Annotated in this window: 44 protein-coding genes, 1 tRNA gene and 1 pseudogene; 30 read left to right on the top strand and 16 right to left on the bottom strand. The window is 72.5% G+C overall.

Annotated features, from left to right (window positions below):
- From BIV25_RS41810 to BIV25_RS51795, 3 genes are all read left to right on the top strand, one after another.
- Positions 1–429, top strand: a 429-nt coding sequence (locus BIV25_RS41810) for an ATP-binding protein (RefSeq protein ID WP_071377811.1), incomplete at its 5' end; no start/stop codon positions are given.
- A 47-nt stretch (positions 430–476) separates the two neighbouring features.
- The gene (locus BIV25_RS41805; protein ID WP_071377810.1) at positions 477–830 is read left to right on the top strand and encodes a hypothetical protein; all 354 of its coding nucleotides are present in this window, start codon (positions 477–479) and stop codon (positions 828–830) included.
- 91 nt (positions 831–921) lie between these two features.
- Positions 922–1,062, top strand: coding sequence for a hypothetical protein (locus tag BIV25_RS51795; RefSeq protein ID WP_177235618.1), 141 nt, complete (start codon positions 922–924; stop codon positions 1,060–1,062).
- A 71-nt stretch (positions 1,063–1,133) separates the two neighbouring features.
- On the opposite strand, the gene BIV25_RS41800 is transcribed toward BIV25_RS51795, so the two are convergent.
- Entirely contained in the window at positions 1,134–1,670 is a 537-nt protein-coding gene (locus BIV25_RS41800) for an HNH endonuclease (protein WP_071377809.1), read from the bottom strand.
- A gap of 333 nt (positions 1,671–2,003) precedes the next feature.
- Here BIV25_RS41800 and BIV25_RS41795 point away from each other — a divergent pair, with 333 nt between their 5' ends.
- The 14 genes from BIV25_RS41795 (at position 2,004) to BIV25_RS41730 (ending at position 20,890) form a co-directional block, all read left to right on the top strand.
- The gene (locus BIV25_RS41795; protein ID WP_071377808.1) at positions 2,004–3,110 is read left to right on the top strand and encodes a mechanosensitive ion channel family protein; all 1,107 of its coding nucleotides are present in this window, start codon (positions 2,004–2,006) and stop codon (positions 3,108–3,110) included.
- A gap of 231 nt (positions 3,111–3,341) precedes the next feature.
- Positions 3,342–4,553 carry an ROK family transcriptional regulator gene (locus BIV25_RS41790; protein ID WP_071377807.1) on the top strand — a complete coding sequence of 404 codons (1,212 nt, stop codon included), beginning with the start codon at positions 3,342–3,344 and terminating at the stop codon, positions 4,551–4,553.
- A gap of 50 nt (positions 4,554–4,603) precedes the next feature.
- Complete coding sequence (locus BIV25_RS41785) at positions 4,604–5,947, top strand: ABC transporter substrate-binding protein (protein ID WP_079177223.1); 1,344 nt, start codon at positions 4,604–4,606, stop codon at positions 5,945–5,947.
- A 12-nt stretch (positions 5,948–5,959) separates the two neighbouring features.
- Complete coding sequence (locus BIV25_RS41780) at positions 5,960–6,901, top strand: carbohydrate ABC transporter permease (protein WP_071377806.1); 942 nt, start codon at positions 5,960–5,962, stop codon at positions 6,899–6,901.
- A gap of 2 nt (positions 6,902–6,903) precedes the next feature.
- Positions 6,904–7,797 carry a carbohydrate ABC transporter permease gene (locus BIV25_RS41775; protein ID WP_071377805.1) on the top strand — a complete coding sequence of 298 codons (894 nt, stop codon included), beginning with the start codon at positions 6,904–6,906 and terminating at the stop codon, positions 7,795–7,797.
- 7 nt (positions 7,798–7,804) lie between these two features.
- Complete coding sequence (locus BIV25_RS41770; protein ID WP_071377804.1) at positions 7,805–9,070, top strand: 6-phospho-beta-glucosidase; 1,266 nt, start codon at positions 7,805–7,807, stop codon at positions 9,068–9,070.
- Positions 9,061–10,044: an N-acetylglucosamine kinase gene (locus BIV25_RS41765; protein ID WP_071377803.1), complete on the top strand. Its 984-nt coding sequence runs from the start codon at positions 9,061–9,063 to the stop codon at positions 10,042–10,044. The genes BIV25_RS41770 and BIV25_RS41765 overlap by 10 nt, the downstream gene beginning before the upstream one ends.
- Positions 10,045–10,215: 171 nt before the next feature.
- Positions 10,216–11,649 carry a hypothetical protein gene (locus tag BIV25_RS41760; RefSeq protein WP_177235617.1) on the top strand — a complete coding sequence of 478 codons (1,434 nt, stop codon included), beginning with the start codon at positions 10,216–10,218 and terminating at the stop codon, positions 11,647–11,649.
- Between the two features lie 14 nt (positions 11,650–11,663).
- Positions 11,664–12,695, top strand: coding sequence for a glutamate ABC transporter substrate-binding protein (locus tag BIV25_RS41755; protein WP_071377802.1), 1,032 nt, complete (start codon positions 11,664–11,666; stop codon positions 12,693–12,695).
- A gap of 53 nt (positions 12,696–12,748) precedes the next feature.
- Positions 12,749–14,023 (top strand): hypothetical protein, encoded by a 1,275-nt coding sequence (locus BIV25_RS41750; RefSeq protein WP_071377801.1) that lies wholly within the window; start codon positions 12,749–12,751, stop codon positions 14,021–14,023.
- Positions 14,020–16,503, top strand: a complete 2,484-nt coding sequence (locus BIV25_RS41745) for a serine/threonine-protein kinase (RefSeq protein WP_071377800.1) — start codon at positions 14,020–14,022, stop codon at positions 16,501–16,503. The genes BIV25_RS41750 and BIV25_RS41745 overlap by 4 nt, the downstream gene beginning before the upstream one ends.
- A gap of 3 nt (positions 16,504–16,506) precedes the next feature.
- Entirely contained in the window at positions 16,507–17,838 is a 1,332-nt protein-coding gene (locus BIV25_RS41740; RefSeq protein ID WP_071377799.1) for a PP2C family serine/threonine-protein phosphatase, read from the top strand.
- Between the two features lie 121 nt (positions 17,839–17,959).
- Positions 17,960–19,300, top strand: coding sequence for a VWA domain-containing protein (locus BIV25_RS41735; protein WP_071377798.1), 1,341 nt, complete (start codon positions 17,960–17,962; stop codon positions 19,298–19,300).
- Between the two features lie 33 nt (positions 19,301–19,333).
- A complete protein-coding gene (locus BIV25_RS41730) occupies positions 19,334–20,890 on the top strand; it encodes an FHA domain-containing protein (RefSeq protein WP_071377797.1) in 1,557 nt (518 codons plus the stop codon).
- Between the two features lie 25 nt (positions 20,891–20,915).
- On the opposite strand, the gene BIV25_RS41725 is transcribed toward BIV25_RS41730, so the two are convergent.
- Positions 20,916–21,893 carry a methyltransferase domain-containing protein gene (locus BIV25_RS41725; RefSeq protein WP_071377796.1) on the bottom strand — a complete coding sequence of 326 codons (978 nt, stop codon included), beginning with the start codon at positions 21,891–21,893 and terminating at the stop codon, positions 20,916–20,918.
- Between the two features lie 79 nt (positions 21,894–21,972).
- On the opposite strand from BIV25_RS41725, the gene BIV25_RS41720 reads away from it, so the two are divergent.
- Positions 21,973–22,377: a globin gene (locus BIV25_RS41720; protein ID WP_071377795.1), complete on the top strand. Its 405-nt coding sequence runs from the start codon at positions 21,973–21,975 to the stop codon at positions 22,375–22,377.
- Between the two features lie 28 nt (positions 22,378–22,405).
- Here the strand turns inward: BIV25_RS41720 and BIV25_RS41715 are convergent, their stop codons facing one another.
- Genes BIV25_RS41715 through ettA form a run of 3 tightly spaced genes read right to left on the bottom strand, consistent with a single transcriptional unit; the run spans position 22,406 to position 25,179 of the window.
- Positions 22,406–23,083, bottom strand: a complete 678-nt coding sequence (locus BIV25_RS41715; RefSeq protein WP_071377794.1) for a hypothetical protein — start codon at positions 23,081–23,083, stop codon at positions 22,406–22,408.
- Complete coding sequence (locus tag BIV25_RS41710) at positions 23,080–23,508, bottom strand: thioesterase family protein (protein WP_071377793.1); 429 nt, start codon at positions 23,506–23,508, stop codon at positions 23,080–23,082. Before BIV25_RS41710 ends, BIV25_RS41715 begins: the two co-directional genes overlap by 4 nt.
- 6 nt (positions 23,509–23,514) lie before the next feature.
- A complete protein-coding gene (ettA, locus tag BIV25_RS41705) occupies positions 23,515–25,179 on the bottom strand; it encodes an energy-dependent translational throttle protein EttA (RefSeq protein ID WP_071377792.1) in 1,665 nt (554 codons plus the stop codon).
- A gap of 125 nt (positions 25,180–25,304) precedes the next feature.
- Here ettA and BIV25_RS41700 point away from each other — a divergent pair, with 125 nt between their 5' ends.
- Positions 25,305–25,808, top strand: coding sequence for an HAD domain-containing protein (locus BIV25_RS41700; protein WP_071377791.1), 504 nt, complete (start codon positions 25,305–25,307; stop codon positions 25,806–25,808).
- A gap of 228 nt (positions 25,809–26,036) precedes the next feature.
- Here the strand turns inward: BIV25_RS41700 and BIV25_RS41695 are convergent, their stop codons facing one another.
- Positions 26,037–26,327, bottom strand: a complete 291-nt coding sequence (locus tag BIV25_RS41695) for a ribosomal protein L7/L12 (RefSeq protein WP_071377790.1) — start codon at positions 26,325–26,327, stop codon at positions 26,037–26,039.
- A 140-nt stretch (positions 26,328–26,467) separates the two neighbouring features.
- Here BIV25_RS41695 and BIV25_RS41690 point away from each other — a divergent pair, with 140 nt between their 5' ends.
- Positions 26,468–28,480: a multicopper oxidase family protein gene (locus BIV25_RS41690; protein ID WP_071377789.1), complete on the top strand. Its 2,013-nt coding sequence runs from the start codon at positions 26,468–26,470 to the stop codon at positions 28,478–28,480.
- Here the strand turns inward: BIV25_RS41690 and BIV25_RS41685 are convergent.
- The 4 genes from BIV25_RS41685 to BIV25_RS41670 all read right to left on the bottom strand — a co-directional run bounded on the left by BIV25_RS41685 (position 28,475) and on the right by BIV25_RS41670 (position 34,776).
- Complete coding sequence (locus BIV25_RS41685) at positions 28,475–29,890, bottom strand: Cys-Gln thioester bond-forming surface protein (RefSeq protein ID WP_371273135.1); 1,416 nt, start codon at positions 29,888–29,890, stop codon at positions 28,475–28,477. The genes BIV25_RS41690 and BIV25_RS41685 overlap by 6 nt on opposite strands.
- A gap of 261 nt (positions 29,891–30,151) precedes the next feature.
- Entirely contained in the window at positions 30,152–30,643 is a 492-nt protein-coding gene (locus BIV25_RS41680; protein WP_071377788.1) for a single-stranded DNA-binding protein, read from the bottom strand.
- Between the two features lie 278 nt (positions 30,644–30,921).
- The gene (locus BIV25_RS41675; protein WP_071377787.1) at positions 30,922–33,165 is read right to left on the bottom strand and encodes a YfjP family GTPase; all 2,244 of its coding nucleotides are present in this window, start codon (positions 33,163–33,165) and stop codon (positions 30,922–30,924) included.
- Positions 33,166–33,168: 3 nt separating this feature from the next.
- Positions 33,169–34,776: a dynamin family protein gene (locus BIV25_RS41670; RefSeq protein WP_071377786.1), complete on the bottom strand. Its 1,608-nt coding sequence runs from the start codon at positions 34,774–34,776 to the stop codon at positions 33,169–33,171.
- 273 nt (positions 34,777–35,049) lie between these two features.
- Here BIV25_RS41670 and BIV25_RS41665 point away from each other — a divergent pair.
- The 5 genes from BIV25_RS41665 (at position 35,050) to BIV25_RS41645 (ending at position 38,103) form a co-directional block, all read left to right on the top strand.
- Positions 35,050–35,122: transfer RNA gene (locus tag BIV25_RS41665), tRNA-Arg, on the top strand.
- A 685-nt stretch (positions 35,123–35,807) separates the two neighbouring features.
- Entirely contained in the window at positions 35,808–36,272 is a 465-nt protein-coding gene (locus tag BIV25_RS51790) for a hypothetical protein (RefSeq protein ID WP_071377785.1), read from the top strand.
- A gap of 7 nt (positions 36,273–36,279) precedes the next feature.
- Complete coding sequence (locus tag BIV25_RS41655; RefSeq protein ID WP_071377784.1) at positions 36,280–36,525, top strand: hypothetical protein; 246 nt, start codon at positions 36,280–36,282, stop codon at positions 36,523–36,525.
- Between the two features lie 207 nt (positions 36,526–36,732).
- On the top strand, positions 36,733–37,692 hold the full coding sequence (locus tag BIV25_RS41650) for a D-2-hydroxyacid dehydrogenase family protein (RefSeq protein WP_071377783.1): 960 nt from the start codon (positions 36,733–36,735) through the stop codon (positions 37,690–37,692).
- A gap of 123 nt (positions 37,693–37,815) precedes the next feature.
- Entirely contained in the window at positions 37,816–38,103 is a 288-nt protein-coding gene (locus tag BIV25_RS41645) for a chaplin (RefSeq protein ID WP_071377782.1), read from the top strand.
- On the opposite strand, the gene BIV25_RS54820 is transcribed toward BIV25_RS41645, so the two are convergent.
- The 6 genes from BIV25_RS54820 to BIV25_RS41615 form a co-directional block, all read right to left on the bottom strand.
- A complete protein-coding gene (locus BIV25_RS54820; RefSeq protein WP_177235615.1) occupies positions 38,097–38,351 on the bottom strand; it encodes a hypothetical protein in 255 nt (84 codons plus the stop codon). The genes BIV25_RS41645 and BIV25_RS54820 overlap by 7 nt on opposite strands.
- Positions 38,352–38,459: 108 nt before the next feature.
- A complete protein-coding gene (locus tag BIV25_RS41635; RefSeq protein WP_079177222.1) occupies positions 38,460–39,023 on the bottom strand; it encodes a tyrosinase family oxidase copper chaperone in 564 nt (187 codons plus the stop codon).
- A 161-nt stretch (positions 39,024–39,184) separates the two neighbouring features.
- Positions 39,185–39,703, bottom strand: coding sequence for a hypothetical protein (locus tag BIV25_RS41630; RefSeq protein ID WP_071377780.1), 519 nt, complete (start codon positions 39,701–39,703; stop codon positions 39,185–39,187).
- A gap of 361 nt (positions 39,704–40,064) precedes the next feature.
- A complete protein-coding gene (locus BIV25_RS41625) occupies positions 40,065–40,355 on the bottom strand; it encodes a hypothetical protein (protein ID WP_071377779.1) in 291 nt (96 codons plus the stop codon).
- Between the two features lie 120 nt (positions 40,356–40,475).
- Positions 40,476–41,132, bottom strand: a complete 657-nt coding sequence (locus tag BIV25_RS41620; protein ID WP_071377778.1) for a hypothetical protein — start codon at positions 41,130–41,132, stop codon at positions 40,476–40,478.
- 198 nt (positions 41,133–41,330) lie between these two features.
- The gene (locus BIV25_RS41615; protein WP_071377812.1) at positions 41,331–41,570 is read right to left on the bottom strand and encodes a chaplin; all 240 of its coding nucleotides are present in this window, start codon (positions 41,568–41,570) and stop codon (positions 41,331–41,333) included.
- Between the two features lie 216 nt (positions 41,571–41,786).
- On the opposite strand from BIV25_RS41615, the gene BIV25_RS41610 reads away from it, so the two are divergent.
- The 5 genes and pseudogenes from BIV25_RS41610 to BIV25_RS41590 all read left to right on the top strand — a co-directional run.
- Positions 41,787–42,059 (top strand): hypothetical protein, encoded by a 273-nt coding sequence (locus BIV25_RS41610; RefSeq protein WP_071377777.1) that lies wholly within the window; start codon positions 41,787–41,789, stop codon positions 42,057–42,059.
- Between the two features lie 55 nt (positions 42,060–42,114).
- A complete protein-coding gene (locus tag BIV25_RS41605) occupies positions 42,115–43,323 on the top strand; it encodes a glycosyltransferase (protein WP_071377776.1) in 1,209 nt (402 codons plus the stop codon).
- A complete protein-coding gene (locus BIV25_RS41600) occupies positions 43,320–44,744 on the top strand; it encodes a sugar transferase (RefSeq protein ID WP_071377775.1) in 1,425 nt (474 codons plus the stop codon). Before BIV25_RS41605 ends, BIV25_RS41600 begins: the two co-directional genes overlap by 4 nt.
- A 3-nt stretch (positions 44,745–44,747) precedes the next feature.
- Positions 44,748–46,148 (top strand): O-antigen ligase, encoded by a 1,401-nt coding sequence (locus tag BIV25_RS41595; protein ID WP_071377774.1) that lies wholly within the window; start codon positions 44,748–44,750, stop codon positions 46,146–46,148.
- A 130-nt stretch (positions 46,149–46,278) separates the two neighbouring features.
- Positions 46,279–46,720 (top strand): annotated as a pseudogene (locus tag BIV25_RS41590) (hypothetical protein); the annotation flags it as partial.

Below are 46,720 nucleotides of genomic sequence, written 5' to 3'. Positions count from 1 at the left end.
CCCCTCCCCCACGAAGACCAGCTCGACTACACCCCCGTCCCCCGCAGCGTCGCCCTCGCCCGTCACCGCGCGGCGCGCCTCGTCACCGAGTGGGGATACGAACACCTCGCCAAAGACGTCGCCCTCGTCGTCAGCGAGCTGATGACCAACGCCCTGCTGCACGGCAGCCTGCGCGACCGGCTCGTCCGGCTCCGGGTCCTCACCACGGCCGCCGCGCTCCGCGTCGAGGTCAGCGACCCGCGCGGCGAACGGCTCCCGTGCCCGCGCGACGCGACCGGCGAGGATCAGTTCGGGCGCGGGCTGACGCTCGTCGAGGCGCTGGCCGACGACTGGGGTGCGGGACCACGGGACGGGGTGGGCAAGACGGTATGGGCACAGTGGAGCCTCGGACTCGCCCTCTGCACGCGGGAGGGACGGAAATGGCGCTAGCGTGGGCCCGTGCCGGAAGGAGGCTGGACGAGCGGAAGGGGCAGCCGATGACCATGCCGTACGCGGACGGGAACGGTCCGCTGATCCCCAAACCCGAGCTGACACTGCCAGCGCTTCGGCAGGCCGTGGCGACCGTCGTTCCCTCGCGCCTGCCCGAGTTCTTCGAAGACCTGCAGAAGGCGTTCATCCGGGCTGGAGACGAGGACAGCGTCGTACCGATCCGGATGTTCTACCACCAGTGGGGCGTCGTGGTCGAGATTGAGCGGCACGCCGAGACCGCCCGTCGGCTGCACGCCGCCGAGCAGGCCATCAGCAGCCCTGACCCGGACGTGCGCGAGCGCGCCGTCCGCGAGGCCGGGGAGATCGTGCGCGCCGCTCACCGCGAGGTCGCGGGTGGCTGACTGGCACTGGGAGCCGTTCCAGGACGATCTCCTCGACGAGCTCCCGGACGCGGCGCGCGCCGAGACCGAGCGACTGGCCGAATAGATCGCCGTGCGTGAGTCGATGGTCTTCCTGGAGGGGGCCGAGCACACCGGGCCGGGTCCCGGAGTGCGCACAGAATCCCGGGGGCTGCTGCTGACGGACGTGCGCGGCGAGCGGATCGTGATCGTGCAGGTCAGCTGGTTCGGCTGAGCGGAACCGGCCTCCCCCGGGCCGCATGCCGAAGACATGCGGCCCGGCACCGTACACAGAAGCCCGGATCGTCAGGCAGAGATGCCGTCGATCCGGGCCAGGGCGTCGTCCGCGCCGTACGGCTGCAAGTAGGGCAACCAGCGCGGGTCCCTATGGCCCGTGCCGATGATGCGCCAGGCCAGGCCCGTCGGCGGGGCCGGCTTGTGGCGCAGGCGCCAGCCCAGTTCGACGAGGTGGCGGTCGGCCTTGACGTGGTTGCAGCGGCGACAGGACGCCACCACGTTGTCCCAGACGTGCTTGCCCCCGCGGCTGCGCGGGATGACGTGGTCGACGCTGGTTGCGACGCCACCGCAGTACATGCACCGGCCTCCGTCGCGGGCGAAGAGCGCGCGGCGGGTGAGAGGAACGGGCCCCCGGTAGGGAACCCGGACGAATCGCTTGAGCCGGACCACGCTGGGTGCGGGGACTGTGACGGTCGCGCTGTGCATATAGGCGCCGGATTCCTCGAGGGAGACGGCCTTGTTCTCCAGGACGAGGATGAGCGCGCGGCGGAGCGGTACGACGCCGAGCGGCTCGTACGACGCGTTGAGGACCAGGACGTGCGGCACGGGTGCCTCCTTGGGCGTCGGCGGCGCGTGGCTCGCGCCGGGACGATCTGAGGTCAGTCTCCCCTCATGCCTGGTGAACGCGCCACCATGTCCCGGTAACGGGCTGGGAGTGTTTTCGACCACACCGGATACATCCCCCGGATCATGGCCTGTTCAAGCCAGGGTGAGCCCCGTCTCTCCTGCGGCCCTCCTTGGCGTATTCGCGCGGGGCACACACAATGCCCCGTTAGTGTGGTGGCCAGTCCGTCCGGTGACCTTTTCGTGACCTTGAAAGTCCCTGGAACCCTGACCGCCCCACCGGTTCGGAACCCGCAGCACCTGGAGGTACCTGCCGTGTCGTCCTTGCCCGTCGTCCTCCTGGCCGCCGGTGCGTCGCCGTCCCCGTCCCCTTCCGGGTCGACGGCACCGGCCGTCCCCTCTCTCCAGGACGCCCAGGAGAGCGCGACGAACGCGGCGAGCTGGGTCGAGCAGAACTGGTCGACGTGGCTCGCGATGGGGCTGCAGATCCTGCTGATCGTCGTGATCGCGGTCGCGCTCAGAGCGGTGGTGCGGCGGGCGATCACCAAGCTGATCGACCGGATGGCCCGGACCGCACAGGCCGTGGACGGCACCGCGCTGGGCGGGCTGCTGGTGAACACCGAGCGGCGCCGGCAGCGGTCGGCGGCGATCGGTTCCGTGCTCCGCTCGGTGGCGAGCTTCCTGATCATGGGTACGGCGGCGCTGATGGTGCTGTCGACCTTCAAGATCAACCTGGCGCCGCTGCTGGCGTCGGCCGGTGTCGCCGGCGTGGCGATCGGCTTCGGCGCGCGCAACCTGGTCACGGACTTCCTGTCCGGCGTGTTCATGATCCTGGAGGACCAGTACGGCGTCGGTGACGTGATCGACGCGGGTGTGGCCACCGGCGAGGTGATCGAGGTCGGGCTGCGCGTGACCAAGCTGCGCGGCTCGGACGGCGAGATCTGGTACGTCCGCAACGGCGAGGTCAAGCGGATCGGCAACCTCTCGCAGGGCTGGGCGACGGCCGGGGTCGACGTGACGGTGCGTTCGGGCGAGGACCTGGACAGGGTCAAGGACACGCTGGACGCGGTCGCCGAGCAGATGAGCAAGGAAGAGCCCTGGAACGAGCTGCTGTGGGGCCCGATCGAGGTCCTGGGCCTGGACTCGGTCGTGATCGACTCCATGGTCGTCCGGGTCTCTGCGAAGACGATGCCGGGCAAGGCGCTGTCGGTGGAGCGCGAGCTGCGCTGGCGGATCAAGCGGGCCTTCGACGCGGCGCACATACGCATCGTGGGCGGCGCGACGGCGACGGAGGACGCGGACCCGGCCCCGGATCCGTCGGCCTCGGTCGCGGCCCCCTCGGCCTTCTCCAACGCGGACTCCCCGCAGGCGAAGGCGACGACGCCGATAGCTCCGCAGCCGCCCACGGGTACGGGCAAGTAGCCGGGGAGCGGCGAGGGCCGCTCCGCGCGGCCGTTCCGGCGCCCCCGAGGTAACGACTCCGTCTCCTCGGGGGCGTTGTCTATTGACGCCCCCTTCGTCCTGGGCTTACGTTCCTCCCACCCCAATAGGAAAGTTTCCTAACAGTGATCTTCCGGCGGCCGGTGAGCGGCACTGGACGTCCGGCCAGGTCACTGAGAAGCTGGGCGGCTGGAGAGGCAGGTGTGGACCCCCATGGCAGGAACCGCCGGTACGCCAGGCACCCCGCGCGTCCTGCGCGCCATGAACGACCGCGCCGCCCTGGACCTCCTGCTGGCGCACGGGCCGCTGTCGCGCACCCGGATCGGCAAGCTCACCGGCCTGTCCAAGCCCACCGCCTCCCAGCTGCTGGCCCGGCTGGAGGCGGCCGGGCTGGTCAGGGTGACGGGGACGAGCGAGGGGCGGCCGGGGCCCAGTGCCCAGCTGTACGCGGTCCATCCCGGTGCCGCGTACGCCGCCGGTCTCGACGTCGCCCCGCACCGCATCCGCGCCGCCGTCGCCGACATCACCGGCCGGACCGTGGGTGAGTACGAACTGCCCACGCCGGGGCGGCACCCGGCGCAACCCGTCGTGCAGCAGGTCACCGACGCGCTCGACGGCGCCGTGAAGGCGGCCGGGCTCGCGCGCCCCGACGTGCACCGGCTCGTGATCGGAACGCCCGGCGCCTTCGACCCGGGCACCGGCCGGCTGCGCTACGCCTCCCATCTGCCCGGCTGGCACTCCCCCACCCTGCTCGACGAACTCGCCGCCGCCCTGCCGATGCCGGTGGAGTACGAGAACGACGTCAACCTCGTCGCCCTCGCCGAACAGCGGCTCGGCGCCGCCAAGGGCCACGGCGACTTCGTGCTGCTGTGGAGCGAGGAGGGGCTCGGCGCCGCCCTCGTCCTCGGCGGCCGGCTGCACCGGGGCTGGACCGGCGGCGCTGGCGAGGTCGGCTTCCTGCCGGTGCCGGGCACCCCCCTGGTACGCCAGGTGGCCAAGGCCAACAGCGGCGGCTACCAGGAGCTGGCCGGCTCCCAGTCCGTAGCGAAACTGGCCCGGGAACTCGGCATCGAGGACCTGCCGTCAGGGCCGCACGCCGAGGTCGCCGCCACGCTCGTCGCCCGCGCCGCCGATCACGCGTCCGGCCCCTACCGCGAGCTGCTCCAGACCTACGCGACCCGGCTGGCCGTCGGTCTCGCCTCGCTCGTCTCCGTCCTCGACCCCGAACTCGTCGTCCTCAGCGGCTGTGCCCTCGCGGCCGGCGGCGAGGTGCTGCGCGCCCTCGTCCAGGCCGAGCTGGAGGAGCTCGCGGCGGCCCGGCCCCGGCTGGTCGTCGGCGACGTGGACGAACACCCCGTTCTGCGCGGCGCGTTGGAGTCCGCGCTCGTCACCACCCGCGACGAGGTCTTCGACACCTCGCGCTGAGCCTTCGCAGCACCCTCTTCTGCCCACCCGTCCCCCCGGGAGACCTCGCCATGCCCGAAGTCATACCCTCCGCCGCCCGAAAGGCGGCTTTTGCCGCCGTCGCCTCCCTGGCCCTGCTCACCACCGCCTGCACGGGCCAGTCCGGTTCGGGCGCCACGGACGACGCCTCGAAGGACACGACGATCAACTTCTGGCACGCCTGGAGCGCGCCGAACGAGGTCAAGGCGGTCAGCACCCTCATCGCCGGATTCGAGAAGGCGCACCCCAACATCCATGTGAACGTCGTCGGCAACATGACCGACGACAAGATCAACCAGGCGCTGCGCTCGGGCGGCGACAGGGCCCCCGACGTCATCTCCTCCTTCACCACCAACAACGTGGGCAAGTTCTGCTCCTCTGGCGCGCTGGTCGATCTGAACCCCTTCTTCAAGAAGTCGGGCATCGACCCCGCCGCGACCTTCCCGAAGACGATGAACGAGTACACCCAGTTCGACGGCGACCGCTGCACGGTGCCGCTGCTCGGTGACGCGTACGGGCTCTACTACAACAAGGCGGAGTTCAGGAAGGCGGGCATCACGAGCCCGCCGAAGACCTGGTCCGAGTTCGAGGCCGACGCGAAGAAACTGACGATCCCGGACGGGGATTCGTACAAACAGCTCGGTTTCATGCCGGATTACCACGGCTGGGAGACCACCACCGAGCACTACTTCGCGCAGTTCTCGCCGACGTACTTCGCCAAGGACGGAAAGTCGGACGTGGCCAAGGACCCGGCCTTCGAACAGGGGTTCAGCCTGCAGAAGCGGCTCGTGGACGAACTCGGCGGGTTCCAGAAGCTGGAGAAGTACCGCTCGACGCTCGGTGACGAGTGGGGCACGAAACACCCCTTCCACACCGGCCAGGTCGCCATGCAGCTCGACGGCGAGTGGCGGCTCGGGATGGCGCTGGCCGCCCAGCCGAAACTCGACATCGGCGTCGCCCCGCTGCCCGTCCCCGACGACCAGGCGGCCCAGTACGGCAAGGGCTACATCACCGGCACCATCGCGGGCATCGCCGCCTCCAGCCACAAGCAGAACGCGGCCTGGGAATTCGTCAAATACATCACGACGGACACGGACGCGGTGGTCGGGTTCTCCAACGACCTGCACAACGTGCCCTCCACGCTCGCCGCGCTGAAATCCCCGAAGCTGAAGTACGATCCCCGCTTCAAGACGTTCCTCGACATCGCCGCCGACCCGAACTCGACCACCTCGCCCGCCTCGATCAACGGCGGCCAGTACCTGGTGACGATCCAGCAGTTCGGATACGACTACGAGAGCGGCAAGGCCACCGGTCTGAAGGCGGGTCTGCGGAAGACGGCCGCGCAGATCGACACGGACATCGCGCAGGCGAAGTAGGCGGCGCGGCCCATGAGTACGGTCACTCTCGCGGCCAAGCGCCGCCGCTCGGCGCTGAAGACGCTCGCCTTCATGTCGCCCTGGCTGATCGGCTTCGCGGTCTTCTTCGCGTACCCGCTGATCTCGACGGTCTACTTCTCCTTCATGCACTACGACGGCTTCCGGCCGCCGACCTGGAGCGGGGGCAAGAACTGGACCTACGTCTTCGAGCACTACCCCCTGTTCTGGCCCGCCCTGCGCAACACCCTGTGGCTGGTCGTGGTGATGGTGAGCCTCCGGGTGGTCTTCGGGCTCGGCGTCGGACTGCTGATCACGAAGATCAAGACGGGTACGGGCGTCTTCCGCACCCTCTTCTACCTGCCCTACCTCGCCCCGCCGGTCGCGGCGACCATGGCGTTCGCGTTCCTGCTCAACCCCGGTACCGGGCCGGTCAACTCGATCCTGGCGAAGATCGGCGTCCCGGCACCCGGCTGGTTCAACGACCCCACCTGGTCCAAGCCCGCGCTGACCCTGCTCGCGCTGTGGGGCGTCGGCGACCTCATGGTCATCTTCATGGCCGCCCTGCTCGACGTACCGACGGAGCAGTACGAGGCGGCCGAGCTGGACGGCGCCTCGGCGTGGCAGCGCTTCCGGTACGTGACGCTGCCGAACATCTCGCCGATCATCATGTTCGCCGTCGTCACGGGCGTCATCCAGACGATGCAGTACTACACCCAGCCCCTGATCGCCGGAAAGGTCGCCTCAGGCGTGATCCAGGGCGCGGGCACCCAGTTCGAGCCCGGCTACCCCGACAAGTCCACGCTCACCCTCCCCCAGCTCGTCTACAACCTCGGCTTCCAGCGCTTCGACTACGGCTCCGCGTGTGTCGTCGCCCTCGTCCTCTTCGCCCTGTCGATGGTGTTCACCGCGTTCCTGATGCGGCGCCGGGGCGGCCTCATCCAGGCAGGTGACTGACCATGGCCCAAGTACTGGACAAACCGGTGGAGTTGCCGGCGCCCGTCTCGGCCGCCGAGCGCACCGCCCGGCGCAGGGCGCTGCTGGAGTGGGTCGCGGTGCACTCCCTCGGCGTCGCCGCCGCGCTGTTCTTCACGCTGCCCTTCGTCTTCGTGTTCCTCACCTCGCTGATGAGCGACAGCCAGGCGCTCAGCCGCGATCTGGTCCCGCACACCTGGGAGTGGGGAAACTACCGGCAGGTCTTCGACACGCCCGGCTTCCTGACCTGGTGGAAGAACACGCTGATCTACGCCGGCCTCGGCACCGTGCTGACCGTGGTGTCGTCGGTCCCGGTGGCGTACGCGCTCGCCAAGTTCCGCTTCCGGGGCCGCAACCTGTCACTCATGCTGGTGATCTCGATGATGATGCTGCCCCCGCAGGTGGTCATCATCCCGATGTACCTGTTCTGGGCGAAGCAGCTGGACCTGTCCGGCACGTTGTGGCCGCTGGTCATCCCGATGGCGTTCGGCGACGCGTTCTCGATCTTCCTGCTGCGCCAGTTCCTGATGACGATCCCGAACGAGTACCTGGACGCGGCGAAGGTGGACGGCTGCGGGGACCTCAGGACGCTGTTGAAAGTCGTCCTGCCGATGGCGAAGCCCGGCATCGCCGCCGTCGCCCTCTTCCAGTTCTTCTACGCCTGGAACGACTACTTCGGCCCGCAGATCTACGCGTCCGAGAACCCCGGCGCCTGGACCCTGTCCTACGGCCTGGAGTCCTTCAAGGGCGCCCACCACACCGACTGGAACCTCACCATGGCCGCGACCGTGCTGGTCATGGCCCCCGTGATCCTCGTGTTCTTCTTCGCCCAGAAGGCGTTCGTCGAGGGCGTCACGCTCACCGGAGTGAAGGGTTAACCCGGATATGAAACTCACCGTGGTCGGCGGCGGTTCGACCTACACCCCCGAACTCATCGACGGCTTCGCGCGTCTGCGGGACACCCTGCCCGTCGAGGAACTGGTGCTGGTGGACCCGGCGGCGGAGCGCCTGGAACTGGTCGGCGGGCTGGCCCGCCGGATCTTCGCCAAGCAGGGGCACGGCGGCCGGATCGTCACCACCGACGATCTGGACGCGGGCGTCGAGGGCGCCGACGCCGTGCTGCTCCAGCTGCGCGTGGGCGGCCAGGCGGCCCGCGAGCAGGACGAGACCTGGCCGCTTCAGTGCGGCTGCGTCGGCCAGGAGACCACCGGTGCGGGCGGGCTGGCCAAGGCGCTGCGCACGGTCCCGGTGGTGCTGGACATCGCTGAGCGGGTCCGTCGCGCCAACCCCCGGGCGTGGATCATCGACTTCACCAACCCGGTCGGCATCGTCACCCGCGCCCTGCTCCAGGCCGGGCACCGGGCGGTCGGACTGTGCAACGTGGCGATCGGCTTCCAGCGTAAGTTCGCGAACCTGCTGGGCGTCGCCCCGGCCGACGTCCACCTCGGCCACGTCGGCCTGAACCACCTCACCTGGGAGACGGCCGTCCGGCTCGGCGGCCCGGAGGGCGAGAACGTCCTGCCCAGGCTGCTGGCCGAACACGGAGACGCGATCTCCGACGACGTCCGGCTGCCCCGCCCCCTCGTGGACCGCCTGGGCGTCGTCCCGTCCTACTACCTGCGCTACTACTACGCCCACGACGAGGTCGTGGGCGAACTGCGCACGAAGCCGTCCCGGGCCTCCGAAGTGGCCGCCATGGAGCGGGAGTTGCTGACGATGTACGGCGACCCCGCCCTGGCCGAGAAGCCCGCGCTGCTCGCCCGGCGGGGCGGCGCCTTCTACTCGGAGGCGGCCGTGGACCTCGCGGCGGCGCTGCTCGGCGGGGGAGGCAGCCCGTACCAGGTGGTGAACACCCTCAACAAGGGCACGCTGCCGTTCCTGGCGGACGACGCCGTGATCGAGGTCCAGGCGGCCGTCGGCCCGCACGGCCCGGCCCCGCTGCCGGTACCGGAGCTGGACCCGCTCTTCGCCGGGCTGGTCGCGAACGTGACGGCGTACGAGGAGCTGGCCCTTGAGGCGGCGCTGCGCGGCGGTCGCGACCGGGTCTTCCGCGCGCTGCTCGCCCACCCCCTGATCGGCCAGTACGTGTACGCCGACACCCTCACCGACCAGCTGATCGCACACAACCGGGAGCACCTCGCGTGGGCCTGACCGCACCCCAGACCCCGACCGTCCTCGCCATCGACGCGGGCAACAGCAAGACCGACGTCGCCGTGGTCACCGCCGCCGGGGAGGTCCTCGCCACCGCCCGGGGCGGCGGCTTCCGGCCGCCCGTGGTGGGCGTGCCGGCCGCGCTGGACGCGCTGGCCGACCCGGTCGGGCTGGCCTTCGCCGAGGCGGGCGTGAGCTCCGTCGCGCACGTCTCGGCGTGCCTCGCCAACGCCGATCTCCCGGTGGAGGAGAAGCAGTTGGCGGCCGCGTTGGAGGCGCGCGGGTGGGGGGCGACGGTGGAGGTGCGCAACGACACCTTCGCGATCCTGCGGGCGGGCGTGGCCGAGCCCCGGGGTGTCGCGGTGGTGTGCGGCGCGGGCATCAACTGCGTCGGCATGCGCCCCGACGGCCGTACCGCCCGCTTCCCGGCCATCGGGCGGATCTCCGGCGACTGGGGCGGGGGGTGGGCGCTGGCCGAGGAGGCCCTGTGGCACGCGGCCCGCGCGGAGGACGGCCGGGGCGGGGCGACGGCCCTGGCCCGCACGCTCCCCGCGCACTTCGGGCTGCCGACGATGTACGCGCTGATCGAGGCCCTGCACCTGGACCGGCTCGACGGCGACCGCCGGCACGAGCTGACCCCGGTGCTGTTCGCGACGGCCGCCGAGGGCGACCCGGTGGCCCGCGCGATCGTCACCCGGCTCGCCGAGGAGGTGGCGGTGCTGGCGACGGTCGCGCTGACCCGCCTGGACCTCCTCGGCGAGCAGACCCCGGTGCTGCTCGGCGGCAGCGTCCTCAGGGCCGGTCACGCCCTGCTGGACGACGGCATCCGCGACCTGCTGTCCGCCCGCGCCCCCAAGGCCGACGTCCGGGTCGTGGCGGCGAGCCCGGTGCTGGGCGCTGCGCTGCTCGGACTGGACCGGCTGGGGGCGGATCCGCGGGCGCAGGAGCGGGCGCGGGCCTGCTGGGAGTCGTGACCGGCCCCACCCGACGGAACCGAACAGCTGCACAGGGCGTATTCATGGTGGGCGCACTCCCCTGTTCATGTGGGGCACACTGCGATCCGATCAAGATCCAGTGAAGGCCGGTGCGGATGCCGGTGCGTGCCGCGATACTGGGCGGCGACGAAGGACCCTGGGGGAGGTCGAGTGACACACCCGCCGAGAAGCAGCACGGCGCCGCCACCGGTGGGCCCCGGCCTGCCCGCCGCCGCGCCGGGCATCCCCCCGCAGCCCGGCCGTCCCGCATCCGTACCCGGCTCGCCCGCCCGGCGCACCGCCTTCGCCGAGGGTGTCGACCGGGTGCGCGCCGCGGCCACCACCGAGCCGGGCCGGCTGCGGATCATCGGGGCCGTACTGGCGCTGCTCGTCGTGGCGTTCGGGGCGAGCGCCGCCTGGCAGGCCGACGCGCGCTCGGCCGCCGCCGACGACGTGCTGCACCGCAGCCAGCCGCTCAGCTCGGGCGCGGCGGACATCTACCGGTCGCTCGCCGACGCCAACACCGCGGCCTCCAGCGGGTTCCTGGCGGGCGGTCAGGAGACGCCGCAGTCCCGCACGCGGTACGAGAACGACATCAACACGGCAGCGAAGGGCCTGGTCACGGCCGCCGCGAACGCCCAGCCCGGTTCGGCCTCCGAGGCCACCATCGCCAAGCTGAACGGGCTGCTGCCCGAGTACAAGGGGCTCGTGGAGCGGGCCCGGACCTACAACCGGCAGGGCTATCCGGTCGGCGGCGCGTATCTGCGCTACGCCAACGAGAAGATGCAGCAGGAGATGCTCCCGGCGGCGGAGGACCTCTACACCACCGAGAACGCCCGGCTCGACGCCGACTACGGCGACGCGACGCCGTACCCCTGGCTCGCGATCGGGCTCGGCGTGCTCGCCCTGGCCGGGCTCGGCTGGGCCCAGCACCGTACCTACCGGCGCACCAACCGCGTCCTCAACCACGGCCTGGTCGCGGCCTCCTCCGCCACCGCGCTCGCCCTGCTGTGGCTGGTCGTCGGCCACGCGGTGGCCCGCGCCGAGCTGAACGGCTCGTACGACCACGGGATCCGCTCGCTGACCGTGCTGCACGACGCCCGGATCGCCTCCCTGAAGGCGCGCGGCAACGAGAACCTGAGCCTGGTGGCGCGCGGCGCCGACACCCTCACGGTGAACGGACAGCAGTACGACACCTACTACTACGACTTCGACAAGGACATGGCCGCCCTCGGCAAGGGCCTGACCCGGGCGGCGCAGCTCGCCGACGACCAGGGCGGCAGCGCCCCGGTGAAGACGGCCGAGGGCAACATGGCGGTGTGGAAGCAGCGCCACGGCGCGGTCCGCGACGACGACGAGAACGGCAACTACCAGCAGGCGCTGGACAAGGTCATCGGCGCCAAGGGCACCACCGGCGAGTGCTTCGACGGCGTCGACACCTCGCTCGCCCGCGCCATCGACCACGAGCAGGGCGAGTTCCAGCGGGCCGCCACCGACGGCGAAGGCGCCCTGGCACCGCTGCCGGCGGGCGCGGCCGTCCTCGCGCTGATCGGCGCGGCCGGTGCGGTGGCCGGCATCGGGCGCAGACTCTCGGAGTACCGGTGACAGGGGGCGGGACGATGTACGCGAGCCGTGTACGGGCCGCCCTGCGCGGCTGGGGCGGGGTCGGCGCGATGGCGGTGCTGTGCGCGCTGGCGCTGGGCTTCGTCCTGCTGCTGCCGTGCACCCAGCGGGCACCCCAGCGGACGCAGCCGGGCGGCCCGTCCGTGGCCCACGGCATCCAGGCCCGCGCCGGGTCCTGCGAGGACTCCGAGGCGCAGGACCAGACGCTGTCGCCGTCCGGCGCGGACGGGCCGACGATCGACGCGATCAAGGCCCGTACCGGCGAGCGGCGCAAGCTGATCGTCGGCGTCGACCAGAACAGCTACCGCTGGGGCTACCGCAATCCGAACACCGAGGGCGCGGAGCTGGAGGGCTTCGACATCGACCTGGTGCACCGGATCGCGCAGGACATCCTCGGCGACCCGGACGCCGTGCAGTTCAAGGCGATCCCGACCAACCAGCGGATCTCCGCGATCCAGGACGGGCGGGTCGACATGGTCGTACGCACCATGACGATCACCTGCGAGCGGCTGGGCCAGGTCGCGTTCTCCGCGCCCTACTTCAAGACCGGCCAGCAGGTCCTCGCGCCCAAGTCGTCGTCCATCACCGGCTACAACTCCTCGCTGGCCCACAAGAAGGTGTGCACGGCGTCCGGTTCGACGGCGTACACCAAGCTGTCCGACGACCTGAAGTCCGGCACCCTGCCCTCCTCCACCGACATCTCCACCACCGTCCCCAACCAGCTGGACTGCCTGGTCCGGCTGCAACTGGGCGAGGCGGACGCGGTGGTGACCGACGGCGCCCTCGCCGCCAGCCAGGCCGCGCAGGACCCGACCGTGGAACTCAAGGGCGCGCCGTTCACGACCGAGTACTACGGAGTGGCGATGAAGAAGGACGCGGCCGATCTGGTGCGCCGGGTCAACCGCGTGCTCGTGGACTACCGCGCGAACGGCTGGCAGAACTCGTACGACACCTGGCTGTCGGCGACACTGGGTAAGGACTCGACGGCGTCGAAACCGCCCGCGCCGCGCTACCTGCGCACCAGTTGACCCCGTTCGACCCCCCTACCCGACTTGGACCCCACAGCAGCGAGAGGTGATCGATGGGCGTCACGGACCCCGCCGGGCCGGTGATGGACCGGGACGAGGTGGACCGTGCGCTGGCGCGGCTCGGCCAGGAGCACGAGGCGATCGAGACCTCGCTGCTGGCCCTGCAGGACCACGCGGGCCGCAGACTCCTCGAAGGCGCCGAGCTGACCGGCGTCACGAAGGAGCGCTGGCAGGGCGCCGAGGACCGGATCACCCGGCTGTGGACGTACTTCGACGCCTACGCGGCCGCGCTGCGCTCCGCCCACGACATCCGCGCCCGGCGCCGCTGGTCCAGCCGGGAGGACCTGGCCGAGCTGACCGAACTGCTGCGCGGCGAGGGCGTGACGGTCGCCGGGGAGAGCACGCTGAGCGAGTCCTTCTCGCTGGCCGCCCTGGTCGACCGGATGAACGAGCTGTACGCGACGAGCCTGGACCTGGTCGTCGCCGCCGACGCGGTGTGGTCGGCGCTGCCCGCCCGGATCGATTTACTCGCCGCCGAGCTCCGGCGCACCCGCGAACTCGCGCACTCCGTCGGCGTGCGCCCCGGCGAGCATCCGGCGGGCGACGACCTGGAGCGGATCACCCGCATACTGACGAAGCTGCGCGAGGACGTCGTCTCCGACCCGCTCGCGTTCTGGCTGCCGGCCGAGGGCAGTTCGGCGCCCGGCGGCGGCCGTCCGGACACCACGGTGTACGACCGTGAGGCGCGCGCCCTGGAGGACGTGCGCCGGGAGATCGACGCCGTGCTGACGGTCCGGCAGGACGCCGAGCAGCGGCTGATCCGGCTGCGGGACGTGCTCTCGCGCGCCGACCGCACGCTCGCCGAGGCCCGCACGGCACGCGGCGAGGTGCTGGCGAAGATCGCGGCGACCGAGGTGCCGGTGGTCAGCGGCCCGCCGACGGTGCTGCAGGAGCAGCTGGCAGCGGCCGCCGAGTACCGCAGGCAGGCGCAGTGGCACCGGCTCTCCCCACTGCTGGAGTCGCTGGAGGAGAAGGCCGAGGACGAACTGCTGCGCGCCCGCGAGTCGTTGACGGCGGTCACCGCGCCGCTCGCGGTCCGCGCCGAGCTGCGCGGCCGGCTCGACGCCTACAAGGCGAAGGTGGCCCGGCACGGGCTGGCCGAGGACCCGTTCCTGATCGAGCGGTACGACGCGGCCCGCCGCATGCTGTGGAGCGCGCCCTGCGATCTGCGGGTCGCCGAACAGGCCGTGCTGCGCTACCAGCGGCTGGCCGCCGATCTGCTGGGCGGGACGGGCACACCGCGGGACCGTGAGGGGGACCAGTCATGAGTCAGCCGGGGCAGAGCTGTCAGCGGCCGGGCTGCGAGGGATCGTACGACGACGTCGGCGGCGGCGAGCTGTACTGCGACACATGCGGGCTCGCGCCGGTCGTCTCCGCTGGGGGTCCCCCCTCTGGGGGAGGCATGGTCGGCTCGGCACCCACCGGGGTCACCAAGGGCGCGGTGGACAGCGGCAGTTCGCGCTCCTCGTCCCAGTCGTCCCAGTCGTCCCGGTCGTCCCAGTCGTCCAAGTCGCGCCGCTCCGTGTCCGGGCGGTTGTCACGGTCCTCGTCGGGCCGCTCGGTGTCGGTGCGCAGCTCCGGTTCCTCGTCGGGGACGCCGACGCGCGGGCGCCTCGGCGCCGGGCTGGTCAGCGTGCCGCAGGTGCCGCGCCCCGACCCGCGCGCGATGGTGCTGGACAACCCGGAGGTGCCCGAGCGCAAGCGGTTCTGCTCGCGCGCGGACTGCGGGGTGCCGGTCGGCCGGGCCCGGGGCGACCGGCCGGGCCGCACGGAGGGTTTCTGCACCAAGTGCGGGCACCCGTACTCCTTCGTGCCGAAGCTGAAGGCCGGGGACGTCGTGCACGGCCAGTACGAGGTCGCGGGCTGTCTCGCGCACGGTGGTCTGGGCTGGATCTACCTCGCCGTGGACCGGGCGGTGTCCGACCGCTGGGTGGTGCTCAAGGGCCTGCTGGACACCGGCGACCAGGACGCGATGGCGGCAGCGATCTCCGAGCGGCGCTTCCTCGCGGAGATCGAGCACGCCAACATCGTGCGGATCTACAACTTCGTCGAGCACCTCGACCAGCGCACCGGCTCCCTCGACGGCTACATCGTCATGGAGTACGTCGGCGGAAAGTCCCTGAAGGAGATCGCCAACGCCCGCCGCACCCCGGAGGGCCGCCGCGACCCGCTGCCGGTGGAACAGGCCTGCGCCTACGGCATCGAGGCCCTCGAAGCCCTCGGCCATCTGCACAGCCGCCACCTCCTGTACTGCGACTTCAAGGTCGACAACGCCATCCAGTCCGAGGACCAGCTCAAGCTGATCGACATGGGCGCGGTGCGCAGGATGGACGACGAGGAGTCGGCCATCTACGGCACGGTCGGCTACCAGGCGCCGGAGGTCGCCGAGGTCGGCCCGTCGGTCGCCTCCGACCTCTACACGGTCGGCCGCACCCTCGCCGTGCTCACCTTCGACTTCCAGGGCTACACGAACGTCTACGCCGACTCCCTGCCCGACCCGGAGACCATCGACGTCTTCCGCCGCTACGAGTCCTTCTACCGGCTCCTGGTCCGCGCCACCGACCCCGACCCGGCCCGCCGCTTCGGCTCCGCCCAGGAGATGGCCGAGCAGCTGACCGGGGTGCTGCGTGAGGTCGTCTCCCTCCAGACCGGCCAGGCCCGGCCCGCGCTGTCGACGCTGTTCGGGCCCGAAGTCAAGGTCACCGACCGGGAGTTGTTCCCCCGGCTGGACGAGAACGTGTCCCGGCTGGGCGCCCGGCAGGTGCGCAGGGCCGCGCCCACCGCCCCCGCGCTGCCCCCGGCCTCCCTGGTGAAGCCCGTCGACACGCCCGCCGGCGCGCTCGCGCTGCCGGTGCCGCTGGTCGATCCGGGCGATCCCAACGCCGGTTTCCTGGCGGGCCTCATGACCTCCGCGCCCGCCGAGCTGCTCGGCGCCCTCGACGCGGCGCCGACGCAGACCGTGGAGACCCGGCTGCGCCGGATCCGGGCGCTGCTGGAGAGCGGCGAACGGCACAGCGCGCTGACGAGCCTCGCCACGCTGGACGAGCAGCGGCCGGACGACTGGCGGGTGGTCTGGTACCGGGGGCTGGCCGCGCTGGTCACCGGCGACTTCGAGGGCGCCGCGCTCGCCTTCGACGCGATCTACGACGCCTTTCCCGGCGAGGCCGCGCCCAAGCTGGCGCTCGGCCTGTGCGCGGAGGTGCTGGGCCAGCTGGACAACGCGGCCGAGTACTACCGGCTGGTGTGGGCGACCGACCCGAGCTTCGTCAGCGCCGCCTTCGGGCTCGCCCGGGTGCGGCTCGCGGCCGGGGACCGGCACGGCGCCGTGCGGACCCTGGAGTCGGTGCCGGAGTCCTCCATCCACTTCACGGCCGCCCGGGTCGCCGCCGTCCGGGCCCGTCTCAGACATCGCACAGCGGGCGCGGGCGACGTACCGTTCCTGGACGACTTGACCGCCGCCGCCGGGCAGGTCGAGGCGCTCGACGCGTACGGGCTGGATCCGGCGCGGCGCGAGCAGTTGGCGGCGGAAGTCCTCGGCTCGGCGCTGGACTGGATACTCTCCGGAGGCCAGGGCGCCGTGCCGGCCGCCGGCGGGCGGGTGCTGCTGGGCAGCGGTCTGGACGAGCGGGGCCTCCGCTTCGGCCTGGAGCGCGCCTACCGCACGCTGGCCCGGCTGGCGCCCGGCGGCGAGGAGAGGATCGAACTGGTGGAACGGGCCAACCGTTACCGCCCCCGGACGTGGGTGTAGTTGATGTCGCAGATGCCCCAGCAGGCCGCACTGTCGAAGTGCCCGAGCTGCGCGGAGCCCGTGGAGCCGGGTGACCACTTCTGCGGAGCGTGCGGGTACGACCTCTCCGTCGTACCGGCGCCGCCGCAGGACCAGCCGACGCTGACCATGACCGGCGCCGCCGGGCACGACAGAGACGCGGGGGACGGCGTCGACTGGCCCGCCGCCGAGCCCGAGGGCTCCGGCGCCCCGGACGCGGTGCATCTGCCGAGCGATCTGCCGGGCACGGACTCCGGTGACACGCCCCTGCCCGAGCACGGCGCCGAGGAGGCGCGGCCCGGTTCCGGGGTGTGCTTCGACCGGCCCGCCGAGCCCGAGGAGTACCCGTTGCAGGCGCCCGACCCGCGCGTGGCCGCCGAGGCCGCCGCGGAGGAGGAGCCCGCGCAGGTGTGCGTGGCCTGCCGGGCGGGCCGGGTGGACAGCGACGGCTACTGCGAGAACTGCGGGCACGCCCAGCCCCGCGAACGCGACCACGTGGAGCGCGAGTCGGGCCCGATCGCCGCCGTCAGCGACCGCGGGCTGCGCCACCACCGCAACGAGGACGCCTTCTCCGTCGGCCGCACCGCGCTGCCCGACGGCACTCCGGCCGGCGTCGCGATCGTCTGCGACGGCGTCTCCTCGGCCACCCGCCCCGACGACGCCTCACTGGCCGCTGCCGAGACGGCCGGGGACCTGCTGCTGGCCGCCCTGCCGCGCGGCACGCATCCGCAGGCGGCCATGCACGAGGCGATCGTCGCGGCCGCGCAGGCCGTCGACGCGCTCGCCGAGGAACCGGCCACGGCCCGCGAGCACGCCCCGCACCAGAACGCGCCCGCCTGCACGATCGTCGGCGCGGTGGTCACGCCGGGGCTGCTGGTGGTCGGCTGGGTCGGCGACAGCCGCGCCTACTGGGTGCCGGACGACCGCAGCGCGCCCCCGGCCCGGCTCACCGAGGACGACTCCTGGGCCGCGCAGATGGTCGCCGCCGGGCTGATGAGCGAGGCCGAGGCGTACGCCGACGAGCGCGCCCACGCGATCACCGGGTGGCTCGGCGCGGACGCCTACGAGCTGGAGCCGCACACCGCGTCCTTCAAACCGGACCGGCCCGGTGTCGTCATCGTGTGCACCGACGGCCTGTGGAACTACGCCGAGACGGCCGGGGAGATGGCCGAGGCCGTACCCGCGGACGCGGCCGAGCGCCCGCTGCACAGCGCCCGGGTGCTGGTCGGCCACGCGCTGGACGGCGGGGGCCACGACAACGTAACAGTGGCCGTCGTACCGTTCCCGGCACCGGCCCAGGGGGCAGGATCGGCCTGAGGCCCCGGGCCCGGGGCCACGGGCCCGGGCCACGGGCCGGAGGGGAACGGCCGGAGGGGACCGGCCCGTTCACAGCCATCGCCCTGCGTCAGCAGGGCGTTCAAGGGGGATTTGAGTACGTATGGCCAATTTCTCGAAGTCGAACGTGCCGCAGTTCTCCATGGACGTCTACCAGAACGAGTACCTGCCGGAGGGCGGGCGCGAGGTCAACGCCATCGTCACCGTGACCGCGACCGGCGGCGGCACGACCGGCGGCGCCACGGCCCCGGCGTACCCGCAGGGCCGCGGCCCGTCCGCGGCCGTGGCGCTCATGGTCGACTGCTCCGGCTCCATGGACTATCCGCCGACCAAGATGCGGGGCGCCCGCGACGCCACGGCCGCCGCGATCGACACGCTGCGCGACGGCACGCACTTCGCGGTGATCGGCGGCACGCATGTCGCGCAGGAGGTCTATCCGGGCGACGGACGGCTCGCGGTGGCCGACCGCGCCACCCGCGAGCAGGCCAAGCAGGCGCTGCGCAAGCTGAGCGCGGGCGGCGGTACGGCGATCGGCAGCTGGCTGCGGCTCGCCGACCGGCTGCTGAACTCGGCGGACGTCACGATCCGGCACGGCATCCTGCTCACCGACGGCCGCAACGAGCACGAGTCCCCACAGGACCTGCGGGCGACCCTGGAGGCCTGCGCCGGACGGTTCACCTGTGACGCGCGGGGCGTGGGCACCGACTGGGAAGTGAAAGAAGTCACAGGGATCGCCTCAGCGCTCCTCGGCGGCGCCGACATCGTCGCCGATCCGGCGCATCTGGCCGCCGACTTCACACGGATGATGGAGGCGGCGATGGGCAAGGAGGTCGCCGACGTCTGTCTGCGGGTGTGGACGCCGGTCGGCACGACCATCCGGTTCGTCAAGCAAGTCGCGCCCGCCGTCGAGGACTTGACCGCCCGCCGCGCCGAGGCGGGCCCGCGCGCCGGGGACTATCCGACCGGCTCCTGGGGCGACGAGTCCCGCGACTACCACCTGTGTGTCGAGGTCCCTGCGGCCGGTCTCGGCCAGGAGATGCTCGCCGCCCGGGTCTCGCTGGTCGTGCCACAAGGGGACAGTTCGGTACAGAACCTGGGGGCTCAGGGTCTCGTGCGGGCGGTGTGGACCGACGACATGACGGCCTCCACCTCGATCAACCCCCAAGTCGCCCACTACACCGGGCAGGCCGAACTGGCACACGTCATCCAGAAGGGCCTCGATCTCCGCAAAGCGGGAGATTTCGATGGTGCAACGGCCAAACTGGGACGTGCCGTTCAGCTCGCCAGCGTCTCCGGAAACGCGGACACTGCGAAACTGCTTGCGAAGGTGGTGGACGTGGTCGACGCCGCGACAGGTACTGTGCGGTTGAAGACGAGGGTTGCCGAGGCCGACGAGATGACTCTGGAAACCCGGTCCACAAAGACTGTTCGTGTAAAGAAGTAGCCCTGGAAACGTAGGAGAAGGGGAAGCGCCGACATGCCGACCTGCCCGAACGGACACCAGTCGGGTTCCGACGACTGGTGCGAGGTCTGCGGTCACCGCATGGCCGGTGCCGTACCTCCGCCCCCGCCCCCGCCGCCGCCCGCCGGCGGTTACGGCTTCCCGCCGCCGCAGGGCGGCCCGGCCGGCGGCCGCCCGCCCGCCGGGGCGGCCCCGGAGCCCGAGCTGTGCCCGCAGTGCCGTACGCCCCGCGAGGGCGGCGCGCCCTTCTGCGAGGAGTGCCGGTGGAACTTCCTCACCAACACGGCCACCTCGTACACCCCGGCCGCCCCGCGCCCGCCCCAGCCCCGCTTCGAGCCGCCGAGCGCGACGTACGGCGGCGGTGCCGGGTACGAGTACCAGGGCTCGCGGCCCTCGCAGGTGAACCGGCCCGCCGAACCGATCCCGTCGTTCGGCAGCGAGCCGTCGGGACCGACGCCGTTCGGCGGCGGGCAGCTTCCGGGCCAGAGCCAGGGTCCGGGTCAGGGTCCGGGTGACCCGCCCGGTCCTCCGGCCTTCGGCGCCGGTCCCGGTCAGGTGCCGGGTCAGCGTCCCGGCGGCGTCGGTGGCCCCGGCGGTCCGGGGACGCCGTCCGGTCCGGCTGGTGCTCCCGGTTTCGGCGGCGGTCAGGTGCCCGGACCCGCCGGCCCGTCCGGCCCGTCCGGCTTCGGTGCGGGCCCGGGTCAGGGCCCCCACGGTCCCGGCGGCCCCGGTGGTCCTGGCGGTCCCGCGGGTACGCCGTCGTTCGGCGGTGGTCCCTCCGTTCCCGGTGCCCCCACTCCTCCCGGCGGCCCCTCGGGCTTCGGCGCCGACCCCTCGCGTCCGGTGCCCCCGCCGCCCGGTCCGACCCCGCCCGCCGGTCCCGGCGGCGCCCCGCAGGCGTTCCAGCAGTCCGGCCCGCCCGCGCCGCCCGCCTTCCCGGGCGAGACCACCCGGCCCCCGGCCGGCGGCCCGCCCGGCGGCCCCTCCTTCGGCGGCGGTGAGGACGACTGGGTGCTCTCCCCGCCGTCGTCCGCCGGTCCGGCCGGGCCGGGACAGGGTCCGGTGCCCGGCGGCCCCCAGGGCGGCCCCGGCGGCGGTTACGGCTACCCTCAGCCCGGCGCCCAGCCGCCCGTGCCCGGCGCCGGCTTCCCGCCGCCCGCCGGTCCGGCGACCTGGACGGCGACCATCGGCCCGGACCGCGAGTACTTCATGGCGATGATGCAGCGCTCGGGCCCCGAGGCCGCGGGGCTCAACCTGCCCGCGTACTCGCCCGAGCAGCAGCGCACGCTCAGCGGCAACCAGGTCACCATCGGCCGCCGCCGGCACTCCACCGGCGACACCCCCGACATCGACCTCGCGGTGCCGCCGGAGGACCCGGGCGTCTCGCATCAGCACGCGGTGCTGGTGCAGCAGCCGGACGGCACCTGGGCCGTCGTCGACCAGAACTCGACGAACGGCACCACGGTCAACCTCTCCGAGGAGCCGATCCAGCCGTTCGTACCGGTCCCGTTGCAGGACGGCGACCGGGTGCACGTGGGCGCCTGGACGACGATCACCGTCCGCCGCGGCTGAGGAGCCGGGCGCGGCCGGGCACGCGTCACGGCAGGGGCCAGCCGTACGGCCCCCGCGGGTCGTCCAGCCACGCCCAGGCGCGCCCGGCGCCGACCGTGACGCCGTAGCGCTCGCGCCCGGGCATGCCCTCGCGCTCCCACAGCGCGCAGGCCTCCCGCGGCTCCAGGACGCACCGGGTCAGCGCGAGCAGGAAGCGGAACGTGTCCTGCTCGCGGACCCGGCCCGGCAGCCCGGCGAGCGACGCCCCCCGCGGCTGTGCCCGCCGCTCGCCGCGCAGCGGTACGAAGGAGGCGGCCGACGACAGGAAACGGCCCTCGGCGTGGGCGCGGTCCCGGACCGTGAGGACCAGCAGTCCGGTGGCCAGCGGGGTCAGGACGCGGGCTCCGGGGCGGCACTGGGCGAGCCAGGCGCGCGGGATCGTGGGCAGCGCGCAGGTGGCGATGATCCGGTCGAAGAGGGCGCGTTCGGGTACGCCGCGCGCGCCGTCGCCGGTGGCGACGAACGGACGGTGCCCGGCCGCCGCCAGATGCCGGCGGGCCGACTCGGCGATCTCCGGTTCCAGGTCGATCGTGGTGACGAGGTCGTCGTCGCCGAGCCGGTGCGCCAGCAGGGCCGCGTTGTAGCCGGTGCCGGCACCCACCTCCAGCACCCGGTTCCCGTCCCCGACGCGCAGCGCGGCCAGCATCCGGGCCATCAGGGAGGGCCGGCTGCTGGAGGAGAGCAGTTCGCCGTCGCGCAGCCGGGTGGCGAGCGGAACGTCCGCGTAGACACCGCGCAGCCACTCCTCGCGGGCCCGCGGGTCGGGGCTCTCGCCCCAGCGGCGCCGGTGACCGCCGCGTCCGGCGACGTAGTAGTACGGCACGAACAGATGCCGGGGCACGGCGGCGAACGCCGCCCGCCACACCGGGTCCTCGGCGAAGGCCCCGCCGGCGTCGATCTCCCGCACCAGCGCGGCCCGCGCGGCGGCGGCCCGGGCGGCGGTCCCGGTGTCGTACGCACCCATGCGACCACAGTAGGCGCGCGGCGCCCATGGAGGTCCTAAGCCTTGAGTCCTGGGTCACCGGGTCTGAGACGATGTACGGGTGAATGAGATTCGGCGCGGCACGCTTCAGGAGCAGACCTTCTACGAGCAGGTCGGCGGGGAGGAGACCTTCCGCCGGCTCGTCCACCGTTTCTACGAGGGGGTCGCCGAGGACCCGCAGCTCCGGGCAATGTACCCGGAGGAGGACCTGGGCCCCGCCGAGGAGCGCCTGACGCTGTTCCTGATGCAGTACTGGGGCGGCCCCACGACGTACAGCGCGAACCGCGGCCACCCCCGGCTGCGCATGCGCCACGCACCGTTCGTGGTGGACCGCGCGGCGCACGACGCGTGGCTGCGGCACATGCGGGTGGCCGTCGACGAGCTCGGACTGTCCGAGGAGCACGAGCGGACGCTGTGGAACTACCTGACGTACGCCGCCCAGTCGATGGTCAACACCCCGGACTGATCCCGCTGGTCGCTCGGCTCACCGGGGTTCAGCGGACGCTGACGCCGAGCGAGCCGAGCCCGGCCCTGCGGACGGCGACGGAGCCGTACGGCGTGCGCAGCCGCAGCCACGCCCCGGACGAGAACAGCCCGGTGTCGGCGGCCTCGGTACCCGGCCGCAGGAAGCCCAGGGAGTGGGCGGCGTGCACGGCCCGCACCGGGAGGCCGGCCGGGCCGATCTCCCGGGACCAGATGTCCCGTCCGATCCGGTCCAGCTCCGCGCGGGTACGCCCCTCGGGCCCCAACTCCTCGGTACGGGACCGGAATTCGCCGACCGCGGCGGCGACGGTCACCCGCAGCGCGTCCGGGGCGGGCAACCCCGGCTCGGGCCGCCAGCCGCCGCGCGGCGGCAGCACCCCGGCCCATGGCGGACCGGTGACCGCGGCCGGTACGGCGGCGGTGGCCGCGCGCTCGTCCACGGACTCCAGCAGCTCACCGGCGGAGACGGTCACGTCGAGGGTGACCTCCAGCCCGTCCTCGTACGGCTTCGCCAGCCGCACCGCGCGCACGGCCAGCACCTCGAAGGACGGGGGTCGGCCGAAGACGGCGAGCGCGGTGCCGGCCGCCTGGAGGCGCACCGCGGCTCCACGGTCGTAGTGGAGCAGCCGGGAGAGGAAGGCGGCGAGGTCCGCCGCCTCCGTCTCGTCGGCGAGGTGCAGCACGGTCATGCCGCGACGGCCTCCCCGCCGTCGCCCGTCTCATCCGTGTCATCCGTGTACTTCTTCAGGAACTCGCGCTCCTGCGGGGTGATCCGGCGCGGAGCCTGGTTCTCGAAGTCGAACGGGACGATCACGGTCGAGGCCTGGACGTAGACCGTGTCCGCGTCCTTCACCTCGTAGGCGACGGTGAAGGACGCGGCCCGGATGTGCGTGACCCACAGCTCGATGTCCACGGGCGTGGGCCGGTGGACGAGCTGGCGGCGGTAGTCGATCTCATGGCGTGCCACCACCGACCCGTCCTTCGACTCGGCGCCCCTGCGGGACATGAAGTCGATGCGGGCCTCCTCCAGATAGCGGAGGAAGACGGCGTTGTTGACATGGCCGTAGGCGTCCATGTCCGACCAGCGCAACGGGCAGCGGTAGATGTGCCGCAAGATCGATCAGCCCCGGGTCAGCTTCTTGTAGGTGGCGCGGTGCGGACGCGCGGCGTCCGGGCCGAGCCGCTCGACCTTGTTCTTCTCGTACGACTCGAAGTTGCCCTCGAACCAGAACCACTTCGACTCACCCTCGTACGCGAGGATGTGCGTGGCGACCCGGTCCAGGAACCAGCGGTCGTGGGAGACGACCACGGCGCAGCCGGGGAACTCCAGCAGCGCGTTCTCCAGGGAGGACAGGGTCTCCACGTCGAGGTCGTTGGTGGGCTCGTCGAGGAGCAGCAGGTTGCCGCCCTGCTTCAGGGTCAGCGCCAGGTTGAGCCGGTTGCGCTCACCGCCGGAGAGGACGCCGGTCGGCTTCTGCTGGTCCGGGCCCTTGAAGCCGAAGGCCGACACATACGCGCGGCTCGGCATCTCGACCTGGCCGACGTTGATGTAGTCGAGCCCGTCGGACACGACCTCCCACAACGTCTTCTTGGGGTCGAGGTTCTCGCGGCTCTGGTCGACGTACGAGATCTTGACGGTCTCGCCGACCTTGATGTCGCCGGAGTCCGGGGTCTCCAGACCCTGGATCATCTTGAACAGCGTGGTCTTGCCGGCGCCGTTCGGGCCGATGACCCCGACGATGCCGTTGCGCGGCAGCGTGAAGGACAGTCCGTCGACGAGGACCTTCTCCCCGAAGGCCTTGTTGAGCTTGTCGACCTCGACGACGATGTTGCCCAGTCGCGGGCCCGGCGGGATCTGGATCTCCTCGAAGTCCAGCTTCCGCATCTTGTCGGCCTCGGCGGCCATCTCCTCGTAGCGCGCGAGGCGGGCCTTGGACTTGGCCTGACGCCCCTTGGCGTTCGACCGCACCCAGTCCAGCTCTTCCTTGAGCCGCTTCTGCCGCTTGGCGTCCTTCTGGCCCTCGACCTTGAGGCGGGTGGCCTTGGTCTCCAGGTACTTGGAGTAGTTGCCCTCGTAGCCGTGCAGGCGGCCGCGGTCGACCTCGCAGATCCAGCCGGCGACGTTGTCGAGGAAGTACCGGTCGTGGGTGACGGCCACGACGGTGCCCTCGTACTTGGCGAGGTGCTGCTCCAGCCAGTTCACGGACTCGGCGTCGAGGTGGTTGGTGGGCTCGTCGAGGAGCAGCAGGTCGGGCTGCTCCAGCAGCAGCTTGCAGAGCGCGACGCGGCGCTTCTCACCACCGGAGAGGTTGGTGACGGGCCAGTCGCCCGGGGGGCACCCGAGGGCGTCCATGGCCTGTTCGAGCTGGGCGTCGAGGTCCCAGGCGCCCGCGTGGTCGAGCTCCTCCTGGAGCTTGCCCATCTCGTCCATGAGGGCGTCGGTGTACTCGACCGCCATCTGCTCGGCGATCTCGTTGAACCGGTCGAGCTTGCCCTTGATCTCGGCGACACCGTCCTGGACGTTCTCCAGGACCGTCTTCCCCTCGTCGAGCGGGGGCTCCTGGAGCAGGATGCCGACGCTGTAGCCCGGCGACAGGAAGGCGTCGCCGTTGGAGGGCTGCTCCAGCCCGGCCATGATCTTCAGCACGGTCGACTTACCGGCACCGTTCGGACCGACGACGCCGATCTTCGCCCCCGGCAGGAAGTTCAGGGTGACATCATCGAGGATCACCTTGTCGCCGTGCGCCTTGCGCGCCTTGCGCATGGTGTAAATGAACTCAGCCAAGAGAAACCGTCCGGCAGCTTGAAATCTGGCAGTGGGCAGATACACCCCATCTTGCCTGACTGCCAGCCCTGGGTGTTAACCCGTTTGGTCCGGGCCTTCTGACCTGGGGTTTCTGTGGTGACGATGTGGCAAGCACGGCGGAGCGCCCCGTCCGCTTCCTCGACGTCGACGGTCCGCTCATCCCGTTCGGGGCGTCGTACGACTCCTCGACGTCGGTGCCATCGGTCGCTCAGCGGAACCCGCTGCTCGACCGGCTCGATCCCGGGATCGGACCGCGCCTCCTCGCCCTGGGCTGCCGTCTCGTGTGGGCCACGACATGGATGGAGGACGCGAACGAGGCCGTCGCCCCACGCCTGGGGCTGCCGAAGCTGCCTGTGGTGGAGTGGCCGGACACCGGCGCCGACGAGGGGCCCCGCGGCCTGCACTGGAAGACCCGCCCGTTGGTCGAGTGGGCGGACGGTCAACCGTTCATCTGGGTCGACGACGAGATCAGCGCCATGGATCGCTTGTGGGTCGCTGCGCAACACCCTGGGGCGTCGCTGCTTCATCGTGTCGACCCGGCCAAAGGGCTCGTGGACGCCGACTTCTCCGCGCTCGCCGGTTGGCTCGCGGCTGAGGGCGCCGGCTGACGGCTGACCGCCCGGTTGCCATGGCGCAGAGGCCAGGGAAGACGGAAGGGGGGTTCCAGGGCCGGTGGCACGGCGGTTCTGATGGCACTCGCCGGGTGTAACAACCACCCCAACCCCGCGTCGACACCTCCCGTTCTACGTCGGCACTCTGGCCCGAGAGGGTCGGAAGACGGTTTCCAAGTACGCAGTACCCGGCGGGCTGAGGAGCCCCGCTCGATCCACGCGACGCTAGAGGCCGGCCATGCGGTCCACCGCGTCCTTGGCTTCCTTCAGGTCGGCGCCGGTCATCTCGCGGTACGCCTTGATGGCCGCGACCTGCTTGCCCTCGCGCAGCAGCGCCTGGACCCGCTCTTGCTGCGCGCGCTCCTCGTCCGACTCCTCCACCCCCAACCGGCCGGCGACCAGGGCGAGTCGGCGCTCGATGCGTACCAGTCGCTTGTCCATGCCGGAGAGACGGCTCTGGACGCTCGCGATTCCGGCGAAGAGGCCCAGTCCGAGGAGGATTTCCACTATGTGCATGACAGATGATCCTAGATCGTTCCGGGAAACGGAGAACGGCGGGGCGACACATGGAATATCAGACCATTACGCCATGTATGCACTGCATAGCATTGCGTGAGTAATGGGTCGGCGTCTTCGAACCGTAGAAGGCGGGAGAAATGATCGGACGAAGAGACCTGCTCCTGGCCGGGTCCGTGGGCGGGGCGGCCGCGCTCTTCGCGGCGCCCGACGGGGCGGTGGCGCTGCCGGACGAGAGCGCGGGGGTCCGGAGGGTCGCGGGCGGCGGCAGAGCCCCGGCTCCCGCCCTGGATCCCACCGCCATCCCGAAATACGTCACGGAACTGGTGATCCCGCCGGCCATACCGCAGGCCCGCCGCCCGGAAGGGCACGGCATCGGCACGATGGACACGTACGTCATCGGCGTCCGGCAGTTCGCCCAGCAGGTCCTGCCGCCCCCTCTGCCGCCCACCACCGTATGGGGATACGGCTCGCTCGACGACGAAAGGACGTTCCACTACCCGTCGTTCACCATCGAAGCCACGGCCGACCGGCCTGTCCGCGTCACGTGGGTGAACGATCTCGTCGACGGTGCGGGCCGTTTCCGTCCGCACCTGCTGGCGGTCGATCCCACCCTGCACTGGGCGAACCCGCCGGGCGGCAGGACCGGGCGTGATTCCCGGCCGGTGTTCACCTCGACGCCGGGGGTCTACACCGGCCCCGTACCGATCGTCACTCATCTGCACGGCGGGCATTCCAGCGCGGCGAGCGACGGCTACACCGAGGCGTGGTATTTGCCTCGCGCGAAGGACATTCCGTCCGGATTCGCCACTGCGGGCTCGTTCTACGACGAGTTCCGCGCGGCGTCCGCCCATGAGCACGGTGTGGAATGGAAGCCGGGCACCGCGACCTTCCAGTACGCCAACGACCAACGGGCGACGACTCTCTGGTTCCACGATCACGCCCTGGGGATGACCCGCCTCAACGTCTACTCCGGACTCACCGGGTTCTATCTGCTGCGCGACGGCGAGGGCGACCTGCCCGAGGGGGTCCTGCCCGGACCGGCTCCCGCGGTCGGTGATCCACCGGGTACCCGCTACCACGAGATCCCCCTCGCCATCCAGGACCGTTCGTTCCGCTCGGACGGCTCGCTGTTCTACCCCGCGAGCCGGGAGTTCTTCGACGGGTTCGCGGGGCCGTACCTCCCCGCCACTGACGTGTCCCCCGTCTGGAACCCCGAGTTCTTCGCCGACACCATGGTGGTCAACGGCCGTACCTGGCCGAGGCTCACCGTCGAACCTCGTCGTTACCGGCTGCGCCTCCTCAACGGCTGCAACGCCCGGTTCCTGATCCTGAAGATCGCGGACAGTCCGGCCGCCCGGCCGGCGCGCTCGGCCCTGCCGTTCTGGCAGATCGGCGGCGACGGAGGGTTCCTGCCCGCACCGGTACGGCTGGAGCGGCTGCTGTTGGCCAACGCGGAGCGGGCCGACGTCGTCGTGGACTTCACCGGGATCCCGGAAGGCACTGAGCTGTACCTCGTCAACGAGGGCGCGGACCAGCCCTTCGGCCGAGGCGAGCCGGGAGCGGACTTCCCCGTGGCGGATCCGGCCACGACCGGGCAGGTGATGAAGTTCGTGGTCGGCCCGCCGGAGAGCAGGGACCGGAGCGTCCCGCCGGACCGGCTCAGGCTGCCCGGGCGCAGGCCGCTCGGGCGGGCGGGCGTCACCCGTCGGCTGTCCCTCAGCGAAGTGACCTCCGCCAACCCGCAGGTGCCGCCGGACTCGCCGGTCCATACCCTGCTCGGCACGCTCGACTCCGCCGGCCGTCCGGCACTGCTCGGCTGGGCCGACCCGGTCACGGAGAACCCGAGGCTGAACGCGACCGAGATCTGGGAGCTGCACAACTTCACCGAGGACGCCCACCCGATCCACATCCACCAGGTGGCGTTCGAGGTGGTGGACCGGCAGCCCTTCGACGGATCATCGGTGCCGCCGGAGAGCTGGGAGCGCGGCCCCAAGGACACCGTGATCGCGTATCCGGGAGAGGTCACCCGGGTGAAGGCCCGGTTCGACCTTCCTGGTCGCTTCGTCTGGCACTGCCACCTCGCCGAGCACGAGGACAACGAGATGATGCGGCCGTTCCACGTCGGAGGCGCGGGGCGCCGGTGGTCATGAGCCGTCGGTCTGTTCCCGCTTGCGCAGGACGACCAGGACCGCGCCCCCGATGACGACCAGGCCGATGGCCGCCCCGGCGATCAGCGGAGTGATCGCCGAACCGCCCGTCGCGGCCAGGTTGGTGTCAGGGGCCGTGGTGCCGCCCACCGTGGCCGGGCGGGGGTCGTTGTGGGCCTTGGCCTGCTGGGTCGTGATCGCGCCCTGGGTCTTGCAGTCGAGGACGCCGGTGAAGCGGTGGCTGAAGCCGTTCGGGCCGGTGATCGTGAAGTCGTAGGCCTGGTCCTCCTGGAGCGGGACCGACACCGTGCGGGTGGTGCCCGCGGGGATGGTGTGCCCGGCGCCCATCAGCTCGAAGGTGAAGGGCTTGTCGCCGCTGTTGGACGCGATGATGTCCACGGCGCCCTTGGCGCAGTTCTTGTGCGCCGACACTGCCGGTATGGCACCCTCGGCCGCCCATGTGGCACTCGCGGTCGCCGAGACCGTGGACTCGCTGGAGCCGGCCAGGATCTGGGTCTGGCTACGGCTGTCGGAGGCGAAGGCGCGGCCCACCGGCACGGTCGTCGACGCCTGCACGGTCAGCTGGGCGGTGCCGTCCGCAGCGGACTTGGGGACGTCGAAGTACAGCCGGGTGCCGTTCTTCGCGGTGGTGATCGCCTTGCCGGTCTTGTCGGTGATCCGCACCCCGCTGATGGCCGCGTCGGCCGGCGGGCTGACCGCGACACCGGCCGCGTTGGTGTGCACGGTCACCGGGCCCAGCGGAGCACCGGGAGCACCGGGCCGGCCGGAGACGGCGGGCGGGTCCAGGGTGAGCGAGGCCTGCGGCTCGGCGAGGCCGCGGGCGCTCCTCTCCAGGTAGTCGGCGAGCTTCTCGGCCTGCGGGTCGGCGGCGTCGACCTTCGCGCCGTCGGAGTACCGCCAGATGGCCACCTGGGTGCCGGCAGCCGCGTCCTGCTCGGTGAGGTTGCCCGCTCCCGCCTTGCGAGCGAGCGTGACCAGGTCGTTGACCTGGGGATAGGAGTGCTGGAGGATCCAGCGGACCTTGCCCGCGTCCTTGTTGGTGCCCAGCGAGGTGCTGCTCCAGGACGTCTCCTGGTACGGGGCGTCGCGCTGGGTCGGGGCGCGCAGGTCGACGCAGTACGTCTGCAGGGTGCCGCCGCCGTCGACGGACATCTCGAACAGGCCCGCCTGCACCTTCTGGTCGCCGCCGGCGTCGTGCACCACGGCCTCGCCGTACGTCTTGAGGCCGTTGATCGTGGCCGTCGCGCCGCCCTGTGCCTGAGGTGTCCCCTCGGCCACGGCCGTACCGGCACCGGACAGCACACCGGCCGCCACGATGCCGGACACCGTCGCGGCGGCGGCCAGGCGCTCCGCGAGGGCGGACGGGCGGAACCCAGAGAACGCAGCAAGCACAGAATTCCCCTTCGAGCAGGACCCGTTGGACGTGGGGGAGGGTCCCACCAGCAGAATCGGCGCCCCGGGGGGCATGCCCGGCATCCTATGGATCACGTGGACCCTCTCCTGCCGGTCGGATGTTCCGATGGTCGATCCGATCCGTAATCGTTATCGCCGGGACCGTCCACGAGCTGGGCATATCGACAAATCCACCGGTTCGTACGGGGTGTTGGGCGACCGGACGGCACTGGCCCGCGCGACCCGTCCCGGCCACTGATGTCATGTCACCATGGCTGGTTCCTGGGCCTGTTGAGACACGTCCTGCCCGGTAGCGGCCGCAGCGTCGGTGTCGGCCGGACGCGGTGTCTCCCAGTTCGGCTCCGGCCTCGTGACCGCCGGCTGTGCCTCGGGCTTGGCCGCGCGCACGAAGGCCGCCGTACCGCGCGCGAGGTCGTGCCCGATCGTCATGGCGTCGATGTCGGCCGAGGCCCACTGCTGCTGCCCGTCGCGCACCTCCGTGCGCACCTTCAGCCGGCCCTGGACGACGACGGGCTGGCCCACCTCCACCGACGCGACCACGTTGACCGCGAGCTGGCGATTGGCCCACACCGTGAAGAAGTTGGTGTGCCCGTCCGTCCAGACGCTCTTCTCCCGGTCCCAGTAGCGGGAGGTCACCGCCAGCCGGAACCGGACCGACGGACCCGACGCCGGCTCCCGGTACACCGGCTGGGTCGCCACGTTGCCCACCACGCAGACCACGGTCTCGTTCATGTCCTCGCTCCCCTCCCCCGACCGGCCTCCTGCGGCCGGCGGGCAGCACGCGTACGGGCCCGTCCCGTACGGCTGTGTCACGGCGACCGCGCTGCGAACCGCGATCGCCGAGACCCCAGACTGCCGCCGCCGGGCCGGGCCCGCTGAGCGCTGTGGACGACCTCCCCGCCTGTGGAAAAATCCGCCCCCCACACGAGTGACCCCACCCGCCGTACCCCGTCCCACCGGCCCGGTCCTCGGCACCCCTGTCAGCCCCCCTGCACCCAACGCCCCCTAGCTCACCCTCTGGCCCGCGCCACCCGCCCGTACTGCTCCCGGACCTCCCGGTACCGCAACAGCTCGGCCGCCACCGGATCGAGCACCCGGCCCCGCCCGCAGCTCGCGGCCGTCTCCCGCAACCGTCGTTCCGCGTCCTGGCCGTAGCGTCGTGCCGGGCCTCTCGCGGCCATCCGGCAGCCCCACTCCACCAGTGGCCCGCCGACGATCCCGCACACCATCAGCAGCACCGGAACTCCCAGGTTGGGTGCCATGACGCCGGCGATCTGGCCCACCAGCCACAGGCCGCCCACGACCTGCAACAGCGTCATCGCCGCCTGCACCAGCACCGCCGCCGGCCACCATCCCGGCCGCGGCGGCCGCCCCGGCGGCAGACCGGCCCGCTCGGCGAGTTCGTCCAGCGCCTCGGACAGCCCCTCGGACCCGCGTACGGCCGCCTCGCGCACCGCCAGCGCCCAGGGGGCCGGCAGCCCCGCCGAGGCCTGGTCGGACACCGTACGGACCGCCTGTTCCACGCGCTGGCGGGCGGTCGCCTCCTCGTCGGGCTGGGCCCGCACGAGGTGGCGGCCGGTGGTGGACTCGCCGCGGTGCTGATACCAGCGCCACAGCCGCAGCCAGGGCGTGCCGCAGGCCCGGTTGGCGTTGCGCAGCCAGGCACGCTCGGCGGCCTCGCCCGCCGCGGTGGCGCCCACCGCGTCCGCGAGCCGCGCGGCGAAGTCCTCGCGCGCATCCTCGCTGAGGCCCGTCCGCTGCCCGGCGGCGTAGACGGGCCGCAGCGCGGACGCGGTGGCGTCGACGTCGGCCGCGACCCGGCGGGCCGCCGCACCGCGCTCGGCCACGAACTGGCCGAGCGAGTCGCGCAGTTCACCGACGCCGTCGCCGGTCAGCGCGGACAGGGCGAGCACGGTGGCGCCGGGTTCGCCGTGCTCGCCGAGCGCGATGCCGTCCTCGTCGAGCAGCCGCCGCAGATCGTCCAGGACCTGGTCGGCGGCGTCCCCGGGCAGCCGGTCGACCTGGTTGAGGACGACGAACATGACCTCCGCGTGGCCGGCCATGGGCCGCAGATAGCGCTCGTGCAGCACGGCGTCGGCGTACTTCTCCGGGTCGACGACCCAGATCACCGCGTCGACCAGCTTCAGGATCCGGTCGACCTGTTTACGGTGCTCCAGGGCGGCGGAGTCGTGGTCGGGCAGGTCGACCAGGACCAGCCCGCGCAACTGCGCCTCGCCCTCCGGGGTGTGCAGCGGGCGGCGGCGCAGCCGGCCCGGGATGCCCAGCCGGTCGATGAGGCCGGCGGCGCCGTCGCTCCAGCTGCACGCGATGGGCGCGGCCGTGGTCGGACGCCGTACCCCGGTCTCCGAGATGGCCACTCCGGCGAGCGCGTTGAACAGCTGCGACTTGCCGCTGCCGGTCGCGCCCGCGATGGCGACGACCGTGTGCCGGCCGGACAGTTTGCGGCGGGCGGCCGCCTCCTCCAGGACCCGGCCCGCCTCGGCGAGGGTGCTGCTGTCCAGCCGGGTCCGGGAGAGCCCGACCAGCTCGCGCAGCGCGTCCAGGCGGGAACGCAGCGAGCCGTCGTAGGCCAGCGGGGCGGGGATCTGGCCGCCCGAGCCACGGCCGCCGCCGTCCAGCACGGAGGCGCGTTCGGCGGCGAAGGCGGCGGCGGTGGCCTCGGTGAGCCGCCGGGCGATCAGCCCGTCACCCCACGGCTCCCCCGGCTCGGCTGTTTTCACCGACTCGGCCGGCCGTACCGCCTCGGGACCGGCACCTGCGGCGGGGGCGCGGGGCGAAGGCGCGGCAGGGACGGTGGGGGCAGTGGGTGCGGCGGGGACACGGGGGTGCGGCGGCGGGAGCCGGCGCCGGAACGGCGGGGCACCGGCCGGGCCGCCCCTCCCCCGCGCCTCGCCCCGTTCGTCCTCGCCCTCGTCCTCCTCGTAGGCAACGTTATCGACGCGATCGACGTGACCGGCGTCCTCATATGTCTCGGCATATGTCTCGGCGAAGTCCGCCACGCGCGTGTACGGCTCACGCACGGTGGTCTCGACCGCCGTGTCCGTACCTCCGGCACCCTTGATGCCGCCGGCATCGTCGACGCCGATACGGCCGTCCGCGGCCCTCTCGATCGGCTCCACGCGCGCGTTGCCGTCGTGCTCCATACGCCCCGTGCGCCCTGTGCGCTCCGTGCGCCCCGTGCGTCCCATGGGTTCGGTGTGATCCGTGTGGTCCTGGTCAGTGACAGCGGTCACCGGTCACCTCTCCTTCAGCAGTGCGGACAGCGCGGCGATGAGTTCGGCCTGGGGTTCGGGATGGACGTCGAGAGCGTCGAGCGGGGCGAGGCGCCGTTCGCGTTCGCGCTGCATGACGCGGTCCACGCGCTCGCTCAGCAGCCGTCCGGCCCGGTCGCGAAGCCGCAGCGCGCCATGGGCGCCGAGCCGCTCGGCGAGCCCTTCGCCCGCGGTGCGCGCCCGGCGTCCGCCCAGCAGCGCCGTGGCGACCAGGGCGGCGACGGCCTCCGGATCGGGGGCGGCGCTGCGCTCCAGGTCGCGCGACTCCTCCTCCGCGTACTCCTCCAGCTCGCGCCGCCAGCGCCGTACGGCGATTCCGATCCGGTGCTCGGTGCTCTCCACGGTGGAGTCGCCGGCGGCGAGGGCGGGGTCGTCGCCGGCGGGCTCGCGCCGCCAGGCCTCGTCGACGCGCTCGTCGGCGGCCGTGACGGAGCACAGCAGCAGCGCCGCCAGGCTCTCCACGAGCGCGTCGAGGAGTTCCCCGGCGGCGCAGTCCAGCGGGAAGGCCCGCCAGCGCTTCAGGGCGTCCCCGGCGAGTACGGCGCCGGACTGCAGCCGAGCGCGTACGCGCGCGTGCTCGCTGTCGTAGGCGGCCTCCACGGCGGAGGTGAGCCGGAGCGCGGCGGCGTACTGGGCGGCGGCCTCAGCGGCGAGTTCGGGCATGCGGGACTTGAGCGAGTCCAGCAGGCCGCAGGCGGTACGGGTCATGACCTGCTCGCGGGCGGCCGGGTCCTGGACGTGATGGACCAGCCAGCTCTTCAGCTGCGCGACGGCGGTGGCGGGCAGCAGGCCCGCGCCCCAGGCCGACTCGGGCAGTTCCGGCACGGTGAAGCGGGGTACGTCGCCGAGCCCGGCCTTGGCGAGCAGGGCGCCGTACTGCCGCGAGACCTCGGAGACGACCTGGTGGGGCACCCGGTCCAGTACGGTCACGAGGGTGGCGTCGTACTCCTTGGCGGTCCGCAGCAGGTGCCAGGGGACGGCGTCCGCGTAGCGGGCGGCCGTGGTGACCATGATCCAGATGTCGGCGGCGCACATCAGCTCGGCGGCGAGGACACAGTTGTCGGCGACCAGCGAGTCGATGTCGGGGGCGTCGAGAAGGGCGATCCCGGGCGGGAGCGTGTCGGTGGTCTCGACACGCAGCACGCGCGCGGGGTCCTCGCCGGGGAGCAGGAGATCCTCCGCGGCCTCCTGCCGGGGCTCCCACACGCGCGCGAGGTCGGGCAGCACACGCATGCGACTGAACCAGTGCTGGTCCTCCGGATGGCAGACGAGGACCGGCGTCCGGGTCGTCGGCCGCAGTACGCCCGCCTCGCTGACCCGGCGGCCGACGAGGGAGTTGACGAGCGTCGACTTGCCGGCACCGGTGGACCCGCCGACGACCGCCAGCAGCGGCGCCTCGGGTTCTCGCAGGCGGGGAAGGAGATAGTCGTCGAGCTGGGCGAGGAGTTCGTCGCGGTTGGCACGCGCGCGTGGGGCCCCGGCCAGGGGCAGCGGATAGCGTGCGGCGGCGACACGGTCGCGCAGCGCGGAGAGTGTGTCGAGCAGCTGAGGCCGAACGTCCAAGGTCACCACATGCGAAGAATGCCCAATTTTAGGGGAATTCTGAAGCATATAGACATGTCTGCGCGCCGACGGGACAGAACCGACAGAAGGGACGACTGGGACGCGGGCACAGTCCAGGCATAACGAGTGCACAACACCCGGTGCGTCGGACGCCAAAAGCGATGCACGATTCGTACCTGCCTGCGATTATCAGGACCGCTTCACCGAACCTCCACATCGAGCCACGGAGGCGAAGCGACAGGGTCGAGGAACAGGGAGCTTTATCCTTGGTCCCGCCACCAGGCCCCCGTAGCTCAGTGGATAGAGCAGGCGCCTTCTAAGCGCTTGGCCGCAGGTTCGAGTCCTGCCGGGGGCGCCCGTGCACAGCCCTCCCTCGGGAGGGCTTTTTGCTGGTCAGAGTGGGTGACGCAGAGGCGAGACAGCCCAGGATGCCCTCTTGGCGATCAAGGTCCGGGTCCAGGACTGTCCGGCTGTCACCGGGTTTTCGCGGGTGGCCGGGGCGGATGCGTGTCGAGGTCCCCGACCAGAGGAAGATCAGCCAACACCCGGCATCTCCGGCTCTGCCTCTGCCTCCGGAGGTCGCCAGGAGCACGGCAACGCTGCTCCCGGCCCACTCGTCCACCCGAGCGGTCGGGATGCTCGTCGAGCCACCCGGTGTGACGCGGGAGCAGATCACCCGGCTGGAGCTGTTGTGCGTGATGCGCCTCTGGACGTCCTCGACCTGCCGAGCGAGGACTGCCCCGTCATCTCCCCCCACGAGATCACCGAGGTGACCGGACCGGCCAGGACGACGGCGCCGGCCCTGGAGAAGAGCGACGCCACTGATACGAGCGCGGCTTACCGGACCTGCTGCCACACGGAGGGGCCCCGCCGACACGACGCACGCAGCACAGATCCAGACCTTCCCGAACGTTTCTGCAGGTCAGCCTACTTATCCCATGATCACTCACGGCAGTGAATCAGCCGGATTCCTGCAACTCGCCGAGCGGCGAGGCGGTTGCCCCAGGTGCTCATCAGGAAATCACCAGAAAGGGACCGCCTTGGCCACGCCCTACCTCGCACGCCTCACCACCGCTCTCGCCGCAGCAGGAGCCCTCGTGCTCACTGCCTCGACCGGTGCACACGCCACAGCGATCGGGACAACTCCCGTGCACACCTTTGAGTACAGCGTGGGCGGCGTGACGATGAAGGTCCCGACGGGCTGCATGTTCACCCACGTCATCCGGGGAAGCGGAAGGAAGATCACGTACCAGAACGCCGGCGTCGACTGCGCCTTCGTCGGGGCGCTCAGCAGCGGCTTCTGCAACTGGCGCATCGACTTCACGTACGCCGACACCGACAACCGGACCTACCGCACCTCGCGCGGCAGGACACACAACGAGTGCAAGGCCGACCCGATGCGGAACAACTCTCCCCAACGGCTGCCTCGTTATGGCAAGGCATGCGCCCACCTCCTCGTCAACGGAGTGCGGCGCGTAAGCCAGTGCCACAACATCACGAGGTGAGTAGTTCATGATCACGCAGCAACAGGGACAGGACGCGGACCGGGTACGGGACAGGCAGCGGCGTCGGGCCAGGATCACCACGTTCCTTGCGGGCCTCGTCGCCACGCTCGTCTTCTTCGCTTTCTTCCCCGGGCTGCCGCACGTCATCGACTGGGGTGCCATCCTCACCTCCCTCGCCGTGGGCGGACTTGCCCAATGGGGCTGCCAGTCCTGGATGAACAGGACGGCGAAGGGGAAGACGGAAGGTCTGTGACGAGTGCGGTGGAGCCATCAGGTCCCACCGCGCTCGGGCGGCTCGGGGCCATATCCCGACTTGAGATCACCCATCGGGACAGCGCCCGCCAGAACGGAGTGCCCGGAGCCGCCCCAGAGCCCCGGCGCTCCGCCATACCCTCCGCCGCCCCCTGCCGTCGGAGAACCGGTCGGGGATTACAGTCGCGGCGGGGAAAGGAGAGTCGACATGCGACTTCGCTGTGCGGTGCTGGACGACTTCCAGGGGGTGGCCGCGTCGATGGCCGACTGGTCGGTGGTCGAGGACGAGGTCGAGGTCGTCGCGCTGCGCGAGCACCTCGCCGACGAGGACGAGGCCGCCGTCGCCCTCGCCGGGTACGACATCGTCGTCACCTTGCGCGAACGCGTCCCGTTTCCCGGGTCGTTGCTCGCCCGGCTGCCCCGGCTGCGACTGATCGTCGCCTCCGGGATGCGCAACAGCGTCATCGACTACGCCGCCGCCGAGCGGCACGGCGTCACCGTGTGCGGCACGCAGAGTTCGGGCATCCCGCCGGCCGAGCTGACCTGGGCGCTGCTGCTCGGCCTCGCCCGCGGGATCGTCGAGGAGAACACCGCGCTGCGCACGGGCGGCCCCTGGCAGTCCACCGTCGGCGCCGATCTGCACGGCGCCCGGCTCGGGGTGCTCGGCCTCGGCAGGATCGGCGGCCGGGTGGCCCGGGTCGGGCTCGCCTTCGGCATGCGCGTGAGCGCGTGGAGTCCGCGCCTGACCAAGGAGCGCGCCGCGGAGCACGAGGTTGAACTGGCCGCGTCCAAGGAGGAGTTGATCGCCGGGAGCGACTTCCTGACCGTCCAGGTGCCCGGCGGTGACAGCACCCGCGGCCTCATCGGCGCCGCCGAACTGGCCCTGATGAAGCCGACCGCCTACCTGATCAACACCGCGCGGGCGTCGGTCGTCGACCAGGACGCGCTGCTGGCCGCGCTGCACGAGGGACGGATCGCGGGCGCGGGTGTCGACGTCTTCGACGTCGAGCCGCTGCCCGCGGACCATGCGATGCGCACGGCGCCCCGGCTGCTCGCCACGCCCCACCTCGGCTATGTCTCGCGGGCCAACTACACGACGTACTACGGGCAGGCCGTGGAGAACATCCAGGCGTATCTGGCCGGTTCCCCGGTACGCCGGCTGCCCTGAGGCCGATAAAAGGGTGATCTCCGGACGATCGCCGTGACCACCCTCGCGCGGCGCCGTTGAACGGGAAGCGCGGCAGCTGGTCTGCCATCGCACTCTTTCCGAGCAACACATAAGGAGAACGTGATGTCTCGCATCGCGAAGGCAGCCGTCGTCGCTCTCGGCACCGGTGCCGTGGTGGTCGGCGGGGCCGGCCTGGCCCTCGCCGACGCGGGAGCCGACGGCGCGGCCGTCGGCTCCCCGGGTGTCGCGTCCGGCAACGCGGTCCAGGTCCCGGTCCACGTCCCGGCCAACGTGTGCGGGAACACGGTCAACGTGATCGCCCTGGTGAACCCGGCCTTCGGCAACACCTGTGTCAACGCGGGCGAGCTGCAGAAGCCGGGCGACCCCGGCGACAGCGGCTACGGTCACTGATCGCGCCGGCGGGCACGGCCGTCCGGTCCGTGGACACCGAAGAGCCCCGGCACGCACTCCGAGCGCCGGGGCTCTTCCGCTGCCCGCGGGCGGGCTCGGGCGAACGGTCCGGTCGTCAGCTGCTGGTCGGAGCGCCGCCCGTCGCCGCCGGGCAGGTCCTTCGTCCAGGGCACCGAGACCGTCGTACGGTGCCGGGTCCGGTCCCGGTACGGCACCGTCACCGTCCGGTGTCGCCGTCGAGGGTGCATGGGTCGATGCGCAGGCGCCCGAACTCGTCCTACTCGCCGTGCCGTTCGAGCTCCAGCAGCGCGTTCACGAACCGGCGCCGCTCGTCCGCGCCGAGCGTGGCGACGTCCTTACGCGGGTACGCCGCGCCGTTCCCCTGCGTCCCCGATGTACCCCGCGTCCCCCGTCTCTCCGATGTCTCCCATGTCCCCGGTGTCCGCCATGCCTCCCATGGGCGCGTGTCCGGATCCCATCGGGCCCGGCGCCACGTCCTCGCGCAGCCGCTGGCCGGGGCCCATCTCGTCCACGGCCGCCCGGGTCGCCTCCAGCGGCGTGCGGTACGACGTGTAGTGGTCGACCATGCTCAGCCAGCTGCCGTCCGCCCGCCGCATCAGATGCAGCGGGCGCCCGTCGATGACGATCCGCCACTCGTCCTCGTCCGTCCCGCTCGCCGCGGCCGGCACCAGCACGCCCTGGATACGGCGGCCCCGGTACACCTCGTCGAAGGAGGTGCCGTCGAAGGCCCGCACCGGGGACGTGGGCCGGGAGGCGGCGACGACCGGGGCCAGCGCCAGCGCGGCGGCGGAGGCCAGCAGCCCCCGCGCCACCTCTCTGCGTGACGTTCCCGCCGGCCCGGCCTGCGCTTTCGGCCGCTGTCCCGCGCCCACCGCCACTCCGCCCACATCGACGACCATCGCTCGCTCCTCGGGGATTCGGCTGTCCGTGTACGGACATCCGTGACCGGATGTCCGTACCGGCTAACCGGCCAGGGACACGGAGGGTCACCGCACTGCGGCCATCAGGTGGGGAGGAACAGAGCCGGACGGCGCACAGCCGGGGGCTGGAGAGGACGGCCTCACAGGCCCGGCCCGGTGGCCAGCTCTCCGTCCGCGACCGTCTGGAGGACCGGGGCGATGACGCCGAGGGCGGGCTCCTGGAGGGACGGGAGGCCGTGGTTGGCGACGCTGGGCCGGGTCAGCGGGGCGTCCAGGGCCACGCCGGGGGTCACGGTGCGCAGGGGGTTGGCAGGCAGGGCCATGCCGACGTGGTCGTCGCCGAGGGCGCCGGGGATCGGGGTGCTCAGATGGGCGCCGGGCAGGGCGCCGGTGAACGGCACCTCGGGCAGGGTGCGCTCGGGCATCAGGTGGCCGGGGACGAAGCGCGGGCCCTCGGGCGGGGTCGGCATCAGCAGCGGCGCCGGCACCTCCAGGCCCGCCTGTGGCACCTCCGTGCCGAGGACCCTGGAGGCTGCCTCCAGCGGCACGGAGACCGGGATGGGGACCGAGCCGACGGCGGCTGCGGGGGTGGCGGCACCCACGGCGGCCGCGACGCCCGTGAGGACGGCGGCAAGGGTTCCTCGGGTGGTCGACTTCATCTCAGGTACGGTCCCTTCCAGGATGCGGGAGTTCGACGTCCGTACCGCGTAACGAGCCGGAAAACCGCTTCTGTTCACAATTCGCCCGGGTGCCGTAATTGCCCTAATAGTCGGCTCGTCCACTCTTCAGCTGGTCCAGAAGTCCCACCAGCGGGTCGGGACCGGCATGCCGATCACCCCGATGTGCGACCGGCCGCGGCATCCGTACGACGGCCAGATCGCCGCCGGGCGGCCGCTCACCCGTCCGGACCAGCGCTCCCCGCCGCTCCCCGCCGCTCCACACGATCGGGGGAAAACCGTGAAAAGGGCCGGGGGCCGGTGCCGCGGGTGCGGTACCGGCCCCCGTCGCGCGGGAGGGATGTCAGCTCTGCAGAGGCAGGCCGCCGAGCAGCGGGGCGTGCTGGTTCACCGTGCCGGTGGCGCCCTTGACCGTGTGGAGCGGGGAGCCCTTGTGCTCGGTGTCGAGCGCGTCCGACTGATGCTGGAGCGGCATCGTGTCGTCGAGGGTGATCGGGCTCTTGGTGAGCTGGCTGACGGCACCGGTGACGCTGGTGGGCGTCACGTCGGCGGCGTTGTAGGCGAACGCGGGCGCGGCGACGCCCGCGAGGGCCACGGAACCGGCAACGACAGCGGCAGCCTTCAGGGACTTCATCCTGTTCCTTTCTTCGGCAACTCACGTCACCCCAGGGAGTTCTGGCGCCGTGCCTAACGAGACCCGGCCGGACCGGAAACCCTGCGCAGAGAAGACATATGAGATCCCCGAGCGACGGTGTCAGCCGGCCTCGGGCACGCTCGCCGCCGGTCCGGCGGCCGGGGCCACGGCGCCCAGGACACCGCCGAGGAGCCCGGTCACCACCTTGACCAGGTCGGTCACCGTGCTGGTGGCGGCCGGCAGCAGCGTGGCCGGGACGCCGAGGACGCTCTGCAGCACCTTTTCGACGTCGCCCAGGAGGGAGTTCAGCGCGTCGCCGGTCACGTCGCGGGCCGCGGCCGGTGCGGCGGTGCGGCCGTGCTTCGCGGGAGCCGGGGCGGCCGGCGTCGCGGGGACGGCCGTCGCCGCGGTGGACGCGGCCGCATCGGACTGCGCGGCCGACGCGGTGCCGGCCTCGTGGGACGCCTGGATCCTCATGGCCTCGGCGATGGCCTTCTTGGCGGCCTCGGCGAGCTTCCGGGCCTCCGCGGGCTCCAGCTTGCCCTTGGTCAGCGACTCCTTGAGCAGGTCGATGACCGGCTGGAGGACGGAGCCGGTGTTGTCCAGGGTTCTGATCTGGGTGAGCAGTTTCTCCGCGCCCGGTACGGGGGATCCGGAGACGCCGTGGGCGCTCGTGCCGCCCGGGTCGGCGGCGACGGCTGCCGGGCCGGCGACACCGACCAGAACGGCGGCGCAGAGGACAGTGGACGCAAGGCGCCGCGCGTGCAGACCACGCATGGGGGTTCCTTTCGGTGGACCGGGGGTCCGGTGATCAATAGGACGTGAGCCCACCGTCCGCGCACCTGTCGCGCGCTGCAACCGCTCGGACGCCGTTGGTGATCCTTTGTGATCCGTCCGGGGGAGCACAAAAACCGGCCGTCCGCCTCGCGACGACTGCGCGGGGCGGACGGCCGGCCGAAGGGATGCGCCCCGACGTCAGCCGTTGACGCAGGTGTTGCCCCAGGCCGGGTTCAGCAGCCCGATCACGTTGACGGTGTTGCCGCAGACGTTGACCGGCACATGGACCGGGACCTGGGCGAGGTTGCCCGACAACACGCCCGACGAGTCCTTGGCGGCGCCGATCGCAGCGGAGTCGGCGGAGGCCGCACCGGCGGCACCGGCGACGGCCGCGACAGCGGCGGAGGTCAGGACCAGGCCCTTCGCGATACGCGACATGGAGAGGTGCTCCTTGGGGATCGATACGAACACCCGGGCGGACACCCGGCCTTGTTTCAACGCGTCCCGGCGCCCGGAGTTGTGCCGCCGATGGGGTGATGTAACCGAAGACTCCCCTTCACACTTCCGACACACATGTCCGGTTTCTCCAGATTAATACGTATAGCGGCTAGAGTTGCCGATCTCTCCAGCACATGCGAAAGGGCACCGCCGCTCATGCGCAAGTTCCTGGGTACGCCGCCGCTGTGCACGGCGACAGGCGCCCGGCTCACGCTCCCGCCCGGGCCCCGGCGTACGCCGGTCGCACTCGGCGGTCCCGTCAATCCGCCGGACGACGCGATGAACCCCACGGCCAGGGCACCGGGCGCCGTGTGCGATCCCGGACCGGCCGCATGCGGTGGCGGTGACCCTCCGGGTCGCCGCTTCGTTTCCCGGCCGGACGCGGCGTGGGTCGACGCACTCCTCGCCGCCGTGGACGCACAGGTGTGAGGCGCGTTCCCGACCGCCGTCCCGAGCGCCCCCCTGTGAACGAGGAAATCCACCCATGCACCAGTCAGCACCCGCCCCCCGGCCCCGGGTCCTGCACCTCGCGCAACCCGTCGACGGCGGCGTCGCGCGGGTCGTCCTGGACCTGGCGCGCGCCCAGCTCACGGCGGGCCTGCACGTCATGGCGGCCTGCCCGGAGGGCGAACTGGCCACCGGACTGCGCGAGTTGGGCGCAGACGTACACCGCTGGCAGGCCGGTCGCGCCCCGGGCCCGGGCCTGCCGGACGAGGCGCGGCGCCTCGCCCGGCTGATCGGCGCGGCACAACCCGACCTCGTGCACGCGCACAGCGCGAAGGCGGGCCTGGCCGGCCGACTGGCCGTGCGCGGCCGGATCCCGACCGTGTTCCAGCCGCACGCCTGGTCGTTCGAGGCGGTCGGCGGCACCACCGCCGCACTCGCGCTGCGCTGGGAGCGGTGGGGGGCGCGCTGGGCCGACCGCGTGGTCTGCGTCAGCGAGGCGGAGCGCGCGACCGGGCTGCGCGCCGGTGTCCGCGCCGCGTACACGGTCGTCCCGAACGGCATCGACACCGAGCGCTTCGCCCCGGGGCCCCGCGCCGCGCCCCTCCCCGCGCTCTTTCCGGAAGGACCGGAAGGACCGGAAGGAGCTGCGGCACCCGACCCCGCCGCGCCCGTCGTGGTCTGCGTCGGCCGGCTCTGCCGGCAGAAGGGCCAGGACGTCCTGCTCCTGGCCTGGGAGCAGGTGCTCGGCACGGTGCCGGGGGCGCGGCTCGTGCTGGTCGGCGACGGTCCCGGACGCGAGACGCTGGGGCACCGTGCCCATCCCTCCGTCCACTTCACCGGTTCCGTCGCCGACGTGGTGCCCTGGTACCGCGCCGCCGACCTGGTCGTACTCCCCTCCCGCTGGGAGGGCATGGCGCTCGCCCCGCTGGAGGCGCTGGGCTGTGGCCGGCCGGTGGTGGTCACCGACGTCGACGGCGCCCGCGAGAGCCTGCCGCCCGCTCTCGCCGCGCGCTGTCTGGTCCCGCCGGAGGACCCCGTGGCACTGGCCGGGGCGATCGCCGCGCTGCTGTCCGACCCACCGCTGCGCGCCGCGCTGGGCAGCCAGGGGCGCCGGCACGTCCTGTCCACGCACGACGTGCGGCACACCGCCGAGCGGATCTCGGACGTCTACCGCGAACTCCTCGACGCGCGCACGGAACGACGTCCGCGCGTGCCCTCCGAGTGCAGGGAGTCCATCCACCCGTGACCGCGGAAAGAACCGTCCCCTCCTCCGGGGCGCACCCCTGGGATCCCGGGCTCCCGGCCGTCTCCGTCCTGCCCGCCCGCGCGGCCGGCGGCTTCCGGTTCCCGCCGCGGCGCCCGCCCGCCCGGCCCGCCTCGCCGCTCCCCCTGCTCGCCGCCGACCTGCTCGCGGCGCTGGCCGGCACGGTCGCGCTGGACGAGGGCGCGCGCCGGCCGCTGCTGGTCGCCGCGCTGGTCTCGGCCGCGCTGCTGCTGCGTCCGCACGCCGCCCGGCTCATGCCCGGCGTCCTCGACGAACTGCCCGCGGTGTGCGGACGGGTCGCGGTGGCCTGGCTGGGCCTCGCCGCGCTGCTCGCCGCCTACGCCCCCGAGCGCGCGCTGAGCGCCCGCACACTGCTGCTCTGCTGGGCGCTGCACGCGGTGGCGGCCTGTGCGGGCCGGGGTGCGGTGCACTGGCAGCGCCGCGTGGCACTGCTGCGCCGCCCGCGCACCGCCCTGGTGATCGGGCCCGCCACGACCGCGCAGCGGGTGGCCGCCGCGCTGCTGCGGCACCCGCGCTGCGGGGTGCGGCCGGTGGGCGTCGTCGCCGACCGGCCCGACGGCGGCCACGGCGGGCTGCCGGTGCTGAGCAGCGGCCCGGAGGTGGAGCGGGCGCTGGTCCAGAACGGGGTGCGGACCGTGCTCACCGTCGACCCCGCCGTACGCGCCGGGCAGGGGCCGCTGCTGCGGGCGCTCGCCGAGTCGGGGTGCACGGTGTGGGAGCTGGACGCGGACTCACCGTCGTACGAGATGCGCGACCAGCTCGCCGGGTTCGCGCTGCGGCGGCTGGAGCTCGGCTCGCGGCGGCGCGGCAGTGCCGGCAAGCGGCTGCTGGACGTGGTGGTCGCCGGGACGATGCTGGTGCTGGCCGCCCCGGTGCTGCTGGCGTGCGCGCTCGTGCTCCGGGTCACCGACGGGCCCGGCGTGGTCTTCCGGCAGGAACGCATCGGCAGGGACGGCCGCCCCTTCACGCTGCTGAAGTTCCGCACCCACCGCCCGGCCGACGAGCACGAGGCGGCCACCAGGTGGAGCGTGGCCGGTGAGCACCGGATGAGCCCCTTCTGCCGGTTCCTGCGGCAGACCTCGCTGGACGAGCTGCTCCAGCTGTGGAACGTGCTGCGGGGTGACATGAGCCTCGTCGGCCCGCGCCCCGAACGGCCGTACTTCGTCACGCAGTTCAGCCAGACCTACCCGGGCTACGCGGCCCGCCACCGGATGCGTACCGGCATCACCGGGCTCGCCCAGATCCACGGGCTGCGCGGCGACACCTCCATCGAGGACCGGGCCCGCTTCGACAACGCCTACATCGACAACTGGTCGCTGTGGCGGGACGTCTGCGTCCTGCTGCGCACCGCGGCCGCGCTCGTGCGCTCGACGGGGAGCTGACCGATGGCCCTCGCTCCGCCGCTCACCCGCGCCGTGCGCTGGGCTCCGGTGCTGCCCGTGACGGCCGTGGTCGCGCTGCTCGCACTGCCGGCCGACCCCGGCGCCGAGGGCGGCGCGGGCCCCGCCGACGCGCTGTCCGCGCTGGTGGTCGCCCACTGCGCCGTACGACTGCTGCGCGACCGGGCCCGCCCGCTGTCCCGCCGGGCCGCCGTCCTGCTCGGGCTGCCCGTGTTCGGCGTCTCGCTCGCCGCGCTGCACGCGGTCACGCCGGGCACCGGGATCGCCGGACTCGGCCGCTACCTCCAGGTCTTCGTGCTGGTCCCGGCGGCCGTGGTCCTGCTCCTGCGGGACCGCCGGGACCTGCGCCTGGTGTCCTGGTCGTTCGTGGCCCTCGCGCTGTTCCAGGGCGCGCTCGGCGTGCACCAGTACGTCACCGGCACCGGCGCCTCCTACCAGGGCCAGGACATCCGCGCGGTCGGCACGTTCGGGCCGTCGGACGTGATGGGCATGGCGACGGTGGTGTGCTTCGGGCTGGTCTGCGCGACGGGCCTGGCGCTGGGCCGGGGCCCGGCGCGCGTCCGCGCCACGGCCACGGCATGCGCCCTGGCCCTGCTGCTCCCCCTGGCCCTGTCGTTCAGCCGGGGCGCCTGGATCGCCACGGCCGTCACGCTCACCGCACAGCTGGTGCTGGCCGGGGTGCGCCGGGCGCTGCGCACGGGGGCGGCGGCCGTGGCCGTGTGCGTGGTGCTCGTGGGCGGGTTCGGCGTGGGTACGGCGATGCTCCAGGAGCGGGTCGACAGCATCACCCAGGTCGCCGACGCGCCCGACCAGTCGGTGACGGACCGGTACACGATGTGGGCGGCGGCCGTCGACATGTGGCGCGCGCACCCGCTGACCGGCGTCGGACTGAAGGGCTTCCCCGAGTACCGCGACGGACACGCCTCCCTCGCGCTGTCCTCCGGCAGCGACACGGAGGGCGCGGGCGCGGCGTTCCGGCGTCGGCCCCTGCTGTCCCCGCACAACATGTACCTGCTGGTCCTCGCCGAGCAGGGCCTGACCGGCCTGCTCTGTCTCGCGGGCGGCTGGCTGGCCCTGCTGGTGTGCGCGCTGCGCGGCCTCTCGCGCAGCCGGGCGCCCGGCGGCCACGGTCTGGACTGCGCCCTGACCGCGTGCGGCCTGCTCGTCTGGCAACTCGTCGACTTCGCCTACGCCGACATCGGCGGCCCCTCGACCGTCCTGACGGCGTTGTCCTTCGGCCTGGCCGCCTGGTGGGCCCTGGTCGGGGCGGACACCACGAACACCGCGGACACCTCGGACGGCACGAACGGCACCTGCGCCACGCCGGGCACCACCGGCGTACCCGCGAAGCGGGGATCGGCGCCGGGAAAGGCGGCTCTGCGATGACACCGACCTCACGAACTCCCTGCGGGCCGCGCTGCCAGAGGCGGGGCGGGGTCGTCGGGCGCGGGGCGCCGGTCGGCGAGTGGCGCCGGACGCGAGTCCAGGACCGGCGACGAGGGTGGAGGTGGATCGGATGACGGGCCCGAGGACCGAGGACGTGCCGGGTCCGGGCACGGGTACCGATCCGGACAGCGACAGCGCCCCGGAGACCTGCGCGACGCCCGTACCGGTACGGGTCCCGGCACCGGATGCGGCCTCCGACGCGGGTTCCGTACCGGTGCCGGCTCCGGCCCCTGGCGCAGGAGCCGTACCCGTGCTGGATCCGGCCCCCGGCGCGGGACCGGTGCCCGTGCCCGTGCCCGTACCCGTGGCGGATCCGGCCACCGGCACGCTCGCCCTGCCGGTGGCCCGCTCGGGCGGCGCCGCCGCTCCGCGCACACTCACGCCTGCCGCTTCCGGCTCGCCCGACACGTCCGCCTCGGCCGACTCGCCCAACCTGGCCGACACGCCCCACTCGGACGACGCGTCCCTCTCGGCCGACACCTCCGACTCGGCCGACACTGCCACCCCGGCAC

The organism is Streptomyces sp. MUSC 14, assembly GCF_001866675.1.
In the GTDB taxonomy this organism is placed as follows: domain Bacteria; phylum Actinomycetota; class Actinomycetes; order Streptomycetales; family Streptomycetaceae; genus Streptomyces.
Note: the sequence above shows the minus strand (reverse complement) of the source record. Positions and strands in the feature narration are given on the sequence as shown.

What these genes read in the sequence shown, in the direction of transcription:
- BIV25_RS41645 (WP_071377782.1), top strand. Translation starts at nt 37,816, where the DNA reads ATGTCTCGCATCGCGAAGGCAGCCGTCGTCGCTCTCGGCACCGGTGCC.
- BIV25_RS41740 (WP_071377799.1), top strand. Translation starts at nt 16,507, where the DNA reads ATGTCGCAGATGCCCCAGCAGGCCGCACTGTCGAAGTGCCCGAGCTGC.
- BIV25_RS41615 (WP_071377812.1), bottom strand. Translation starts at nt 41,570, where the DNA reads ATGTCGCGTATCGCGAAGGGCCTGGTCCTGACCTCCGCCGCTGTCGCG.
- BIV25_RS41755 (WP_071377802.1), top strand. Translation starts at nt 11,664, where the DNA reads ATGTACGCGAGCCGTGTACGGGCCGCCCTGCGCGGCTGGGGCGGGGTC.
- BIV25_RS41680 (WP_071377788.1), bottom strand. Translation starts at nt 30,643, where the DNA reads ATGAACGAGACCGTGGTCTGCGTGGTGGGCAACGTGGCGACCCAGCCG.
- BIV25_RS41610 (WP_071377777.1), top strand. Translation starts at nt 41,787, where the DNA reads ATGCGCAAGTTCCTGGGTACGCCGCCGCTGTGCACGGCGACAGGCGCC.
- BIV25_RS41690 (WP_071377789.1), top strand. Translation starts at nt 26,468, where the DNA reads ATGATCGGACGAAGAGACCTGCTCCTGGCCGGGTCCGTGGGCGGGGCG.
- BIV25_RS41735 (WP_071377798.1), top strand. Translation starts at nt 17,960, where the DNA reads ATGGCCAATTTCTCGAAGTCGAACGTGCCGCAGTTCTCCATGGACGTC.
- BIV25_RS41725 (WP_071377796.1), bottom strand. Translation starts at nt 21,893, where the DNA reads ATGGGTGCGTACGACACCGGGACCGCCGCCCGGGCCGCCGCCGCGCGG.
- BIV25_RS41785 (WP_079177223.1), top strand. Translation starts at nt 4,604, where the DNA reads ATGCCCGAAGTCATACCCTCCGCCGCCCGAAAGGCGGCTTTTGCCGCC.
- BIV25_RS41625 (WP_071377779.1), bottom strand. Translation starts at nt 40,355, where the DNA reads ATGAAGTCCCTGAAGGCTGCCGCTGTCGTTGCCGGTTCCGTGGCCCTC.
- BIV25_RS41630 (WP_071377780.1), bottom strand. Translation starts at nt 39,703, where the DNA reads ATGAAGTCGACCACCCGAGGAACCCTTGCCGCCGTCCTCACGGGCGTC.
- BIV25_RS41695 (WP_071377790.1), bottom strand. Translation starts at nt 26,327, where the DNA reads ATGCACATAGTGGAAATCCTCCTCGGACTGGGCCTCTTCGCCGGAATC.
- BIV25_RS54820 (WP_177235615.1), bottom strand. Translation starts at nt 38,351, where the DNA reads ATGCACCCTCGACGGCGACACCGGACGGTGACGGTGCCGTACCGGGAC.
- BIV25_RS41770 (WP_071377804.1), top strand. Translation starts at nt 7,805, where the DNA reads ATGAAACTCACCGTGGTCGGCGGCGGTTCGACCTACACCCCCGAACTC.
- BIV25_RS41780 (WP_071377806.1), top strand. Translation starts at nt 5,960, where the DNA reads ATGAGTACGGTCACTCTCGCGGCCAAGCGCCGCCGCTCGGCGCTGAAG.
- BIV25_RS41620 (WP_071377778.1), bottom strand. Translation starts at nt 41,132, where the DNA reads ATGCGTGGTCTGCACGCGCGGCGCCTTGCGTCCACTGTCCTCTGCGCC.
- BIV25_RS41775 (WP_071377805.1), top strand. Translation starts at nt 6,904, where the DNA reads ATGGCCCAAGTACTGGACAAACCGGTGGAGTTGCCGGCGCCCGTCTCG.
- BIV25_RS41650 (WP_071377783.1), top strand. Translation starts at nt 36,733, where the DNA reads ATGCGACTTCGCTGTGCGGTGCTGGACGACTTCCAGGGGGTGGCCGCG.
- BIV25_RS41805 (WP_071377810.1), top strand. Translation starts at nt 477, where the DNA reads ATGACCATGCCGTACGCGGACGGGAACGGTCCGCTGATCCCCAAACCC.
- BIV25_RS41750 (WP_071377801.1), top strand. Translation starts at nt 12,749, where the DNA reads ATGGGCGTCACGGACCCCGCCGGGCCGGTGATGGACCGGGACGAGGTG.
- BIV25_RS41655 (WP_071377784.1), top strand. Translation starts at nt 36,280, where the DNA reads ATGATCACGCAGCAACAGGGACAGGACGCGGACCGGGTACGGGACAGG.
- BIV25_RS41715 (WP_071377794.1), bottom strand. Translation starts at nt 23,083, where the DNA reads ATGACCGTGCTGCACCTCGCCGACGAGACGGAGGCGGCGGACCTCGCC.
- BIV25_RS41730 (WP_071377797.1), top strand. Translation starts at nt 19,334, where the DNA reads ATGCCGACCTGCCCGAACGGACACCAGTCGGGTTCCGACGACTGGTGC.
- BIV25_RS41745 (WP_071377800.1), top strand. Translation starts at nt 14,020, where the DNA reads ATGAGTCAGCCGGGGCAGAGCTGTCAGCGGCCGGGCTGCGAGGGATCG.
- BIV25_RS41790 (WP_071377807.1), top strand. Translation starts at nt 3,342, where the DNA reads ATGGCAGGAACCGCCGGTACGCCAGGCACCCCGCGCGTCCTGCGCGCC.
- BIV25_RS41595 (WP_071377774.1), top strand. Translation starts at nt 44,748, where the DNA reads ATGGCCCTCGCTCCGCCGCTCACCCGCGCCGTGCGCTGGGCTCCGGTG.
- BIV25_RS41605 (WP_071377776.1), top strand. Translation starts at nt 42,115, where the DNA reads ATGCACCAGTCAGCACCCGCCCCCCGGCCCCGGGTCCTGCACCTCGCG.
- BIV25_RS41635 (WP_079177222.1), bottom strand. Translation starts at nt 39,023, where the DNA reads ATGGTCGTCGATGTGGGCGGAGTGGCGGTGGGCGCGGGACAGCGGCCG.